Consider the following 57,671-nt stretch of genomic DNA (forward strand, 5'->3'; position numbering starts at 1 on the left):
CCCCTCGCCGACCCCACAACCCCCCCCCCCCCCCCCCCGCGGCGGCGCGCCCGCCCCCCCCCCCCCCCCCCCCCCGCCGCTGCCGTACTGAGCGGGCGTGGCTCCGGTACTGAGCGGGCGCCGCTGCCGTGCCGGGCCGGGCGCCGCTTCCGTGCTGACCGGCCCGGACGGGCGGCGGGGAGCCGGGGAGACCTGCGGCACCGGTGGCCGCCCGGCCTTGTTGGAGGCGCTAGAGTCGGCGACCATTCGGCAAGGGGCGGCCGGTCGATCGCTGGAGATCACCGGCCACCGCACATGGATCCCGGGGGGCGGCAGAATCCGCCCCTCCCGGCCTGGGAGCGACCCGTGATGATCACCCACGACACCCGGTGCGCGCTGGAGGCGGTCGTCGACCTCCTGAACACCGCGCCCGAGGGCGGGGCCCCATCGGCCCCGGACGCCCTCAGCGACGTGCCGTCCCTGCACGAGTTCGTCGCACGCAACGCCTTCAGCGATGTGGGCACGCTCACCGAACGGGACCTGGCTTCCGTACGCTCCGTACGGGCGAGATTCGCGCAGGTCTTCGCGGCGGACGACGACCGCAGCGCGGCCGAGCTGCTGAATTCGCTGGTGGCGGCGGCCGGCACCACGCCGCGGCTGACCGACCACGACGGGTACGACTGGCACGTGCACTACTTCGCGCCCGGCGCCTCGGTCGCCGACCACCTCGCGGCGGACGGCGGGATGGCGCTGGCGTTCCTCGTCGTCGCCGGCGAGCGGGAGCGGCTGCGACGCTGCGAGGCACCGGACTGCCGGCACGCCTTCGTCGACCTCTCCCGCAACCGCTCGCGCCGCTACTGCGACAGCCGGACCTGCGGCAACCGCCTGCACGTCGCCGCGTACCGGGCGCGCCGCCGCGAGGCCGCGAGCTGAGCCCCTGCCGGAGGCGCCGGAGCAAGGACTAGAGCAAGAAAAGGTCGTGCACGGCGCCCACCAGGAGCAGGACGCCGATGACGGCGAGGAAGAGCATCAGGGGCGGCTGGGACAGGGCGAAGAGACAGCCGCGGGATTCAGGGGCCCGGGGAGCGTTCTCCCGGGTCAGGGCGCACTCATCGTTCATCTCGCGGAGATCATGGCGCAGGTGATCGACACGAGGGGCGGGAGATTCCCCCGCAGGAGGGGCAGTTCCTCAGATCCCGTGCTTTTTCAGGATGGCTTCGATATCGGAGAAGTCGTCCGCGTCGCCGGAGCCGACACCCCCGGAGCGGGCACCGGGGCGCTCACCGGACCCGGCACCGGAGCGGCCACCGGCCCCGGCACCCGACTGGCTTCCCGCGCCCCGCCCTTGGGTAACCCCCTGCTGGGGGGACGTGTTCGTTCGATTCGCCCCGTAGGCAGCCGACGGGCCGACGGCAGCCCGGCCGGCGCTCGGCACGGCGGAGCCCGCCGCCTCGGCCGCGGCGCGGCGTTCCCTGCGGCTCATGGACCGGCGCTCGGCCGCCCGGCTCACCAGGAACAGCAGGGCCGAGAGTGCCAGTACGCCGAAGCCCGCCCACACGGTCGGCTTGAAGACCAGGTCCGTGATCCAGTCGATGACACCGGTCATGACCAGTCCGGCCGGGATCAGCGCGAAGGCCGCGATGCGCGTCGCGGCGAGGAAGCGCCGGCGGAAGGCGGTCAGCGCGGCGATGCCCAGGCCGGCCACCGACAGCACGGCGCAGACGGTCGAGGTCAGCATCGGGTCCTCCTGCGGTGGACGGTTCTCCCCCCATCGTGCCCCCTCGCCCGGCGCGGAGGCCACGGCCCGGCCGACGCTCGGGGGCATCTCGGGGTCCGGATCCTCCGCAGGTACCGGTTCGGCGGGGGCCGACGGACCCCGGTACCGGTTCGGCCGGGGCCGCGCGGGCTGGAAGACTGGCCCCATGAACGACGCTTCCTCCCCCGCAGCCGCCGCCCCGCCCGTCCTGGACGTCTGGTGCGAGCTGCAGTGCCCCGACTGCCACGCCGCCCTGGACGACCTGCGCGCGCTGCGCGAGCGCTACGGCGACCGGCTGGAGATCCGGCTGCGCCACTTCCCGCTGGAGAAGCACAAGCACGCCTACGCCGCCGCGCAGGCCGCTGAAGAGGCCATCGAGCAGGGACAGGGCTGGGCGTACGTGGAGGCCGTCCTCGGGCGCACGGACGAGCTGGCCAAGCAGGGCGAGAAGCTGCTGGTGAAGGTGGCCGGGGAGCTGGGCCTGGACGCCGAGGAGCTGGACACCGCGCTGATCGACGGCCGGCATCTGCTGATCGTCGACGCGGACCAGGCCGAGGGCAAGGCGATCGGGGTCACGGGCACGCCGACGTACGTCATCGGCGGCGAGCGGCTGGACGGCGGCAAGAGCCAGGAGGGCCTGCGCGCCCGCATCGAGGAGATCGCGGACCGGCTGCTGGCGTCCGCCGAGTAACGCGGCGGCCGCTCACCGCCGGGCAACGTCAGCGGCCGCTCATCACCGAGCGGCCCGGCCGCCGCTCACAGCAGCGGCTTCGAGAGCCGGTGGTCCATGACGCGGTACCCGAGGGACTCGTACAGCCCGCGCGCCGTGGGGTTGTCGGCGTAGACGTTCAGGCCGAGGCTGCGGCTGCCCGCCGCCAGGCACTCCCGCTCGGCGATGCCCATCAGGGTGCGCCCGTGGCCGCGTCCGCGGTACTCCGGCACGACCCGCACGTCGTGCACGTAACCGCCAGGCTGTCCCGGCGCGTGCAGCGCGGTCCAGACGGTGCCCACGTCCGTGCCCTCGTGGCGCAGTACGCGCAGGCTCTGTCCCGGGGTGTGCGGGCCGTCGGGCAGCAGCAGCCGGTGGTCGGCGTCCGCCAGTTCGGCGGCGCGCTCGGCCGACGCGCCCTGCCGGACCATGGCCTGTACGTACTCGTCCTGAGCGGCCGCGAGCCAGACGGGGTACGCCGCGTCGTCCAGCGGCCGGTCGACGCTGCCGGGAGGCAGCGTGGGCGGGGTGCCGAGCTCCTTGCGCATCCGGCGGGCGCGCTCGGTGTAGCCGAGCGCCGTGCTCAGCCGCAGCGCGGGCGTGGCGCCGGCGGGCACCAGGAACTCGATGCGCCGGCAGCCCCAGCCGCGCAGCACTTCCTCGGCGGCCAGGGCGGCGACGGTGGCGCGGCCGCGCCGCCGGTCGGGCTCGGCTATCCACAGGTCGGTGAGGCGGCCGGTGGGCAGTGCGGCGCGCGGGTCGGTGGCGAGCCGGAGCCGCCCCACTGGGCGGCTGTTGACGCAGACGTCGTACGTGCGGGCCCGGCCGCCGCCCTCCTGGCGCTCTTCCGGTCCGGTGGGGCGCAGCGTTGTGGTCACGCTGTTGTTCTACCCGCGTACGGCTCCTCACTCCTCGGCCCGGCCGGCAGTCCTCGGCGGCCGGGCCCGTGGCGCCGCGCTCAGCGCGGGTCGAAGTCCGCGGCGGACCGTTCGGCGAAGATCCGCATGGCCTTGGCGGTGACCGGGCCGGGGTCGGTGCCGAGCTGCCGGGCGTCGTTGCGGGTGACCGCCTGGACGTCGCGCAGCGTGGAGGTCAGGAAGATCTCCTCGGCCCGCTCCAGCGCGTCGAACGGCAGGTCGGTCTCCTTGGCGCCGGTCCATTCGATGGTCAGCGCGCGGGTGATGCCGGCCAGGCAGCCGGATTCCAGCGGCGGGGTGTGCAGTTCGCCGTCGAGGACGACGAAGACGTTGGAGCCGGTGCCCTCGCAGAGCTGCCCCACGGTGTTGGCGAACAGCGCCTCGGAGGCGCCGTGCTGCCGGGCGCGGGCGAGGGCGACGACGTTCTCGGCGTACGAGGTGGTCTTCAGGCCGGTGAGCGCGCCGCGTTCGTTGCGGGTCCAGGGGACGGTGACCGTCCCGGTGGTGTCGGGCCTGCGGGTGGTCTCGCCGAGGGCGACGACCAGGGTGGGGCGCTCCTCGCCGCGGTCGGAGCCGAGCGGGGAGTGGCCGCCGGTGTAGGTGATCCGGAGCCGGCCGAGCGGCATGGGGTTGGCGGCGAGGACGGCGTCGCAGGCGCGGCGTACTTCGTCCTCGTCGGGGTCGGGCAGGCCGAGGCCCCGGGCGGACGTGGTCAGCCGGTGGAGGTGCCGGGTGAGCGCGAAGGCGCGGCCGTGCTCCGCCTTCACGGTCTCGAAGACGCCGTCGCCCACCGTCAGTCCGTGGTCGAAGACGGAGACCCGGGCGCTGTCGGCGTCCCGCAGCTCCCCGTCGAGCCAGATCTTCATCGCTTCGCTCCTCCGGTTGTCTCGTACGTCTCCGACGCTACCGCCAGCAGCCGGGCCGCCTTGAGTTCGGTCTCGTCCCATTCGCGGTCGGGGTCGGAGCCCCAGGTGATGCCGGCGCCGGTGCCGAAGCGCAGGACGGGCCCGGCGGCGGCCTGCCGGTCGATCCAGAAGGTGCGGATGCCGACGGCGAGCTCACCGGTGCCGCGGTCGGCGTCGACCCAGCCGATGCCGCCGCAGTACGGGCCGCGGGGCGCGGTCTCCAGGGATTCGATGATGTCCAGGGCGCTGCGCTTGGGCGCGCCGGTGACGGAGCCGGGCGGGAAGGTGCCGATCAGCAGTTCGGGCCAGCCCGCGCCGGCGCGGAGTTCGCCGCGGACGGTGGAGACCAGGTGGACCAGGCCGGGGTGGGCCTCGACGGCGCAGAGCGCGGGGACGGTGACGGAGCCGGTGGCGCAGACCCGTCCCATGTCGTTGCGGACCAGGTCGACGATCATGACGTTCTCGGCGTGGTCCTTCTCCAGCAGGTCATCGGCGGTGCGGCCGGTGCCCTTGATGGGTCCGGACTCGACCGTGCGGCCGTCGCGGCGCAGGTAGAGCTCGGGCGAGGCGGTGGCGACCTCGACGCCGTGCGCGGGGAGGCGGATCGTTCCTGCATACGGCGCGGGGTTGCCGCGGGCCAGCAGCGCGGTCAGCGCGTCCACGTCCGCGCGCCCGGGGTCGGGCAGCGGCGCGGAGAGAATTCGGCAGAGGTTCGCCTGGTAGACCTCGCCGGCCGCGATGTGCTCGCGTATCCGGCGTACGCCCGCGGTGTAGGCGGCGCGGTCCAGGGAGCTGGTCCAGGCGTCGCGCGCGGGTCCGCGCCACGCGCCGGGGGCAGGGCCTGCCGTGCCCCCGGCGTCCTTTCGTACGTCCCCGAAGCGCGCGCACACCAGGCGGCCCTCGAAGTCGGCCACCACGGCCCACCAGCCGGTGGAGTCCAGGGCGGCGGGGTCGCTGGTGACATCGCGCAGGTCGGAGGCGATCAGGCCGCCGAAGCGGGCCAGAGGAGGGAGGTCGGGCACGCCGTCGAGTCTAGGACGGCGCCCCCGCTCCCGCCCCGGTCGAGCTCGCACCGCAGCACGCTGCACAAACGCGTTTTTGTACTGGCCCAGGAATCCGCTAGAGTTCAACACGTCGCCGGGACGCGGAAGCGAAAAGCGGAAGCCGACCGAAGACAGCAGCTCTCAGGCGGTAGTCTGAGGGAGGCACCTGCGGACATAGCTCAGTTGGTAGAGCGCAACCTTGCCAAGGTTGAGGTCGCGAGTTCGAGCCTCGTTGTCCGCTCTGAGTGGGGGATCTTCCCGAACCCCTGCACTCCAGGTGGAGTGGCCGAGAGGCGAGGCAACGGCCTGCAAAGCCGTCTACACGGGTTCAAATCCCGTCTCCACCTCCAAGGACGATTAGCTCAGCGGGAGAGCGCTTCCCTGACACGGAAGAGGTCACTGGTTCAATCCCAGTATCGTCCACTGATCCCACGGATCACGGTCCGCGAAGACCATGATCTAATAAGGATCGAACCCGCGCGATTAGCTCAGCGGGAGAGCGCTTCCCTGACACGGAAGAGGTCACTGGTTCAATCCCAGTATCGCGCACGCAGTGCCCATGGTCCGCTCCGCGGAGTGACCGTGGTCCCGAGGACGATTAGCTCAGCGGGAGAGCGCTTCCCTGACACGGAAGAGGTCACTGGTTCAATCCCAGTATCGTCCACACGGCATACGGAAGGGCCGGAGCATCCGCTCCGGCCCTTCTGCTTTCCGCACTCAGGAGGAGAAGAGCATCCGGCCGAAGCTGCGGTGGCCGTGATGTCCGTGGTGCCCATGGTGGCCGTGGTGCGGGGCGCCCCAGGCCGGCGCGGCCGGGTACGCCTGCGGAGCCGGAGCGGCCGGCGGGGCGGGCGGCGGCGGGGCCTGCTGCGACCACTGGGACTCCAGCCGGGTCAGCGACTCCAGCTCGCCGTAGTCCAGGAAAATCCCCCGGCAGCCCGCGCACTGCTCGATCTGGACCCCGTTGCGGTTGTACGTGTGCATCGGCGCATGGCACTTGGGACACTGCATGTCGGCTCAACTCCTACTGATCGCACGGCGGCGGCGACGGAACCTCCGTCCGCCGTTGGTGTGTTCACCCTACGACTCGCATCGCGCCTCAACTGCCCCGGTACGTAACAGGTTGTCACCAGAGCGCGCGGGCGACGGCTGCTCGCCGGAGCAGGTGCGCAACAGCCTGCCGCCGGAGGGTGCCATCAGGCCATGCGCGCGCAGGAGTCGACGAGCGCGGTCTCCACTTCGTCCAGCGGGCGGCCTTCCGGGGCGGCCTTGGCGAGGGCCAGCGCCGCGGTCTGGACCGTCAGGGCGCGGGCGGGGACGTCCAGTTCCGGCCAGGGGTCGCCCTCGGGGCGTACGGCACGGCCGCCGGCGGCCCGGTACGCACCGAGGAACCGCGTCCACACCTCCGGGGCGAGCAGGCCGCTCGCGAACCAGGCGGCGGGCCGGGCGAGATCCCAGCCGGCCTCCCCCACGCCGAGGTCGTCGACGTCGATGAGCAGCCAGCGCCCGTCCGGCGCGGGGTGCCGCACCAGCTGGCCCAGGTGCAGGTCGCCGTGGCAGAGCAGGCCGGGGCCCGGCGCGGGCGCCTCGTCGCGCGCCCAGGGCGGCAGCGCTGCCCAGCCGCCCTCGACGGCGCGTGCCGCGGCCGCCAGGGACGGCACGGCGGCGGTGGGCGCGGCCCGCATCCGGGCCAGCGCGCGGGCGGCCTTCGCCGGGCCGCGCATCGGCGGGACCGGGCCGGGCAGCGTCTCCGGGTCCACGGCGTGCAGCCGGGCGAGGAGCCGGGCAGCGCCCTCCCAGGGCGCGGCGTCCGGGTCGTCCGGCGCGACCGGCCGGCCGTACGGCCAGCGGGTCAGCGGGCGGCCGTCGTCGTACCGGACGAGGTAGCCGTCCGGGCCGGTGACGGGCAGCGGGGGCAGCAGCGTGCCGTGCAGACGGGGGTGGGCGGCGATGCGCAGCCGGACGGCGAGCGCGGCGGCGTCGCAGTCGGGCGCGTGCGCCTTGGCGACGGTCCGTCCGCCGCGCACCACCGTGCCGTCGGGCCGGTCGGCGAGGACGACGGGGGCTGCGGGGTCCTCGGCGTCTGCGGGGTCCTCGGCCCCGGAGGCTGCGGAGAGCGCCGCCAGGCGGCGTATCAGGGCGCGGGACATCGTTCCCCTTCGGTGCGTACGGACCTGGAGCGCGGCGCACGCCGGCCGGCCCCGCCGCAGGGATCGTACGCAGGGCTGCCTGGGCGTACGTACGTGAGGGCCCCGGCATCCGGGGCCATCGGCCCCCGGCTCCCGGCTCCCGGCTCCGGACGCGCGAACGGCCGGGCATCTCCCCAGATGCCCGGCCGTTCGTGCCGTCCGCCGCACCCCCGTCCCCACGGGGTCAATCGGCCGGAGGCTTGTCCCCGGAGTGCCGTACGCCTCCGGTCCCGGACCGCTCTTCCGGGACCGGGGGCGTCAGCGCCCCAGCATTCCGGCCACGGACGACGCCTGTGTGACGACGGCTTCCCAGCCGCCGAAGACGACGGCCAGCAGCGCCGCCAGGGGCAGCACCATGGCCACCGCGACCAGCGGATGGCGGGTGCCGGACGGCTGCCGGCCGCCGGACGCGGCAGCCCTCCTGCGCCCCTGCGTACGGAGAGCCGCGTGCGTACGGAGAACCGTGCGTCCCGCCGTGTCCGCCATCGCCCCGTCTCCCGTTCGTCCTGGCAGCGGTGGGCGTCCAACCTCGGGGGACGAGTGCTTGCGCCCACCGCTGACCTCCACATTAGGCAGCCGGCGGCCCCGGTACGTCAGCCCGACGTACCGATCGGCGGGCCTCCAGGAGGATGACGGCGCGGCCCCTCGTCTACTCCTGTGGGTGGAGATCCGGTACCGGTTTTCGGGGAGATCCCGGAGGGAGTGCCCGACTGCGCCCTGTGACGCCCGGTGATGACCGGTGATGCCCGGTGACGGCCCTTTCACGTGACTTCGGTCACGCGCGCCACTCCCCCCGCCGGCCGCCGGACCGGTCCGTGGGCGGACCGCCGCACCGTACCGGGCCGCGCCGTCCCCGTACCCCCGCGGCGGCACCCCCGGCGGACCGTCACCCCTCCGCGCGCCAAACTCCCTGCTGTGTCCGACGCTTGAGGGCGGGGCGCGGAACTCGGCGCGGAGGGGCGCCGATTCCGGGTCCGCCGCGCACACCGCACGCGCGCCGCCGGCAATCCATGGCCGACGCATGCGCGGCCTGACAGCGCGACGCCCCGTCAATCCGTAAGCTGTGGCACGTCAGACGGATGCAGCGGAGTGGGGCCTCCCCACCGCAGGTAGGGGACGGACATGGCGATGATGCGGCTCCGGCGCGAGGATCCGCGGGTCGTCGGCTCGTTCCGGCTGCACCGCCGGCTGGGCGCCGGCGGGATGGGCGTGGTCTACCTCGGGTCCGACAAGCGCGGCCAGCGGGTGGCCCTGAAGGTGATCCGCCCGGATCTGGCCGAGGACCACGAGTTCCGCTCCCGGTTCGCGCGCGAGGTGCAGGCCGCGCGGCGCATCAGGGGCGGCTGCACGGCGCGGCTGGTGGCGGCCGACCTGGACGCGGACCGGCCGTGGTTCGCGACCCAGTACGTCCCGGGCCCCTCGCTGCACGACAAGGTCAACGACGAGGGCCCGCTGCCCCCGGCGCAGGTCGCCACGATCGGCGCCGCGCTGTCCGAAGGGTTGCTGGCCGTCCACGACGCGGGCGTCGTCCACCGTGACTTGAAGCCGTCGAACATCCTGCTGTCCCCCAAGGGGCCGCGGATCATCGACTTCGGCATCGCCTGGGCGACCGGCGCGAGCACGCTCACGCACGTCGGCACGGCCGTCGGCTCGCCCGGCTTCCTCGCGCCCGAGCAGGTGCGCGGCGCGGCCGTCACGCCCGCCACGGACATCTTCGCGCTGGGGGCCACGCTGGCGTACGCCTGTACCGCGGACTCACCCTTCGGGCACGGCAGTTCCGAGGTCATGCTGTACCGCGTGGTGCACGAGGAGGCGCAGCTGGCCGGGGTGCCGGAGGCGCTGGCGCCGCTGGTGGCCGGCTGCCTGGCCAAAGACCCGGCGGAGCGGCCGAGCACGCTGACGCTGTCGCTGCGGCTGAAGGAGATCGCCGCGCGGGAGGCGCACGGGCTGTCCGACGGCCCGGTGGACGGTCTGCCCGGCGAGACGCTGCTCCGTACGGAGCGGGGCGGGCCCGAGCGGCCCGGCGGGCGCCGCGCCGAGGACTTCGTACGCCAGCGCGCGGACGAGCGGCACACGCCGGGGCACGGTACGGGCACGCCGCGTCCGCAGTCCTCCTCGCGCCCCTCGGTCTCCCGCCCGGCCGGTTCGCGGTCGGCGGCGGGCACGCACGACGGCTGGCCCCCGGTGCCGGGCGCGAACAGCGGTCGGCAGGCGGCGGGCTCCAACGGCAGGTCGGCGCCGGCGGGCTCCAACGGGCGCTCGGCCTCTCCCGGCTCCAACGGCAGGTCCGCGCCCGCCGGGTCCAACGGCCGCTCGGCCGCCTCGGGCTCCAACGGCCGGACGGCACCCGCGGGCTCCAACGGCCGCTCGGCCTCCCCCGGCTCCAACGGCAGGAGCGCGGGGCCCGGATCGAACGGCCGGTCCTCGGGCTCGCCCTCCAACGGGCGCTCCGGCGGCCGTGCGGCGGGCCGGGTGCCGGGCGCGCGGTCGGCTGGGCGAAACGGTTCACGTCCGGCCAGGGCGACCTCGGGCGGCCGCCGCCCGGCGGGCCCCGACCGCAGACTGCTGCGCCAGCGGCTCATCGTGTTCGTCACGGTGACGCTGCTCGTGGCCCTGGGCATCGCGGCGGCCCAGGGCTGCCAGGGGCCGACGCGGGGGCTGGGGGTACTGGGCTCGGCGCACGGCCAGGGCGTACAGAGCTCGGTACAGGAGTCGGTGCACGGCCAGGACACGCACGCGGCGGACGCTCACGTGCCGGGTACACCGACGGACGCCGACCCTCACCCGTAGTCCGAGGGTCGGACCGTCCCGTACCGATCGGGCTCGGACCGTCCGGTACCGATCGGGCTCGGACCGTCCGGTACCGATCAGGCTCGGACCGTCCGGTACCGGATCGTCGGCTCAGGCCGACGTCCCCGGTCGCCCCGTAGCCACCGCATAGAAGGCGACCGCGGCGGCCGCGCCGACGTTCAGCGAGTCGACGCCGTGCGCCATCGGGATGCGGACCCATTCGTCCGCCGCGACCAGGGCCTGCCGGGACAGCCCGTCGCCCTCGGCCCCGAGCATCAGCGCGGCCCGCTCCAGGCTGTGCGGCGCGGCCTCGTCGATGGCGGTGGCCTTCTCGTCGGGCGTGAGCGCGAGCAGCTTGAAGCCCGCCTCCCGTACGGTCTCCAGGCTCCGGGGCCACTGCTCCAGGCGCGCGTACGGTACGGAGAACACCGCCCCCATGGACACCTTCACCGACCGCCGGTAGAGCGGGTCGGCGCAGTCCGGTGACAGCAGTACGGCGTCCATGCCGAGCGCCGCCGCGCTGCGGAAGATCGCGCCGATGTTGGTGTGGTCGTTGACCGCTTCCATGACGACGACGCGGCGCGCGGAGGCGAGCAGCTCGCCCGCATCCGGGAGCGGCTTGCGCTGCATGGAGGCGAGCGCGCCCCGGTGTACGTGGTAGCCGGTCACCTGCTCGGCGAGCTTGGGGTCCACCGCGTACACAGGAGCCGGCACCTCGTCGATGACGTCCCGCATGACGTCGACCCACTTGGCGGAGAGCAGCATGGACCGCATCTCGTACCCGGCGTGCTTGGCGCGCCGGATCACCTTCTCGCCCTCGGCGATGAACAGCCCCTCGGCCGGTTCGCGGCGCCGCCGCAGCTCCACGTCGGTGAGGCCGGTGTAGTCGCGCAGCCGGGGGTCGTCGGGGTCGTCGACGGTGATGATGTCTGCCACGGGTCGATCGTGCCTTGTCGTCGTCGCGGTTCCCATGCCGGGGACCGCATTTGTTACCTGCGGTTACGGGCAGCGAGCGGAGAGGATGCCCTGTGGACAACCCGCTGCTCGCGCCCGCACCCCTGTATAACCCCAGTTAAAGGGGGGCCAGGTGGAGAAGCGTCACTGCGGGGGCCCGGAGTGACGGTCCTCCGCGCGGCGCTTCGGCTTCCGGGGCGCTTCAGCTGCGGCTTGCCGGGGCGAAGGTCTTCGCCGCGTTCACCACGTCGCCGATGACGATGACGGCCGGCGGGCGGACGTCTTCCTCCTTGACCCGCGCTCCGACGGTCTCCAGCGTGGCGTCGACGCGGCGCTGGGTGGCCATCGTGCCCTCCTGGATCACGGCGACCGGGGTGTCGGCGGCGCGCCCGTGCTGGGTCAGCGCCGCGGCGATGGAGGCGATCTTGTCCACGCCCATCAGGATCACCAGCGTGCCGCGCAGCTTGGCGAGCGAGGCCCAGTCGACGAGGGAGCGCGGGTCGTCGGGCGCGACATGGCCGCTGACGACCGTGAACTCGTGGGCCACGCCGCGGTGCGTGACCGGCACGCCGACCGCGCCCGGGACGCTGATGGAGCTGGAGATACCGGGCACGACCGTACAGGTGATGCCCGCCTCGGCCAGCGCCTCGGCCTCCTCCATGCCGCGCCCGAAGACGAACGGGTCGCCGCCCTTGAGGCGCACCACGGCCTTGCCGGCCTGCGCGTGCTCGATGAGCGCCTGGTTGATGGCCTCCTGGGCCATGTACCGGCCGTACGGGATCTTCGCCGCATCGATGACCTCGACGTGCGGCGGCAGCTCGTCCAGCAGGTCGCGGGGGCCGAGCCGGTCGGCGATCACCACGTCGGCCTCGGCGAGCAGCCGGCGGCCGCGCACCGTGATCAGGTCGGGGTCGCCGGGGCCGCCGCCGACCAGCGCGACGCCGGGAGTACGGCGGCGGTGGTGCGGCGCGGCGATCGTGCCGTCCCGCAGGCCCTCGACGATGGCGTCGCGGACCGACGCGGCGCGGCGCGGGTCGCGGCCCGCGCCCTCGGTGTTGAGGACGGCGACGGTGACGCCCTCGGTGCGGCCGGTGGCCGGCGTCCAGGCGGTGGCCGCCTCGGCGTCGTCGGAGCGTACGGCCCAGACGCGGTTCTCCTCGGCCTCGGCCGAGGCGGCGGCGTTGGCCGCGTCGTCGTCGGTGGAGATCAGCGCGTACCAGGCGTCCGCGAGGTCGCCCGGCCGGTAGCCACGCCGCTCCCAGGTCAGCTCGCCGGCGTCCGCCATGGCCTCGACCGACGGGGTGGCGGACGGCGAGATCAGCAGAATGTCGGCGCCGGCGGCGATCAGCGCGGGCAGCCGGCGCTGGGCGACCTGGCCGCCGCCCAGCACCACGACCCGGCGACCGGTCAGGCGCAGGCCGACGGGATAAGCGGCGTGCTCGGAGGGAACGGCCATGGCGGTACGGCTCCTTGTGCGGGTGATGCGGGGCCGCTTCGGCGCTGGAGCGGCGTGAGGGTGGTGGTGCGGCCGGTGCGGCGGCCACGCGTCCCGGCCCACAGCCTATTTGGCTGCGGGCCGGCGGTCATGCGCGGGCGGGCCGTACGGCCCGGGCGGGGTCAGCCCTTCTCGGTGACTCCGGCGGAGTCGAACGTGGCCACCTCGTGCATCGCGCGGGCCGCGCTCTGCACGATCGGGAGGGCGAGCAGCGCGCCCGTGCCCTCGCCGAGGCGCAGGTCGAGGTCGACCAGCGGGCGCAGGCCCAGCTTGTTCAGGGCCGCGACGTGGCCGGGCTCGGCGCTGCGGTGGCCGGCGATGCAGGCGGCCAGCGCCTCGGGGGCGATGGCCCGGGCCACCAGGGCCGCGGCGCCGGTGCTGACGCCGTCCAGGATCACCGGCGTACGCAGCGAGGCACCGCCGAGGATCAGGCCGACCAGCGCGGCGTGCTCCAGGCCGCCGACCGCCGCAAGGACGCCGATCGGGTCGGCCGGGTCCGGCTTGTGCAGCTCCAGGGCGCGGCGGACGACATCGACCTTGCGGGCATGCGTCTCGTCGTTGATGCCCGTACCGCGACCGGTGACCTCGGCCGGGTCGGTCTCCGAGTACACGGAGATCAGGGCCGCCGAAGCGGTGGTGTTCGCGATCCCCATCTCGCCCGTGAGGAGCGCCTTGTTCCCGGCCGACACCAGGTCGCGGGCGGTCTCGATGCCGACCTCGATCGCCTTGAGGACCTCGTCGCGGGACATCGCGGGCCCGGCGGTCATGTCGTCCGTACCGGCGCGTACGTTGCGGGGCAGCAGCCCGGGCATGGCCGGCAGCTCGGACTTCACGCCGACGTCCACGACGCAGACCTCCGCGCCGACCTGGTTCGCGAAGGCGTTGCAGACCGCGCCGCCGCCGAGGAAGTTCCCGACCATCTGGCCGGTGACCTCCTGGGGCCAGGGGGTGACGCCCTGCGCGTGCACGCCGTGGTCGCCCGCGAAGATCGCCACCGCGGCGGGCTCCGGGACGGGCGGCGGGCACTTCCGCGACAGGCCGCACAGCTGCGCCGAGATGATCTCGAGCATGCCGAGCGCGCCGGCCGGCTTGGTCATCCGCTTCTGCCGCTCCCACGCGTCGCCGAGCGCCTTGGCGTCCAGCGGGCGGATGCCCTGCAGCGTCTCCTGGAGCAGGTCGTGCGGCTCGGCGCCGGGCAGCGCGCGCCGTCCGTACGTCTCCTCGTGCACGACCCAGGACAGGGGGCGGCGCTTGGACCACCCGGCCTGCATCAGCTCGGGCTCCTCGGGGAACTCGTCGACGTACCCCACGCAGAGGTACGCGACGATCTCCAGGTGCTCGGGCAGGCCCAGCTCGCGGACCATCTCGCGCTCGTCGAAGAAGCTGACCCAGCCGACGCCGAGGCCCTCGGCGCGGGCGGCGAGCCAGAGGTTCTCGACGGCGAGCGCGGAGCTGTACGGGGCCATCTGCGGCTGGGTGTACCGGCCGAGCGTGTGGCGGCCGCCGCGGGTGGGGTCGGCCGTGACGACGATGTTGACCGGCGTGTCGAGGATCGCCTCGATCTTCAGCTCGCGGAACTGCTTCGCGCGCGCCTTGGGCAGCGACTTCGCGTACGCGTCGCGCTGCTGCATCGCCAGCTCGTGCATCCGCTCGCGGGTCTCGGCGGAGCGGATGACGACGAAGTCCCAGGGCTGGGAGTGGCCGACGCTGGGCGCGGTGTGCGCCGCCTCCAGGACGCGCAGCAGCACGTCGTTCGGGATCGGGTCGTTCCGGAAGCCGTTACGGATGTCCCGCCGCTCCCGCATGACGCGGTGTACAGCGGCGCGCTCCTCCTCCGCGTAACCGGCGGCGGGGTCGGCGGGGCGGGGGGCGACGTCGGCTTCGGGAGCGGCCTCGGCCTCGGGCGCGGCTTCGGCCTCCGCCTCGGGGGCGGGGGTGGTCTCGGCTTCGGGGGCTGCTTCGGCGGCCGCTTCAGGGGTCGCTTCCGGGGCAAGGTCCGCTTCCGGGGCGGCCTCTTCGGCCTCGGGCTCGGTCTCGGCCTCGGGCTCGGTCTCGGCCTCGGGCGCCGGCTCGGCTTCGAGGGCCGGGGCGGGCTCCGCCTCGGGCTCTGCCTCAGGCGCGGCCTCGGTGGCGGGCTCCTCGGCCTCGGGGGCCGGGGCCTGCTCGGCTTCGGCGGCGGTCTCCGGGGCAGGGGTGGACTCGGCCTCGGGCGCCGGCTCGGCCTCGGGGGCCGGGGCGGACTCCGTCTCCACTACCGGGGCGGGCTCGGCTTCCGGTACGGGGGCGGGCTCGGCTGTCTGGGCGGCTTCGGCGGGCTCCTCCGCGGGCGCGGTGCCGTCCTCGGCCTGGGCCTCGCTGCCGGCCTCGGGGGCGTCGGGGGCCTCAGGGGCGTCGGCGACCGGCGCGGCCTCTTCCGTCTCGCTCGTGACAGCGGGTTCCTCGGCGACGGCGTCGGGCGCCGTCTCCGCCTCGGGCGCGGCCTCGGGCGCGGCGACCTCGGGAGCCGCGTCCGCGGCAGACTCGGCGGCCTCGGGAGCCGCGTCCGCGACGGGCTCGGCCTCCGCGGGAGCCGCCTCCGCGACGGGCGCCTCCTCGGGCTGCGCGGCTGCCTCGGCCTCCGGTGCGGCCGCCGCCTCGGGCGCGGCGTCGTCCGCGAAGGCGGCGTCGATCGCGGCCTTCGTCCTGGCCGCCGACCGCGCTCCCCGGGCCCGCGGCACCTTCACCTCAGCGGGCTCAGCCGTCTCAGCAGACTCATCGGGCTCGGTGGTCTCGACAGTCGCTGCGGACTCCGCACCCTCAACGGCCTCGGCAGCCACAGGACCACCGTCGGCGCTCTCCGCGCCCTCCGCGGCCTCGTCACCCAGCTGCACCAGCTCGGCGGCGTCCTGCGCCTCGGCGGACGCGGCGGCCCGGTCCGGCTGTGCCTCGGCGACGGGCGCCTCGGGCTCGGCCACGGCCTGCTCTTCGTTGTGCACGTGTTCCTCTGCTACGGGCTCCGCAGCGGGCTGCTCCGCACCGGCCGGTACGGCCTCGGCGGGGCCCTGCTCGCCCTCGGTGATGTTCTGCTGTGCGTCGGCGACGGCGCCGGCCTCCGCGTCGGCGGCGGGCTCGGCGGCGGCCTCGGCAGCCGGCTTGGGTGCGTCGTGCCCCGCGGCGGTCTCCGTCTCGGCCTGCGCCGCGACACCGTGCTCGACGGGCTCCTGCTCGCCCGGCGCCGCGGCCTCCGCAGGCGCCTGCTCCGCGGCCTCCACGAACTGCGGTCCGCTCTCGGCCGCCACGTCCGCCACAGCCGCACCGGCGGCCTCGGTCGCAACGGCCTCAGCACCAGCCGCAGCCGCACCAGCCTCAGTACCGGCCTCAGCCGCACCGGCCTCGACCGCCTCGCCCACCGGCGCCGCATCCCAAGCCGGCATCTGCGCCGGAATGGCCGCGGCCACGGGCTGCTCGGGCTGCGCCGGCTCCGGCATCGGCAGCGGACCGGCCGGGGCGCCTTCCTCCGGAAGCGGCCCCGGGACGGCCTCGGGAAGCGCACCCGGCTCCTCGCGCAGTGCTTCCTCGCGCGGCGCGTCCTCCACCGGTACGTCCGCACGCGGTGCGTCCTCAGACGGCGCGTCCGCACGCGGTGCCTCGTCGCGAGGTACGTCCAAGTACTCGGGTCCAATGGTCGGCGGGCCCGCGTGCCGCGTGGGCGGCTGCGGGGTGCCGGCGGGGCCGCGGTCGGCGAGCGAGCGCACCACGCCACCGGTGTGCGCCTCCGGGACGGGCGGTCCCATGTGCAGCGGGCGGCGCGCGGGCGTGCTCTGCTGCGGGAGCGCGCCCTGGGCGCCCGGCATCGCTCCGGGCGGCGTCGCGCCCGGCTGCGGGGCGGCGGCCTGCGGCTGCGCCGTCTCCGGGCGGCCCGCGGCCTGCTCCTCGCCGTAGGTCACCGTTTCGTACGGGGTCGGGTCGTACGCCGCCACCGGGTCGTACACCGCACCCCGGCCCGGGGTGTAGTCGGCGTACGGGGCCTGCGGCTCGCCGTGCGCCTGCGGCTCGCTGCCCCAGGCGCCCTGGGCGCCCGGCATCAGCAGGTCGTCGTCCTCGGCCGGCTCGGCGGTGTCGAGGTACGCGTACGCGTCGTGCGGCTGCTGCTGGCCGGCGTCGGCAGGGGCGGGAGCGGCCGCCGGGAGCGGCCCTCCGGGATGTCCGCCTGCGTTCTCCGGCAGTCCCTCGCCCGGGACCTGGCCGGTGTCGGTCATGCGTACCCCTCGCCCATCGGTAGTGCTCCTTCCAACCGCTCGTCCGACGCGCTCGACCGCGGCACGCGCCGACCGCCCCCATAGCTAGAACGAGCGAGCGCGCCTCGCGGCACGTCCGCCCTCAAGAGCATCTTGTACGGCCAAAACCTCGGACTTTTCCGGATATTGACCCACGACTCCGATCGCGGAACGGCGGCGCAACGATCCGCCAGCCTACCTCCCGCGGGTGACCGATCCGGTCAGGGGTGATGCACGCGGTAACCGCAGACGAGGAAGACGACCGCCCGCTCCCGCTCCACCCATACGGAGGTGTCCAGCTCGACGGACTGCAGGAGCGCGCACTCGACTTCGTAGCCCCCGTCGGCCAGCGCGCGGCCGAGCGCTTCCGCTTCGTCGCGCGTCGAGGCGTGGGTGACGATGCGTTCGGGGCGGCGTGCCGCGCAGGCGGTGACCACGGCCGTGCCGCCGCCCCCGATGCGGACGACGTCCGGCTCCGGGAGGTCCTCGAGTACCTGGGGCGCGCGGCCGTGCACGACCTGGAGCTGTACGCCGTACCGGCGGCTCACCGCTGTCGTACGGGCGCAGGCGTCCTCGTCGGCGTCGACGGCGATGACGGCCGCGCCGAAGCGGGCGGCCTCCACGGCGGCGGCGCCGGAGCCGGAGCCGATGTCCCACACCAGGTCGCCGACGGCGGGCCCGAGGCGGGCGAGCTGGGCGGTGCGGAGCTGGCCGGACTCCCCCTCCGTCAGGCCGCCTCCGTACGCGCTGTCGGAGAGGCCCCAGCCGCGCGGCCCGGAGGGGTAGCCGATCTCGCGGCCGGCGAGCCAGCCGGTGCCCTGGGTGGCGGCGCTGCCGGCCGGCCCGCCCACCACGATGACGACGTTGGGGTCGCGCCATACGTGGTCGGCGGCCTTGTCCGAGGTGAGGACCGTCACCTGTTCCTGGGTGGTGCCGAGCGCCTCGCAGATGACGAAGGTGCGGTGCACGCCGCGCAGGAGGAGGGCGAGTTCGGCGGGTCCGGCGCCGGGTGAGGTGAGGACGGCGACCTTGGTGTGGGCGCGGCAGACGTTGACGGCGCGGCGCAGGTCGCGGCTGTGGGCGACGACGATCTGGGCGTCGTCCCAGGGCATGCCGGCGCGGGCGAAGGCGGCGGCGACGGAGGAGACGGCCGGTACGACCTCGACTTCGAGGCCGTGTTCGGGTGCGCGCAGGGTGCGGACGACGCCGAAGAAGCCGGGGTCGCCGTCGGCGAGTACGACGGCGGTGCCGCGGTGCTGGGCGATGCGGCGCGCGGCCAGCTCGACGCTGCCGAGCCTGATGCGTTCGGCGGCGGGCGGTACTTCCTTGAGCGCCAAGTGGTGGGCGGCACCGGCCACCAGGGTCGCCGCGCTCAGTGCGGAGCGTGCGGCGGCGGTCAGAGGCGAGCCGTCCCACCCGATCACGGTGACGCGGTCGGCCATCTGCTGAGGTCTCCTGGTCTCGTCGTGCGGGCGGTCCGTACGGCCGGTCCGTGGTGCGGGCCGTCCGTCGTGCGGGGGTGGATCAGGTGAGGGTACCCCGGGCGCCCGGCCGTGCCGCGGCGCCCTTCTGCGCCGTCCCTCAGCGCCACTCCGGATACGCGAAGCCGCCCGCGTCCTCCGTGCGGTCCGGGAGGCCGTCGAAGTCCTCGGGCAGCAGGCTCCACACGATGAGGTCGGTACGGATGTCGGTCCAGCCGCCGTCCTCGGTGCGGGAGCGGGCTATCCAGGCGTTGCGGAGCACGCCCTCGCTGATGCAGCCGAGCTTCTGGGCGACCTGCTGGGCGGCGGAGTTGTCGGCGGGCGTGCGCAGCTCCAGGCGCTCGAACTTCTGGTCGCGGAAGAGCCACTGCGCGACGGCGAGCGCGGACTCGCAGGCGTAGCCCTCGCCGCGGGCCCAGGGGGCGGTGATGTAGGAGAGTTCGGCGCCGCGTATCCGCCAGTCGGTGTGGTCGATGCGGACCGCGCCGACCAGGCGCTGGGTGAGGAATTCGGTGACGGCGAAGGCGAGTCCGCGGCCTGAGGTGCGCACGGCCGGGGCGCCGCTGGTGACCCATTCCCGGGCGTGCTCCGTGGTGTACGGGAAGGGGTGGGCGGTCCAGGCGGCGACGGCTTCGTCGTTCATCATGTCGCCGAGGGCGGGGATGTCCGTGTCGTCGAAGGGGCGCAGCACCAGACGCTCCGTGCTGATGGAGATGTCCGGAAAGGTGGATGTCATGCAGCTGCTCCCACGCCGTGGACCGTAAAGCTCCGTAAAGCTCCGCGAATACGTTCGGGCGCTCCGGCCCGTCTTGAGTGCACAAGCATGCAGCATCTGCCTGCGAATGTGCCAAGTATGACGGCCCGCATCTGCGCTGATAAGGCAGGTACGGGCCGTCGTACGGGCGGGTGGCGGGGGCGGCCGCCGTGCTGGGTGGGGTCAGCTCGCCTTGCTGAAGGAGGGCAGCACCGAGCCGTCCTTGTAGTGGGTCTCGATGTACTTCTTGACCTGGTCGGAGTTGAGCAGCTTCGCGAGCTTCTGCACGCGCGCGTCGTTCTTCTTGCTCTTGTCGACGGCGAGGAAGTTCGCGTAGGGGCTGTTCTTGGCCGACTCGATGGCCAGGGAGTCCGTCTTGGGGCTGAGCTTGGCGGCGATGGCGTAGTTGCCGTTGATGACCGCGGCGTCGTAGTCGCTCAGCTGCGGGGCCAGGAGTTCCGCCTTGGACTCCTTGATGTTCAGGCCCTTCTTGTCCTTGATGTCGTTCAGGCCGGGGACGGCGGGGGCGTCGGCCTTGAGCTCGATGGCGCCGGCCTTGTCGAGCAGCTTCAGGGCGCGGGCCTCGTTGCTGGCGTCGTTGGGCACGCCGACGGTGTCGCCGGACTTCAGCTCGGCGAGCTTGTCGAGCTTCTTGGAGTAGACGCCCATCGGCTCGACGTGGACGTTGACGACGGGCTCGATGCTGCCGTCGTTCTTCTTGTTCCAGTCGTCCAGGAATTCCTTGGTCTGGAAGTAGTTGGCGTCCAGGCTGCTGTCCTTGGTCGCCGGGTTGATCAGCTGGTAGTCGTCGAAGGTCTTGACCTGGATCTTGAGGCCCTCCTTGGGCGCCAGGTCCTTCTTGACGTACTCCAGGATCTCGGCGTGCGGGACGGAGGTGGCGCCGACGACGAGCGGGGAGCTCGCGTCGTCCTTCTTCTCCGTGTCCGGGTCCGAGGGGGCGCTGCAGGCGCCGAGGGCGAGGGTGAACGCGGCGGCGGCCGCGACGGCGCCGGTGAGCTTGACGGTGTTACGCACGAAGAGTGCCTTTCTCACAGGTGGTGTACCGCCCGGCAAAGGGTCCGGGCTCCGGGGTGGTGGCTCAGGCGGCCTCGTCCGCGGTCTCGCGGACCGCGGCCGCGTCGGTGCGGGCCTCGGGGTCCGGGGCCGCGGTGCGGGCCTTGGGCAGCTTCAGCAGGCGTACGGGGGCGGCGGCGCGGGCGCCGCGGCGGGAGAGCCGCCGGACCACCAGGTCGCCGATGAGCTGGATGACGGTCACGATCAGGATGATCAGTACCACGGTGACGAGCATGAAGCGCGTGTCGTACCGCTGCTGGCCGTAGGTGATGGCCACGCTGCCCAGGCCGCCGGCGCCGAGCGCACCGGCCATCGCGGAGTAGCTGATGATCGTGATGACGGTGTTGGTCAGGCTGGCGACCAGCGAGGGCAGCGCCTGCGGGAGCAGCACCTTGAAGACGATGGTCCAGGTGCCGCCGCCCATGGCCTGGGCGGCCTCGACGAGCCCGCCGTCCACCTCGCGCAGGGAGGTCTCCACCAGGCGCGCGAAGAAGGGGACGGCGCCGACGGCGAGCGGCACGACCGCGGCCGAGGGGCCGATGGAGGTGCCGACAACGAACCGGGTGAACGGGATGATCGCGATCATCAGGATGATGAAGGGCAGCGACCGGCCGATGTTCACGACGACGCTGACGACCTTGTTCACCACGGTGTTCTGCAGCTGTCCGCCGCGGTCGGTGAGGACCAGCAGGACGCCGAGGATCAGGCCGCCGATCACCGTGTAGACGGTGGACCACCACACCATGAAGAGGGTGTCGAGGATGCCCTCGTAGAGCACCGGCTGCATGTCGTTCCAGGTCACTTGGCGACCTCCTTGGTCAGCACGGTGGCGGGCGCGGCGGCCGGCTCGGTACGGCCGACGACGTCGACCTGGAGGCCCTGCTCGCGCAGGAAGCCGATGGGTACGACGTTGTCCTCGAAGCGGCCGGGCAGCTCGATGCGCATCCGGCCGATCTGCTTGCCGCCGACGGTGTCCATGGCGGCGCCGAGGATCGACACGTCGACGTTGTAGGTCCGCGAGAGGGTGGAGATGACCGGCTCGGTGGCCGCCTCGCCGTGGAAGGTGACGTCCACGACGGTGCGGTCGTCGGCCGTGGCCTCGCCGGTGACCGGGAACAGCTCGGTGGCCAGCTCGGAGCCGGGCGTGGCCAGCAGCTCGGAGACGGTGCCCTGCTCGACGATCCGGCCGCCCTTCATCAGGGCCGCGGAGTCGCAGATGGTCTTCACGACGTCCATCTCGTGGGTGATGAGGAGGACGGTGAGGCCCAGCTGCTGGTTGAGGTCGCGCAGCAGCTGGAGGATGGAGCGGGTGGTCTCCGGGTCCAGGGCGCTGGTGGCCTCGTCGGAGAGCAGCACCTTGGGGTCGCCGGCCAGTGCGCGGGCGATGCCGACGCGCTGCTTCTGGCCGCCGGAGAGCTGGGCGGGGTACGCCTTGGCCTTGTCGGCGAGGCCGACCAGGTCCAGCAGCTCCAGCGCCTTGCGGCGGCGCTCACGGCGGGAGACCTTCAGGATCTCCAGCGGGAACTCGATGTTGTCCTGGACGGTGCGCGAGGACAGCAGGTTGAAGTGCTGGAAGACCATGCCGATGTGGCTGCGCGCGGCACGCAGCGCGGGGTTCGCCCGCTGGCCGCGTCCGGCGAGCTCGGTGAGGTCCTGGCCGGCCACGGTGACCGTGCCGGAGGTGGGACGCTCCAGGAGGTTCACGCAGCGGATGAGCGTCGACTTGCCGGCGCCGCTCTGGCCGATGACGCCGTACACCTCGCCCTCGCGGACGTGCAGGTCGACGCCGTCCAGCGCGGTGACCTCGCGGTCGCCTGAGCGGTAGACCTTGGTGAGGCCCGTAGTGGTGATCACAGGGATATCCGTCATGGTCGAGTGCTCGGCGGCTCGTCCGCCGGGCACGGGGCATTCATTGCGGAGTGCGGCATGGGGATCGCGGAGGCACGCGGGCGGCGGGCGCCCGGCTCCGGGGTCCGGTGACGCGGGGCGGCCGGGAGTGCGTACGGAACGCGTGCGTACGGGAGGTACGGAGCGCTTCTGTACGGGTCGTCCGGCACATGGCAGCGGGTCTCGCTTCGGGGCGCGAGGCTCAGGCGGGGGCCCTCAGCGGTCACACATTCGACACAGGCAACGAGCACCGGGCGTCAGGTGCGCCTCGGTCGCGGGGATGCGGCAGCTCGTCGTGGTCATGATGGCCAGTAAACCAGACACGCGCGCGGACCGATCAAGCCAGTCCGGATTCCGGACAGGCCGGATCAGCCCGTGGACACCGGCTCAGCCGGCGGTCGTGATCTCCACGCCGTCCGCCGTGGCCTGCGCGGACACCGCCGACAGGTCGGGGACGATCACATCGGCCACCAGCTCGTCCGCGGTGGTCGTTGTGGTCAACGCCACGATCTTCGCGCCGGCCGCGCGGCCCGCCGCGACCCCGGCGGGCGCGTCCTCGAAGACGGCGCAGCGGGCCGGGTCGGCGCCCAGGTGCCGGGCGGCGAGCAGGAACGGCTCGGGGTCGGGCTTGCCGCGGGTGATGTCGTCCGCGGTGATCAGGTGCTTCGGGCGGATGCCGACGGCCGCGAGGCGGGCCTCGGCGAGCCTGCGGGTGGCGGAGGTGACCACGGCCCAGCGGTCGGCCGGGAGGGAGTCCAGCAGCTCACGGGTGCCGGGCAGCAGCACCACGCCGTCGACGTCCTGCGTCTCCAGCTCCTCGATGCGGGCCAGCGCCTCGGGGACCCGGTCGGCGGGCAGCAGGTCCGCGACGATGTCGGCGGCGGGCCGGCCGTGCAGCTCGACCCGGGCGAATTCCTCGGTGACGCCGTACTCCTCGGCCCACCGCGACCAGCAGCGGTGCACCGAGTCCATGGAGGAGACGAGCGTGCCGTCGTTGTCGAACAGGAGGGCGTCAACCGAGAGCTTCATGGTCGCCGAGCGTACGGGGTGCGCGGGCGCGGCCGCCGGGCCGGGGCCGCGCGCGGGCGGGCCGCGGGCGCCGATTAAAGTCGGGGACATGCCCCACAGCCCCACTGCGCGCAGCCGCGCCGCCGCGCGGAGGTCCCGGTGATCGACGCGCTGACGGTCGCGGTCGGCGTGACCGCCCTCGTACTGGCCGCCTGGTGCGGCTTCGCGGCGTACCGCGACGAACCGACCAAGGACTGGCACTTCATCGGGATGGCGATCGTCTCGCTGCTCGCGCTCGTGCAGCTGGTGGTCGGCATCGTGAAGCTGGCGGGCGGCGAGAAGCCCGACGACGGTACGGCGATCTTTCTCGCCTATCTGATCGGCGCCGCCGCGTGCGTGCCCGCCGCCGGGTTCCTGTCGCTGTCGGAGCGGACCCGCTGGGGTTCGGTGACCGTCGCGGCGGGCGCCGTGGTGCTGGCCGTGCTGGAGGTACGGCTGTACGACATCTGGGGAGGCGGCCATGGCTGAGCCCGCGACGACCACCGAGCAGCCCGGGGGCGGCCGCCTTTCGCTGGGCTCGGGCCCCGGCCGGCTGCTGGTCTGGCTGTACGGCGTCTTCACCGTCGGCGCCGGCTCGCGCGCCGTGTACCAGCTGATCGCCCAGTACGACCGGGCGCCGCTGTCGTACATCCTGTCCGCGGTCTCCGCCGTGGTGTACGCCGTCATCCTCTTCTCGCTGGTCCGCGGCGGGGAGAAGGCGCGCAGGGCGGGGCTGGTCTGCTGCTGCCTGGAGCTGCTGGGCGTGCTCGGCGTCGGCACCTGGACGCTGCTGGAGCCGTCCGCGTTCCCCGACTCCACGGTCTGGTCGGGGTTCGGCTACGGCTATCTCTTCATCCCGGTCTTCCTGCCGGTCACCGGGCTGCTCTGGCTGCGCCGCGGCCGTCGCGCCGGCTGAACCCATTTCGCTCACGGCCGCGGGCCCCGTACGTGCGGATGCACGTGCGGGGCCCGCGGCACAGGAAGGGAAGGCTCAGGCGCTCGCGACGTACTTCTGCGCCGTCGCGTCCTTCTCCAGCGTGATCAGGCTGAGCCGGCGGCTGACCTCTTCGGTGCCGACCTGGGCGTAGCCGCGGCTGCGGTACAGCCGGAGGTTGCCCTCGCTGCGGTGGCCGGTCAGCAGCCGGAAGCGGGTGACCGCGTGCTCGGCGGTCAGCCGCTCCTCGACGGCGGCCAGCAGCCGGCTGCCGAGCCCGTGCCGCTGCATCCGCGGATGCACGATCAGCTTGTCGATGCTGCCCACGCCGTCGGCGTCGACCGCACCGCGCACGGAGCCGACGACCTCGTCGCCGAGGCGGGCGACCACCACGCATCCGTCGCGCATCTCGGCGCGCAACTCATCGAACGTCTGCGTGAGCGGCTCGATCGAGTAGTCGTCGTACAGCGCGGCCTCGGACTGGTAGCACAGGTACTGCAGCTTGAGGATCTGCTCGGCGTCCCTGTCGGTCGCCGCAGAGATGGTCACGCTCATGCCCATGCGTGCTGGCCTCCCCTTTTCGGTTCGGTGAGCCCGGGCGCCATGAGGGTGTGGTGCGGCGCCCGGACGGATCTGCCCTGACTTGATGGCACCACGGGATGCGCGGCGCCGCCATGGCGGGGTCATCGCTCCTTTCCCCGGAGTTCAGGAAGCCCAACCTCCGCCGTCAGCATTCTGCGCAGACATGCCAGACAACGGGAACGGAGCGGCCCCATGCTCCCCTGTGACATTCCCAACTCAGATGAGACATCACGGTAGGTCGGATCGCCGCCGGACAACAGAGCGCGTACCAACTCCGGGCAGCGGCCCGGGAGTTCGTCGGCGACGGCGAGCAGCGCGCGGCGCCGCTCGGCATCGAGGGCGAGCGGCTCGGCGACGGCGCCGACGCGCGGCTGGGTGCCGGTGGGGTCGTACGGGATCTCGCGGCGGGACCGCCGCAGGGCGCCGCGCACCTCGTCGCGTACCGCCCGGCGCAGCCAGCGCCCGGGCTCGGCCGGCGGACCGGCCATTCGGGTGTACCGGAGCAGCCGCGCCCACACGCCCTGCTCGATGTCCTCGGGCTCGGCCCCGGCGGCGGGCGCCTCGGCCGCCGCCTCGGCGGCGAGGAGCGGGCGCAGCGCGGCGATCAGTTCACGGTCACGGTCGCGGTCCGTCATGTCCGCGCTGACAGCGCCGGGCAGGCCCGCGGTTTCGGTGTGTCAACGCGGTCCTGCGCGCGGGGAAGCACTGCGCCGGGCGGGCGACGCGCGGGCCGGGGTCACCACCCCGCGCCCGCCGTCGCCCCACCGGTACAGCCGCCGGTACAGCCGTCGGTCAGCTCTTGCGGAACTCCGCGGCCGCCAGCAGCGCGGTGTCCGGGTTGTCGGAGAACAGCCCGTCGATGCCGGTGGCGAAGAGCGCCTTGAAGAAGGCGAGGGAGTCGCCGTACGCGGCCGGGTCGCTGCCCTTGCGCAGGTCGACCGGGAGGAAGGTGTTCTCGTTGCGGACGGTGTAGGGGTGCAGGACCAGGCCCGCGTCGTGCGCGTCCTTGACCACCGAGGAGGGCGTGCCGAGCTTGCCGTCGGCGGTGCGCGGGATGATCACGGTGAGGTCCGGGCCGATGCCCTGCGCGAAGGAGGCGATCCAGCGCAGCCCCTCGGGCTTGACCAGGTCGGCGACGGTGCGCTTGTCGCCCGCCTCCTTGAAGTCCCACGGCTGGCTGCTGAGCGTGCTGAGCAGGACGACCTTGGGGCACTCCAGGCCCAGCTTGCCGAGCCGCTCGATGCTGCTCGGCTCGAAGGACTGCAGGAAGTTCGGGGAGCCCTTCTTGTGCCGGCCGTACTGGCGCAGCAGCCTGGCGAGCCGCTCCTCCAGGCCGAGGCCCAGCTTGCGGAAGTAGGTGGGGTGCTTGGTCTCGATGTGCAGCCAGATGCGGCGGCCGCGCCTGCGGCCCTCGCGCTCGGCCCACTGCAGCACCTCCTCGAACTCCGGCACCTGCCAGCGGCCGTCGTAGAGGGTGTTGTGCTGCCGGGTCTGCGGGATGCGCTCCTTGGCGCGCAGCGTCTTCAGCTCGGCGAGCGTGAAGTCCTCGGTGAACCAGCCGGTGAGCTTCACGCCGTCCACCGTCTTCGTCGTCCTGCGGCCCGCGAACTCCGGGTGGTCGGCGACGTCGGTGGTGGCGGTGATGTCGTTCTCGTGCCGGCAGACCAGGCGGCCGTCCTTGGTGGGGACGAGGTCCTGCTCGATGACGTCGGCGCCCATGTCCAGGGCGAGCTGGTAGGAGCCGAAGGTGTGCTCGGGGCGGTAGCCGCTCGCGCCGCGGTGGCCGACGACCAGCGGAACGGGCAGTTCACCGCCGCCGTGGCCGCCCTGTACGCGCCCGGCCGCGACGGCCGTACCGGCCCCGCCGCCCAGCACCGCCGCTCCGGCGCCGAGCGCCGCCGCGCTCAGTACGGTCCGCCGCCCGGGTCGCTGCGCCTTGTCCATGTGTCCCCGATTCCTCACGCTTCTCTTTGATGTGCCGCACCTGCCGGTGCCGGGCTGATCGTAGGCCCGTACAGCTTTCCGGTGGGAGACATCCGACCGAACACGCGGGTGAACGCGCGTGACGTATGGGTGGTCCGCGGCGATCCCTTCCGGCCACTTGCGAACGTCCGTACGCATCATCCGTCCCGCAGGCTGCGTAGACGGGGACCCTGCGTTCTTCGCATGACGGCCCGGTTAACCACCCGTGACGCAGCGGAAGGGGCTGTCAACTCTGCGTATCGATCACATGAACCCGATGTGCGATCGAGGATGAGCCGCGAGTATCGTCCCCACCTGCAGACTCCTGCACTGACCAGTCAAACCGGAGGGCCCGTTGTCCCGCATTCTGCTGAAGGCGACTCTCGGATTCGTCATGCGTGTCCTGTTCCGCCCGAAGGTCGAGGGGATCGAGGGCATTCCAGGCAGCGGACCGGTGATCCTGGCCGGCAACCACGTCACCTTCATCGACTCGCTGTTCCTGTCGCTGATCGTGGAGCAGCGGACCAAGCGCCAGGTGTACTTCATCGCCAAGGACGAGTACGTCAAGGGCAAGGGCGTCAAGGGGCGCCTGATGGCCTGGTTCTTCACCACCGCCGGCATGATCCCGGTCGACCGGGACGGCGGGCACGGCGGCGTCGCCGCGCTGATGACCGGCCGCCGCGTCCTGGAGCAGGGCAAGGTCTTCGGCATCTACCCGGAGGGCACCCGCTCCCCCGACGGCCGGCTGTACCGGGGCCGTACCGGCATCGCCCGGCTGACGCTGATGACCGGCGCGCCGGTCGTCCCCTTCGCGCTGATCGGCACCGACAAGGTGCAGCCCGGCGGCAAGGGCATGCCCCGCCTCGCGCCGGTGACCTGCCGCTTCGGTGAGCCGCTGGACTTCAGCCGGTACGACGGCATGGACCGGGACCGCTACGTCCTGCGCGCGGTCACCGACGAGGTCATGAGCGACGTGATGCGGCTGTCCGGCCAGGAGTACGTCGACGTGTACGCCACCAAGGCCAAGGCTGCCTGACGCACTGTCACTACCTCGGGCCCCCTGTCGCCGTCGGCGGCAGGGGGCACGTTGCGCTGCGGTGTCAGCGCCCGCTCGTCCCGGTGTCAGCGGCCGCCCAGCGGGGCCCGGCGCGCGAGGACCCTGCGGTGGCTGATGCGCCAGCCGTCGGCGGCCCGTACGACGGTGTCCTCGTACGTGACCGTCCCGCACGTGCCGTCCGCGTTGACGCCGATGCCCTTGGAGCGGGCGTGCACCCCGCCGTCGTCGGGCAGCTCGGCGAGGACGATGTTCGTGACGTGGTGGCCCACCGGGATGGCCTCGCCCAGCGCGTACGCCGCCTCACGGATGGCCCGTACGCCCTTCAGCGGCGGCTGCCCGAAGTCGCTGACGTCGTAGACGACGTCGGCGGTGAACAGCTCGTCCAGCCGGTGCAGCTCACCCTCGTCGAACAGGTGCCCGTGCAGCGCGAGCAGCTCGGCGATGGCGGTGCGGTCCTCGGCGGCCAGTGCCATGACGGTCCTCCTCCGGAAGCGCTCGAAGTCCTGGCACGGCGCAGGCTACCGGCGCGGACGCGTGCTCCGGCCGCGGGACGCGCACCGGCCGGGCCCGCACCTGCGGGACCCGGCCGAAAACGCCGAAAACGCCGAAAACGCAGCACAGCCCCTCAGTCGCCGCCCTCCAGCGTCCGGCCGCGCAGCAGTATCCACGCGGCGGCAGCGGCCGCCAGCGAGATGACGCCGCCGGCCACCGCCGCGGCCTCCATGCCGTCGGTGAACGCCCGCTGCGCGGCGTGCAGCAGCGCCTCGCCCGCACGGTGCGGCAGGTCGCCCGCCGTCTCCACCGCACCGCCCAGCGACTCGCGCGCCTCGGTCACCGCGCCGGCCGGCACCCCTTCCGGCGCCGTGAAGTTCCGGTAGACGCCGGTGACCACCGAGCCGAGCAGCGCGATACCGAGCGCGGAGCCCAGTTCGTACGCCGTCTCCGAGACCGCCGAGGCGGCGCCCGCCTGCTCCTTGGGCACGCTGGAGAGGATCACGTCGGCGGTGACGGTGAAGGAGAAGCCCGCGCCGACACCGACGATGAAGAGAATCGCGCACAGCACCGGCGTCGCGGTGTCGGCGCTCACCCAGGCGCACGCCCCGAGTCCGAGCCCCACCAGCACCAGCCCGCCGGAGACCACCGTCCGCACCGACAGCCGGCGCGCGACGGGCCCGGCGGCCAGGCCGGCGCCCATCGCGCCGACGGCGGCGGGCAGTTCGACCAGTCCCGCGTTGAGCGGCGAGCGGCCCTGCACCATCTGCAGGAACTGGGACAGGAAGAACAGCAGCCCGGCCAGGCCGAGGATGGTCAGCAGGTCGGCGAGGACGGCGCCGGAGAAGCCCCGGTTGCTGAAGAGCTTCATGTCCAGCAGCGGGGTGGGAAGCCGCAGTTGGCGGCGTACGAAGCCGACGAGCGCGAGGACGCCGAGGACGCCCGCGATCGCGACCCCGGCCCCGACTCCGTGCGCCGCGGCCTCCTTGACCGCGTAGACCACGCCGACCATGCCGACCAGCGACAGCCCGACGCTGGCCAGGTCCCACGGCCCCGGCTCCGGATTGCGGGACTCCGGCAGCACCTTGATGCCGACGGCGACCAGGACCACCATCACCGGCAGGTTGATCAGGAAGACCGAGCCCCACCAGAAGTGGCCCAGCAGGAAGCCGCCGAGCACCGGGCCGACGGCGGTGCCCGCGGAGGCCGCGGCACCCCAGACGCCCACCGCCAGGCTGCGTTCGCGCGGGTCGTGGAAGAGGTTGCGGATCAGCGCGAGGGTGGCCGGCATCAGCGTCGCACCGGCCACGCCCTGCAGCGCCCGCGCCGCGATCATCATCTCCGGCGTGGTCGCGTACGCCGCGAGCGCCGACATCGCGCCGAACGCCACCGAGCCGGTCAGCAGCAGCTTCTTGCGCCCGATCCGGTCACCCAGGCTGCCCATCGAGACCAGCAGACCGGCGATGACGAACGAGTACACGTCGCCGATCCACAGCAGCTGCGTACCCGAGGGGCGCAGGTCCTCACTGAGGTACGGCGCGGCCAGGCCCAGCACCGTGGCGTCGACGCCGACCAGCAGCACCGCGAGGACCAGCACGGCGAGCGCGAGCCAGCGCCCCGGACGCGGCGCTTCCACTGTCGTTCTCCCGGCCGCTCCCGCGGCCACGGCCCCCGTCATCGGGCGCTCTCCCTTCGTACGCCGCCGAGCAGCAGTTCGGCGATGGAGTGATTGCGGTCGGCACGGGCCAGCCGGCCCTCGTGCACCGACCAGGCGCCCGCGCAGATCAGCCCGTACAGCGCCTCGGTCAGCCAGGCCGGAGTCAGATCGATGCGGAAGGTCCCCTCTTCCTGTCCCCGCCGGAAGAGCGCGTGTATCCGGGCGTCGAGCGCCAGCCAGCCTTCGTTGATCTCCTCGCCCTCGAAGAGCTGGTTCTCGGTGTAGAGGAAGGCCAGCACCCCGGCGACCGGCTCGAGCGCGCCGACCAGCCGGCGCAGCGCGGCGTCCGCGCCGCCGTCCGCCAGCCGGGCGGCGTCCAGCGCCTGCCCGGTCTCCTTGATGCCCAGCTCCTCCAGCGCCCGGATGAGCGCGTCCCGCCCCGCGAAGTGCCGGTGCAGCGTCGCCCTGCTGATCCCGGCGGCCCGCGCGATGTCGTCCATCGAAGCGGTGCTTCTCCGGGTGAGCAGCGCCGCAGCGTCCTTCAGTACGCGTTCTCTGTCCACGGCCATGAGACAGATCGTACGCGAATGAGACGCGAGTGTCTCATTGAATTCTTGACTGTCTCACGATAAGCACACAAAAGCGGCCGCCGCCCGGTCGGGGAGACCGGACGGCGGCCGCTGCCGCCACGAGGGCTTACTTCTGCTTGGCCGTGGCCCACGCCTGCTGCGTGGCCAGGTCCGCCTTGACCTCGGCGAGCTGGACGGCGACCGCCGAGGGCGCCGTGCCGCCGCGGCCGCTGCGCGAGGCGAGCGCGCCGGGCACGTTGAGCACGGTCCGCACCTCGGGCGTCAGATGCTCGGAGATCTTCGCGAACTGCTCGTCGGTGAGGTCGTCCAGCTCCTTGCCCTCGGCCTCGGCGACCTTGACGCACTCGCCCGCGACCTCGTGCGCGACACGGAACGGCACGCCCTGCTTGACCAGCCACTCCGCGATGTCCGTCGCCAGCGAGAACCCGGCCGGGGCCAGCTCCTCCATGCGCTCCCGGTTGACGGTCAGCGTGGCCATCATGCCGGTGAAGGCCGGGAGCAGGGTCTCCAGCTGGTCGCAGGAGTCGAAGACCGGCTCCTTGTCCTCCTGGAGGTCGCGGTTGTACGCGAGCGGGAGGGCCTTGAGCGTGGCCATCAGGCCGGTCAGGTTGCCGATGAGGCGGCCCGACTTGCCGCGCGCCAGCTCCGCGATGTCCGGGTTCTTCTTCTGCGGCATGATCGACGACCCGGTCGAGAAGGCGTCGTGGAGGGTGACGAAGGAGAACTCCTTCGTGTTCCAGATGATGACCTCCTCGGCGATCCGCGACAGATCGACGCCGATCATCGCCGTGATGAACGCGAACTCCGCGACGAAGTCCCGGGACGCCGTGCCGTCGATGGAGTTACCGGCGGAGCCGTGCTCGAACCCGAGGTCCTTGGCCACGGCCTCCGGGTCGAGGCCCAGCGACGAACCCGCCAGCGCGCCCGAGCCGTACGGCGAGACGGCCGTGCGGTCGTCCCACTGGCGCAGCCGCTCGGCGTTCCGGGACAGCGCCTGGACGTGCGCGAGGACGTGGTGCGCGAAGAGGACGGGCTGGGCGTGCTGGAGGTGGGTGCGGCCGGGCATCGCGACGTCCGGGTGCGCCTCGGCCAGCCCGATCAGCGCCTCCTGGAGCTCGCCGAGCAGGCCGCCGAGGATCCGCGCGTGGTCCCGCAGGTACATCCGGAAGAGGGTCGCGACCTGGTCGTTCCGGGACCGGCCGGCCCGCAGCTTGCCGCCGAGGTCCGGGCCGAGCCGCTCCAGCAGGCCGCGCTCCAGCGCGGTGTGCACGTCCTCGTCGGCGATGGTGCCGGTGAACGAGCCGTCGGCGACGTCCCGTTCGAGCTGGTCGAGGCCGGCGATCATGCGCGTCAGCTCGTCGTCCGTGAGCAGCCCGGCCTTGTTCAGCACGCGGGCGTGGGCCCGGGAGCCGGCGATGTCGTACGGCGCGAGACGCCAGTCGAAGTGGACCGACGCGGACAGCTTCGCCAGGGCCTCGGCCGGGCCATCGGCGAAACGGCCGCCCCAGAGGCGCACGTCACCACTGTTGCCGTTGCTCACTTGCTTCGCTCCTCAAAGCTGATGTCTTGTACGGCCGCCTCCCCGCCGGAGGGCGGGGAGGCGGCTGTGCGGTACGGACGTTACCGGTCAGGCCAGGTCACGCTTGGCGGCGATCTTCGACGACATGCCGAAGAGCTCGATGAAGCCCTTCGAGAGCGACTGGTCGAACGTGTCACCCGTGTCGTACGTCGCCAGATTGAAGTCGTACAGCGACTGGTCGGACTTCCGGCCGGTCACCACGGCGCGGCCGCCGTGCAGGGTCATCCGGATGTCGCCGGAGACGTGCTGGTTTGCCTCGTTGATGAAGCCGTCCAGGGCGCGCTTGAGCGGCGAGAACCACAGGCCGTCGTAGACCAGCTCGCCCCAGCGCTGCTCGACCTGCCGCTTGTAGCGGGCCAGCTCGCGCTCGACGGTGACGTTCTCCAGCTCCTGGTGCGCGGTGATCAGCGCGATCGCACCCGGCGCCTCGTAGACCTCACGGCTCTTGATGCCGACCAGCCGGTCCTCGACCATGTCGATCCGGCCGATGCCCTGCGCGCCGGCCCGCTCGTTGAGCTGCTGGATCGCCTGCAGAACCGTCACCGGGCGGCCGTCGATCGCGACCGGCACGCCCGCCTCGAAGGTGATCACGACCTCGTCGGCCTCGCGCGGCGTGGCCGGGTCGGCGGTGTACTCGTACACGTCCTCGATCGGCGCGTTCCAGATGTCCTCCAGGAAGCCGGTCTCGACGGCCCGCCCGAAGACGTTCTGGTCGATCGAGTACGGCGACTTCTTGGTGGTCGCGATCGGCAGGTTCTTCTCTTCACAGAAGGCGATCGCCTTGTCCCGCGTCATCGCGTAGTCCCGGACCGGCGCGATGCACTTCAGTTCCGGGGCCAGCGAAGAGATGCCGGCCTCGAAGCGGACCTGATCGTTGCCCTTGCCGGTGCAGCCGTGCGCGACGGTCGTGGCGCCGTGCTTCTTCGCGGCGGCGACCAGGTGCTTGACGATGGCCGGCCGGGAGAGCGCGGAGACCAGCGGGTACTTGTCCATGTACAGCGCATTGGCCTTGACCGCCGGGAGGCAGTACTCGTCGGCGAACTCCTCCTTGGCGTCCGCGACCTCGGCCTCGACCGCACCGCAGGCGAGCGCGCGCTTGCGGATGACGTCCAGGTCCTCGCCACCCTGGCCGACGTCCACCGCGACGGCGATGACCTCGGCGCCCGTCTCCTCGGCGATCCAGCCGATGCAGACAGAGGTGTCCAGACCGCCTGAATAGGCGAGTACGACGCGCTCGGTCACGGGTTTCTCCTTACAGTGCATACGCTGATGGGTATAACTATGCAGTCCTCCGTATGTTTCGTCAACCGTGCAGGTCAGAGACGGTGCGCGAGGCGCCTCAGACGCCCTCGCGCAGCAGATTCAGCAGCACCGCCGCATGACTGAGCTCCAGCTCCTTGGTCGCCGTCAGCAGGGTGAGCGGCCCGTCCGCCGCCAGCTCCCGCAGCCGCTCCAGCGCGCCGCTCCCCGGCTCCCCGGCCAGCTCCGCGCGGTACCGCTCGGCGAACTCCTCGTACGCCTCCGCCCGGTGCCCGTACCACTTGCGCAGCTCGTTCGACGGCGACACGTCCTTGCACCACTCGTCCAGCCGCGCCGCGTCCTTCGAGAGCCCGCGCGGCCAGAGCCGGTCGACGAGCACCCGCGCGCCGTCATCGGGGTCCACGGCGTCGTACACACGCCGCATTCGTACCGTTACGTCCTTGCCCATGGCGGCATTGAAACACCGCGCGCGGCGCCGCGCCCGGACCCCGGACAGATCTCCATCAGGACCCCGTTTTGGATTCCGGGCCGCGGACAGGTATTTTTCTTCTGCACGCACCGACCGGGCCCGCCCGGGAACGGCGCGAAGCACCGGGACGTGGCGCAGCTTGGTAGCGCACTTGACTGGGGGTCAAGGGGTCGCAGGTTCAAATCCTGTCGTCCCGACGGTGTTTTTGCAGCTCAGGGGCCATCTCCGGATGGCCCCTGAGGCGTTTCCGGAGCGACTCGGGGTCTGACTCTCCGCTCACCGAAAAGGGCGACCGAACCATGAGGCACCGGAGTCGCTCCGGAGGGCGCTCGGCAGCGCCCCTCCCCGCGGCCCCGGCTTACACGGCGCCCTGGAAAAACCCGGGCACGCTGCCCGTCGGGGTCCCGATCAGAAGGGCTCGGTCGAGGAAGCTGTTGTTGGTCTCGCAGCTGGTCTCGGGCAGCAGAACGCACGCGTGGCAGGCGGCAAGATTGACGTTGTCGACGCCGGCTGCCTCGGACTCCATGCACAGCGGATCGTTCGAGCACCAGGCGGCGCGGGCCAGAGCGGCTTTGAGCGTGTGGACCAGGCGGTCGGGCTCGCCCTGGGCGACAATGCCGCCGAGGCTGCCGGCGGAGTCACTGGTGGCGGTGTAGAGCAGGGTGCCTGCCATGTCGTCACCGCAGTACAGGCGCTCTCGCAGGGCGGAGGTGGGGTAGCCACCGTCCAGGCTCCACTCGTTGATCAGGATGTGGGCGAGGGTGTGGAGCAGGAGATAGCGGGGGGAGACCGGCGAATCCGGTTCCTCCGATCTCCTCGCCACCGGGCCGGCCGGCGTGCTCGCGCGGCGTCGGAGCTGGGTGAGATGACTGTCGCGGATGCGCTGCGCGCGGGCGGCGACCGCCGGCTCGGCCTCCCAGGCGCGCAACCGGTCCGCATCCAGACGCACGAACACGCCCTCGCCGATCACCTCTGTCGCCGGCAGCCAGTCAATGTCGTCGGAGAGGGCCAGCGACGCCTTACGCCGTTCGGAGTCGGCCTCGGAAGGCAGGTCGCCCCGCATGAAAGACGCCAGCGCCCGCACCTCGCGCAGCCGCTTGACCAGCATGGTGTCGTACAGCCCCAGCGAGCGCAGCGCGTCCGGAGTGCCCTGGGGCTTCTCGCACACGAAGGGCTGCCACTCGGCGGCGTATCGCTCGGGGTTGCCGCGCACCAGCCGGATGTACTCCTCCTGCCTGAGTGCACTGTGCGCCCGCGGCGCGGGGATGTCGTCCTCCGCAGCCTTCGCGTCTTCCTCCTCGACAGCCCGTACGAGGTCGATGACGTCGTCGACCGTCGCGTCCACACTCTTCAGCACAGCCGGGTGGTGCTTGGCGAACCAGCGGACGGTGTCCTCGGAGGCGCCGATCAGCTTGTGCTTCTCCACCAATTTGTGCAGGCCCTCCCCCCACGGCGGGATCGACAAGGCACTGGCGACCAGCGGATGCCACACCGCGGAGGAACCTCGCTGCATCGCTCGCGGCACCTGATCACACGCCTCTACGGGTGCGTCCTTCAGCCACGGGCGGCGGCCCTCGCAACGGATGCCCAGATCCCGCAGAACACGACTGCGGAAAGCGCCTTCCATGGACACCTCGGGCACTCCGCAGCTGCACGCCACGACCACCGAACGCAGGGAGGCCGTGCTGCCGTTGGTACGAAGTGACAACGTGCCGCCGCAGAGACCGCCGGCGTGACCGCTGCCACGGTGCACCCACCGCCAGTACGGGAAGTCAGCAATGTGCCCGTTGTTGCAGGCCAACACAAAGCGCGAAGGGACGAGCTCCTCCTCGCACTCCCCGCACCGCGCCGCTCGAGGCGGAGAGTTGAACTTGAAGAAGGGCTGGAGGACGCTGCATTTGGGACAGGAGTACCACTCGGGGAAGCGACGGACACGGACTCCGTCCTTGCCGCGGTCGGGATCGGGGGCGGGAGGTTGGCGGAAGGCACGCACGCGCAGGATGCGGGCCAGGCGACGCTCCAGGACCTCGGGGGCCTCGGAGACGTCCCACGTGTCGAGGCCCGCGACGACGAAGGACTCGTTGTCCACGGCGATCATGGCGCCGACGCCGTATGTCGTCACCATCTGGGACCGTCGCACACCACCGACCTTGCGGGGACGGGCGGCGACGGCGCCGGTGCCGCGTCGGCGGCGCTGCGGAGGGGGCGGGGTCATGGTGTCAGCGCTCCAGGAAGAGGGTGGATTCGGCATCGACGTCGCGCAGGCTCCACAGGGTGGACCAGCCGGTCGCATCCGGGTCCTCGTCGTCGAAACCGGTGAGTAGAGCGGGCTCGTGAGAGCCCCGTCGGGCCTTGTACTTCAGCGTGGGACGGTCGGCTGCCAGGTCGAGCCACCAGTGCACGAACTCGTCGAAGCTCCGGGCCGTCGCCTTGCGCTCCAGGTCGTCCACCGCGCCGACGCGGGCGAGGATGCGCGGGCGAACCACGGCGTTCAGCTCGTCGACGAAGCCCGCGATGTCCGCGGCCGCCTCGTCGGCACGCGCGGCGGGCAACATCAGCCGGGCGAGCGCGACGACGACCGCATGCAGACCCCGATCCCGTGCCCGGGAGGAGAACGGAGTGACACTCGTCGACTCCACCTCGCGGTAGAGGGCGGAGTGGAAGGCCGGGAAACCCTCGTAGTGCGAACGATCCCTCGAACGGGCCGAGTTGTACATGACGGCGACCAATCCGGGGTGTTGGCGCCCGACGCGGCTGGTTGCCTGAATGTACTCGGCGGTCGTCTGGGGCTGGCCCATCACCGCCATCAGCCCCAATCGGTCGATATCCACACCGACGGAGATCATGTTCGTGGCGAGGAGCACGTCAAGGGTGTCCGGATCGGGCAACCTACGCTCCAGCTGACGCAGATGACGCGGGACGGCGCTGGAGTCGGCACGGCTGCTGAGCTCGATCATCTGTGTCGCGGTACGCGGCCCCGCCGGCGTGCGCCGACCGAGCAGCTCCAGGCGGTCCTGGACGTCGTCGAGGACCTGGAGCTCGGCGGCCGAGAGCAGGCGCAGGCTGTTGAAGTAGCCGACGAGCGTCCAATACGCGTCCCTGACCTCCGGGTCGGCCTCGCAGCGGGCCGCCGCGTCCAAGAGTGCAGCGTACGTGCGCACCAGGAGAGATGCCTGACTGGTACTCGGCGTCAACAGGCCGACATAACGACGTGACGCCTTGTCGTCACGCGGCGTCTCCACGGCGAACCAGGAGTCCCGTGAGTCCAGTCCCGCCGGTGGGAACTGGGCGACACGACGGTCGAAAAGCGCGCCGACCTGCTCGGATGCCCGCCGGATGGTTGCCGTGGACGCCACCACCTTCGGGCGCTCCGCGAGTACGTCCACGGCCGTCTCGTACAGACCGGTGAGCGTCCCCAACGGACCCGAGATGAGATGGAGCTCATCCTGAACGATCAGCTCCGGCGGGCGCCGGCCGTCCGAGTCGTCACGGTTGAACAGGGCTGCCGTGGCGGTGACCCACGGCATCGAGGCGAACTTGTCGACGGTGGCGACGACGAGGGTCGGATGCGCGTCGTACACCGCCTCGTCAACCAGGTGCACCGGGAGGCCGTCGTCGGAGTGGAAAGCGCAAGCAGTGTTCGGACAGCACACGATCATGCGGCATGCGCTCTCGCGTACCTCGTAGTCGAAGGCCGTCAGGGGTTCACCGCACCACGGACATGCCTGCAGCTGGACCGGGTTCTCCTTCTGCAGAGACTTACCCGGCTCGCGGCGCAGTTCGTCCAGCCGGTCCTGCGCGCGCTCCAGGTCGTTCGGGGTCGCCGACTTGCCGACCCACATCCCCAGCGACACCGGCTCGGTGCCCAGTTGCGCCATGTGCTCCGCGCGTACACGCTCCATCGCGCAGATCAGCGACGCAGCACGCTCGAACTGTTGGAGTGTCAGCAGGCGCAGCGTGTAGCGCATGATGACGGTGACCCCGCCGCCGCACTCCCCGTCGCGCAGTCGGCGCAGGAAAGTGGTGAACGCGATGAGACCGAGGTACGCCTCGGTCTTTCCGCCACCGGTCGGGAACCACAGCAGGTCGGCGACGTCGCGATCCTCGTGCTTCGGATCGACGATCCCTTCCAGGCACAGCAGCATGAAGGCGATCTGGAAGGGCCGCCATTTGCCCGCTTCGACCTGCGGTTCTCCCGTCCTGCCCTGCTTGATCCAGGCCGTGCGTGCCCGCTGCTGCGCCATCGCCTGGTTCGCCCACCGGAAGGCGCGGAAGACGTCCGGCTGCCGGTCGTCCTCCAGGAGTGCCACCCCGCGCCGCATACGCTGCAGGGCGGCACGGCACAAATCCACCTGCCGCCGGGCGGCCGGCGCGTGCGAGGAGTCGGCGAGAGCACGGGCCTCGGCCTCGCGCTGGTCGATCCACTCCTCGTACCCGTCGAGCAGGCGTGTGAGGGCGGCCACGGCTTCCTCGCGCGTCCCGTGCCCGAGCCCGTGCATGGTCAACGCACGGTCGTCGATCTCCGGGTTCGAGTCGGTCAGCAGCACCTCGTGGGTGGGGACGAACTCGGTCCGCACCGACGCGACCGCCGCCCGTTCGGGCATCGGGGTACGGAGTGACGGGGCCTGCCAGTCCCACGCGACGGACGTGCCGTGGCCCGTCGCGAACACCGGGGCGTGCCGGTGCAACAAGCGGCTGAGAGCCTGCTCGTCGTCGACCGCGTCGAGCCCGGTGGGGCGCTCGACGAACGGAAGGGTGCCCTGCGTGCCGTGCACCGTCACCTTGGGCTGGAAGAAGCAGTACGCGTCCTGCAGGTCGAACTCTCCGACCGTCAGCGTGTTCACGACGGTCACGGTGACCGTGACCGTGCCGTTCGACGCGAGGGGACGCACCAGGGCCCGCCATTCCAAGCCGTCGTACAAGGTGCCGCCTGCGGACCCCGGCCGTCGCACATCGACCTCGCCCGGTTTGCATACGAGGGGTTCGCGACGCCAGCGCTCTTTCTGCCGCTCGGTGCTGCGGGCCTCGCCGCGACGTGGCTCGACAGGGTTTCCCGCCTCGTCCTCCGGGATGTATCGGCCAGCTTCGACAGTGACGATAAGACGCGCGGATTCAACCGGATCGACCGCGAAGGTCAATCCCATGGACGACGGCTTGCGCAGGTTGGCCAGCGCGATACCGAGATCCGCGGCGCCCTGCTCGCCGTCGTCCCCGGAGACGACGTCGGGTGGAGTGTCCGCTCCGTCCTCGTCACCCAGGGTCGGCGTCGGCTGCATACCGTTTTCGGTTTCGCCGGCGGAAGGCCGAGGGAAGAGGACACCGATCGGGTATGCGGTGATCGGCGCGTCGTCGGTGAGGACCTCCTCGGCGCCGCCATGAGGGCCCAGAAGGTCACTGCGCAGTGCGTCACGCAGTTCGGTGCGTAGCGCGTAGTGCGCCGCGTGCGGGGAAGATGCGGTCACGGGTGGCGGTGTCCTTCCGGAAGAGTATCGGCGTGGGTCCAGTCGAAGCGACCGAGACCGCACAGGCGCGGGGCGGTCCAGATTCCCCGGTCGCCCAGCCCCAAGCGCTCGGTGAGAGCGGGGAATCCTGCGACGGTTTCGACGGTGTCGATGCGCAGGCCCGTGATGCGGCAGGGCCACCGTTCGACCTTCCAGCCGGCGTTGACCTTCAAGAGGCGCCACAGGTCGCGCCGGAACCGCTCGGACACGGCACCGATCGGCCGTCCCTCGTGGAAGATCCCGTACGGAGGGGTCTCCGCTGCCGAATTGGGCAGATCGTGCAACCTGTACAGTTCCACCGGGTCGCCGCAGCGAACGACCTGACGCAGGTACTGCTGGGTCCGGACCGGATCGGCCGTCGGATCGGCGGCGCCGGCGGGCACCTCGTGACACACGTCGAGGTCGCCGGCCTCGACGCCGACCCGGACGTACGCCTGGCGCCCGCCCGCGTACCAACGGTCGATCTGCTGATGCTTGTGCATCGCCCACGTGCTCGGGCGCGAGAGGCGGTAGATGTCGTCGCGCGGCCGGGTCATCGCCACATACAGAAGACGCGCCTCGGCCGGTACGTCCCTGTGCTTGTCTCGCCACTCGGACGGCGCCTGCGGCTCGACGACGAGCACACGGTCGAACTCCGCCCCCTTCGCTCGATGGATCGTGGAGACGACCAGCGGATGCGAGGGCGCCGCGGTCAGCTCGTCGGGGAGCCGTCCCTCGGCGACCGCCCGACGCAGCGCTTCGAGGTCGAGGGCTCCGCGTGCGCCGCCGGCACAACGCCGCAGCGAGTGCCACGTACGCTGCGGATCCGTCTCCGGGGGAAGTGCGGCCAGTTCGAAGAAACGACTCTCGCTCAGCCGGTCCGCACCGGTCGCGAGCAGTAGATCCGCAACCCAAGCCGGTGCGGGACGCGAGCGGGGCGACCGCTGGATGCGGTGGTCCACGCCCAGCTCGTTCAGCCGCTCCGCCATGTGGAGCACCTGCCCGTTGTCCCGGCACAGGATCGCGGTCGTACCGTCGAAGTCGCGCAACGAGTCGAGGGTGAACGGGTCGTCGAAGCTGCCGAATGCCGGAGCGAGCGAAAGTTCCGAGCGCAGTTCCGCGTACAGCGCCTCTCCCTTTTCCGCTGCTTCGGGCGCATCGTCGGAAAGGTTCTGCAAAGACGCTCCGAAGGGAAGCGCGATGCGGGACTCCGGCGTACGAGCGCGGAAGTTGTCGGCCAGCTTCACCTCCACCAGATCATCGCCGAAGGAGCAACGCACCCAGCGAAAGAAAAGATTCGTCTCGGCCGCGCGTTCGTCGTGATCGGTCACCTGGAAGCCGTAGATCGCCTGCGCGGCATCCCCGACCACGGTGAAGCCGCAGTTGTCGGCGTACCGGTCGAGCAGCGCCTCCACCATGTCGCGGCGCACACCCACCAGATCCTGCACCTCGTCGATGACGACGTGTGCGGGAACACCCTGCTCGCTCTCGTCGAGCACACCGCGCTCGATGGCCTCCGTAGCCATCACGATGCGCCGGTCGAAGCCCGTGCCCGCCAGATCGTCCCGTTGCGGGTTCTCCATGAGCAGCACGGACAGGGCCCAGCCGTCGAAGGTCTGGGCACGTACCCGGCGGGCCGTTGTGGCGAGCCGGTCGACGCGCTCCCGAAGCTCCCGCACGGCGGCGCGCGAGAAACTCAGGACGAGGATCTCACCCGCTTCCAGCTCCTCGGTATCGGTCAGATGCTCCAGCCGGTACGTCAGAGTGGTCGTCTTGCCGGCGCCGGCCCCCGCCGTGACGAGCGTCCTGGCATCCCAGGGCTGCGTCACGACGGACGACTGGGCCGGGGTGAGCGAGAGACCGGCCCCGTTCCGGAAAGTCACCGCTCCCCCTTCTTCCACAGGTACTCGAACTCGGTGAAGGCAAGGCTCTCGTCGAAGTTCTCGACGTTGTCGCGTACGTCGAGGATGAGGCAGGTGTCCTTGCCGCCGTTGCGGGGGCCACGTAGGCCGCGCCCGATCATCTGTTGGTAGCTGTTGGCGCTGTAGACGGGACGGGCGATGACCACGGCACGCGTCGCCGGCGCGTCGAACCCCTGACTCAGCACGCCGTAGTTCGTGATGACCCGGATTTCGCCCCGGCGGAACGCGTCGACCCGCTTGCGGCGCTCGGCGATGGGAGTCGCCGAGTCGATGGCCGTTGCCTTGATGCCGCGGTCGCTGAGCTTCGCTGCGAGGAACTTGGCATGCGAGACGGAGGTCGCGAACACCAGCACCGGCCAGTCGTCCGGCAATTTCGTGATCTCGTCGAGGAGCATCCGGTTGCGTGCGTCGTCCTCGGCGAGGCGCTGCTCGGCGCCCTTGGGCAGGAAGCCGCTGAACTGCTCGACGGCGCGCAGCTCATCGGCGTCGAGCCGCACCCGGGCGCCGGCCAGCTCGCGGTGGACGACCTGAGCCAATACCCCCAGGTCCTGGAGACTCGGGATGGGCTCGCCGACGAAGACGCCGTCATCGAGACGGCGGTTGCCGAAGCGCTGTGCGAGGCGCCGCGTCAGTTCGACATCGTTGCGGAACGGGGTGGCGGTCAGGCCGATGAGGTGGCGGGACGTCTCGCGGTGCGTGAGTCCCAGCTGCTCGAAGATCTCGGTGTACTGGCGGGCGATCGCGACGTGCGCCTCGTCGGCGAGGACCAGCGAAGCCTCTCGCAGCCACGCGTACTCGTCCGTGCGCAGGCACAGTCGCAACTTCGCGTCGGTGGCCACGACCAGGTGCGGGCGATCCGACACCGGTGTCGCGGAGTTGGAGTTCCACAGTCGGTCGATCACCAAAGGGTGATCCGCGCCGACCTTCTCCCACACGAATTTCCAGGACTGGACAGCCTGCTCGCACAGCTCCTCGGTCTGGGCGATCCACAGGATCGGCCCCCGCGGCGTGCCTACCTCGCGGATCCAGCGGATGACACCCTCCGCCGTGACACGCGTCTTGCCCGCGCCCGTCGGCAGGGCGAGCATGGCCCGTTGCGGCGTCGGCAGCGTCAGCAGATCGGTGAGCTTCGATGCCAGGCGCTCCTGGTAGGAGTGGAGAGCCGGGAACGTCGTCGGACCCTGCGCCTCCATTCGCGCCGGCGGCGAGGGGACACGGGCGCCGGCGAACGAGTCGGGGAAGCCGAGGTCGGTCACGAAACGGAGGGCGGAGGAGCCGCCGTCGAAGTGGCGGGGCGCGTTGACGTACCGGGCGGCGATGTCCTTGGCGTGCACACGCAGCACCGACTCGCCGTGCGCGTTGTAAGCCATCTCCGCGAGGCGCCGAGCGTCCGGCTCCCGCCCGGTCCCGGAGACCTCGTCGGCGAGCAGACCGGCGGGGAGTTCCGCCTTGAGGCTCTCCTCCTCGATCATCATGGCGATCTTGTCGATGACCGTCCGGCTGCTACGGATGGCGGCCAGGTGGGCCTGGTGGGCACGGTCCGCCTTGTCCTCTTCGTGCTTCTGGATCAGTGCTCGGCATCCGGCGCGGCCCATGTTCCAGCCGAACTCCCGATCGGCGATGACGAGCGCCTGCTCCGGGGACAACACGTCCGGCACGAGGACTGTGTTCTCCTGGCGGGTGCCGTCGAGCGGGGTGGGCCGGCTGCCATTGGGGGTGCGGACGACCTCTTCCAGCTCCGAACAACGCTGCAGCGACAGGCCATTGGCTCGACTGCCGAGGCGTCGGCGCAGCGGCGGATACTCGTCGATCAACAGTACGGGCGGGCCGACCGGCACGGCGCGCACCCGCTTCTCGACGACATCGGAGACCCGTCGCATCCCCCACTGAGCGATCATGTACTCGGCCTGCTCGCGGTCAGCGGCGGCAGCGACGAGGAGGACCGGGTGCCGTTCCCGGATCAGCTCCTCGTACTCGGCTCGCGATGTCGCCACGGCGATCTCGTTGTCCGGGCGCATCTCCCACTCGTCGCCGACCCGGCAGCGCAACGCCTCCTCGGCCTTGACCAGCTCCAGGGCGACGCGGACGAGGGTGGCGTACGTGGAGCCGACGAGGGCGTCGTCCTCGCTGCTCTTTGCCAGCTCCAGGAGCTCGGACCAACGTTCCGGCGCGACGTCCTCCACCGACATCGGCAGCTCGAGGCGTCGGGCCTTGTCCTCGTCGAGCTTCGTGGCCACGGGCAGGACGTGTGCGTACGCCGAGAGCTGCGGCCCCACGGCCTCACGCAGCGGCACCAGCCCCTTCGACGTGTGCACCGTGCCGGTGCGACGCAACAGCCACTTGATCGGGGAGACCACCCGAGCACGCGTGCTCACATTGCGGCCGATCTGCCGGGTCCAGGACTCCACGATCCCGTCGGCCGGTATCGCGTCGAGGAAAGCGGCCCTGCCCTCCGGAGAAAGGCGTTCGAAGATGTGGAGCGGGCCGGCCGTCAGCGAACCCGTCAGCTGTACGGTCTGTCTCTGCACACGGCTGGCCTTCTTGTCGAGGCCCTCCAGGTAGGCATCGTGCAGCGCGCGGTGGTAGTCCTGGAACCAGGCGTCGTGATTGGGGTTGTGACCACGTGTGGGGCAGTCGTTCATGCCGAGTTCCCACAGAACCGAGACGTCGTGGAAGGACGTGTCGACGGTGATCTCCGCGTCCCGCGAGCCGTCCGCCGGGACGACCTTTCCGGGCAGCAGGCAGTCATTCAGCGGGCGGAACACGCCGGCGATCGTCCGCACATGCAGCTTCTCGCCCATGCGCGGCACCTTCGCGCGGATGCTCGGCACCTGTACGGTGCCACCGGCGCTGCGCAGCAATTCCCAGAAGCGAGTCCACGAATCGTCGCTGTAACCCTCGAACCCCTGGTCGAGCACGCCCTGGAACCGGCCGGCGCTGTCGGCGTCTCGGATCCCCAGACGGTCGAGGTGGCCGAGCATGGCCGGGTCGGACGAAATCCGGCCGTCGACGTACACCAGATCGTCGGAGAGGCCGTCGGCTCCGGAGTCCCGGAAGAGGCGGCCCGCGACCGGGGCGACGAGAACCTGTTCGGTGGTCAGGACGATGCGGGCACGCCGGGCTTCCTCCGCCTCCTGCGGGGGAAGCTCGTCGAGCAGCAGCGCCAGCAGGCGGATCGCGGCGGCGGACGCTTCAGGGGTGCCGTCCTCGACCAATGCCTCGAGCCAGTCGCGGACGGTTTCCGCGTCCTTGCCGGCGGCAGTCAGGAAATGGCTCAGCTTGCCGCGGCGGGCACCGACCTCAACGGAGTGGTGCACCCAGTCGCGGGGGCGACCGGGGTACGAACGCCACAGGGCGAGGGCCTCTCCGGAAAGCCGTTCCGGGTGGATCCGCAACTCGGCAGGGACTCGGAGCTCACCGTCCTGGTCGGGGAGGGACGGCCGCTGTGCCGTCGCGCTCCACACGAGATCGGTCAGTCGGGCGCAGGCCCAGTTCGGCGACTCCTTGGTACGACCGGGCAGCAGCGGCAGGTATGCCGCCGGGTCCTCGGGCTCCACAAGGTCGGGCAGCGATCCGACCACCAGGTCGGCCGCGACCCGGATCAGCTCCTCGTTCAAAGTGCTGCCGGTGAGCAGGTTCTGTCGGTCCTCGTTGGTCTTCCAGGCCGCATTGAGGGCGCCACTGAGCGTGGTCGCGTACTTGGTCGGGAAGAACGACCAGAACCAACCGCGCTCGTTGGGGACCTGACGGATTCCCTGGTCGTTGACCCGGTACTCGGGAACGGCCCAGGAGACGTCGATGGTGGCGCGCGCGTGCAGCTCACCAGCGGCGCCCCGCGACTCGTCCGTCACGGAGTGCGGCGTCGTGAAGACGCGGAACTTCTCCACCTCCGCGTGGGCCCCGCCGCGCTCTTCGCGGACGGTGTGGAATATCCCGTCGTGCTCCACGGTGAGTTCGCGGTGCACCTTCGGCATGTTCCGCACGTCCTCCAGCAGGACGGTACCCACATGGTGGGAGAAGAGCTGGAAGAGCCGGGGGAACTCTTCCCGGCCGCCGTCATTGCGGCCCTTACCGAGCTGCTGGATGTCGAGGCCGAGCCGGTCGGCCGCCCCGGGCAGCAATGGAAGTCGCACAACGGTCGTGGCCCAGGCCAGCAGCTCACGCAATCTCCCGTCTCTCGCGCACTCCTGCTCCTCGTCAAGGGGCCGGGCCAGCCGCAGCACCGGCGTTTCGCCGACGGTCTCCACCGGGGGCAATCCCCTGTCGGCGCGGCCCTTGTTGACGGCAGCGAGTATCTCGGCCGCCGACCAGTCCGCGTCGAAACCGAACGAACCGGAAGTACTGAAGAACTGCGGGGCGGGCGTCACCGAGAGGATGGACTTCACGCCCACTCCGAAGCGCCCGATCTGCCCACCGCGCTTGCGGGACACCCCCATGCGCAGGATGGTGTCCGCCCCCTCCGGCGTGATCGGAGTGCCCTCGTTCGCGCAGTACAGGTAGTCGTCGTCCAGGATGACGTGGATCTTTCCGCCGGGTTGCTCACGCAGCTCGTCGGCAGCGTTCTGGACCAGCTCGAAGAGCTGGCGGTCGCCGTATCCGCCCTGATGGATACGGCGCTCGCCGTTGGCGTCCTCCTCGACTCGGTCGGGGTTGAAGGCATAGGTGCCGAGCGCCAGCTCGGTGAGTTCGGCGATCTTCGTCAGGACGGCGCCGTCCGTGTGACTGTTCACGGAGTTCTGTGCTCCTCGAGGGAAGGCTGGTGAAGCCCGGCAGGGGCGCCGGGCTTCACTGAACTCGAGGCCGGTGCCGGGAAATGGTCGGAACCGATGGTGGAAGTCCTGCGATCGCGAGGACTGCCACCTCGGGACGCATCCGTGAGGGGCCGGGTGCGAGAGGTGCGGGCGTGCTGGGACTACGCGAGCACGAGGCGGCCCGTCACCGGGTCGCGCGGTGCGGAGAATCGACGGTCGTACACGAGGCCCCCTGCCATGTGCTGGCGTGACGACGGAACAAACCGTCCACGCCTCCCCGAACCGAGCCGGAGTGGTCATCCCGGTCGGTGAGCCGGAACTATACCTGGGATGCTCCTGTTGTCCATTCGGCCCTGAGGAACCGTCAGGGGACAACCCCGGGTACCTTGAACCGAACCTGAAAGAAACGAACTTGGGGCGCGGGCAGCCATGACAGCGATACGGACCACAGAGCTACCGGCATTCACCATGTACAACGAATTTTGACACGATGACTCGTGTCAAAATTGCCTGGTAGCATCGTCGGGACACCCCGATCAGGGGAACTGACAAGATCGACGGAGGTCGACCCGCCGCAATGACAGGGCAGCAAGGAGAACCCTTCGGGCCGTGGCTCGGGCGGCAGCTTCGCCGCGCCGGCATGACGCAGGCGCAGCTCGCCGCCGAACTCGGCAAGACGCGGGCCGCGGTCTCCGCGTGGATCACCGGCCGCGCCGAGCCGCGCGAGGACGCCAAGCTGAAGATCGCCGAAATCCTCGGCACCGACCTCGCCTCACTCATCACCCGCGTCGCCGACGTCCCGACCGCCCTCCCGCTGCGATGGCAGCATCGCCCGGCGCACGCCGACGGCGGCCGCGAGTACGGCAACGTCGCCGCCTTCGCCTTCGATGCCGACCTGTCCGTCCTCGCCCGAGAGGCCACGCAGAACTCGCTCGATGAACGCTTCGACACCCGTGAGCCGGTGCGCGTGCGCTACACGCTCCACGAGCTCAGCGGCGAGCATCTCGATGCCTTTCTCAAGGCTGTGCACTGGAATGAACTGAGCCGACACTACGAAGAAGCCGCCGCCGGCCGACAGAAGGTCTCCCGCAGCCTGCGCTCCGCGCTCGACGAACTCGCTGCCGATCGCTCCCTGTTGCTCCTGCGGATCGACGACTACAACGCGGCCGGTCTCACGGGCCCGGAGTACAGCGACGGACGGTTCGCCGCGGTCGTACGTCGCACGCTCGATTCCCACAAGGCATCGGGAGGCCGCGCCGGTGGTTCGTACGGCCTCGGCAAGGCCACCCTGTGGGCCACCAGCCGCTTCGGCCTCGTGCTCATCAACTCGACGCTCTCCGAACCGCACGAGGGCCGCACCCATCGACGTGTCGTGGGGCGTCTCGACCTGCCGTGGCACACTCTCGACGGCGACGCGTACGCGGGACCGGCGTGGTGGGGAGAGCCCGACACCGACCCCGAGCGCAAGGATGTCGCCCGCTCGTGGTGGGCCGACGAACAGACGGTCCGCGACCTGCACCTGGAGCGCACGAGCGACGAGCCCGGTACGTCGTTCCTCGTCGTCGGCGCATACGACGCCTCCGGTGACGCCGAGACACTGCAGGAGATGCACGACAAGCTCGTACGGTCGCTCGCCGACGGTTTCTGGGCGGCGATGATCGGTGGTCGCGACGCCGGCCCACTCTTGGAAGCCCGAGTCACCACTCTGCGCAACGGACAGGTGGTGATCCCGGAGGAGCGCGTGGACCCCCACGCCCACCACGCGGCCCTCAGCCGGGCCCTTCAGGCATACCTCGACGGTGAAACCGTCCCCGAGCTCACGTCCGGCGACCAGGTCGTCGGCACCGAAGTCCCACTGATCGTCACTCACCTCAAGGGGAAGGGCCGGCCCCGTGACAAGGGCCGGGAACACCCGGCCGTCCTGCTGCTCACCCCGGCCGACGACACGGACGAGCACTTCAATCGGGTCGTGTGCATGCGTGGCAACCGCATGACGATCGCTGAGCAGCGGCCCCGCGACCTACCGCTCGGAACCATGCCGTTCCAGGCGGTACTCCTCGCCGGCTATGCGACGGGCCGCAAGGGAGAGGACGTCGATCTTGCGGAGGCATTCCTGCGGGCCTCCGAACCGCCCGAGCACGACCGCTGGGACCGAACCGAGGAACTCACCACGACGTATGAGCGCGGCGCGCTCAGTCGCATCAAGGAGTTCCGGCAGAGCATCGACAAAACCGTGCGGTCGCTCGCCGTCCGCCGGGAGATCACTCGCACCGGTGGCCCGGCCGCCCTGCGCGAACTTCTCCGTCTCGACGGAGGCGGAGCATCGGACGGGGTTCGACGCACCCGGTCGTTCCCCACGGTACGCAGCATGAGCGCCCACCTCGAGGACACCGGAGCCTGGAACGTCACAGTCACCCTCAAGCTGCCTGACGCCGAGGACGCCTGGTTGCTCACCCCCGTCGCCAAGTTCGACGTACGTTCCGGAGGCCGGCCGACCGTCGGTTGGTCGCTGCTCGTCGGTTCGGAGAGCTGCCGCGCCGAGGACGGCGACATCATCGTGGAACCCGGAGTGCGGACCGCAGTATTCACGGGTGTGACAGACCCCGACACCCATCCTGTACAGGGCGGTTTCGCGCGTCTCGCCGTCGACATCGTCAAGGCTCGCGGAGGTGCGGCATGAAATCCGTGTTCCCGTACCCGACCGTGTTCGGCGACATCGATCTCGAAGTCGCATCCGTCACCGTGGACGACACACCGCTCCCGTACGCGCAGGTGTCGACGACCGAGCGGACGGTGGCCCTGCACCGGGCCGGCCGTGAGCACTGGGCCCTGGCCACTCTCCACCTCAAGGCCCACCTGCCCGAGTCGGAACTCTCCGAGGGCCCCTGGACGGACGTCACATGCGTGGCCGTCCTCACGGAGAAGGCGACCAACGCCCGCACGACCGCAGGACTCACGCGAAGCCCCGCCGGTGACTGGCGCGGCACCATCGACCTGTTCCACCATCACCACCTGCGCCGTGCCACGCTCACCTTGCATGTGGTCGGGTCGGTCGGCGGCACCCCAGGGCGGCTCATCGGCTCCGCGGAACAAGAGTGGTACGTCGACCTGCGTGAGTCCGCCCCTGTGCGGCGCCGCGAGATCGAAATCGTCGAGGTCGACTTCCGCGACGGTCCGCACGACTGGCTGCGGCCCTTCCAGGACTCCCCCTGGATCGTCGAGACGAGCGCCGACATCCCCACCGTGTACCTCAACACCACCGCTGTGGAGGGTCTGCTGGAGGTCCTCCAGGCGAAGGGCGGCAGTACGGCGGAGCGGATGCTGCGCGACATGACGGCGAGCCAGGTCGCACAGGATGCCTGGACCGCCATGTTCCAGACGGCCATCAGCGACCTCGATGTCGACGAGGACGGCACCCCCGTCATGCCGACGGGATGGCGCGAGGCCGTCGTGCGCATGATGCTCCCCGACGTCCTGCCCGGCCGTGAACTCACCGACGCGCTCTACGAGATCAACGAGCGCCGTACCAAGGGATTCGGCTGGTCCCAACTGCAGACCGCGATTCAGTACGCGGCCGGAAGGCGCAGTCGCATCTCCAAGAAGCTGACCAACGCGGTACGCACCATCGACCGTGCAGAGAAGAGCGTGAGCTGATGGGCCGGGTAACTCCTTACGACGTCCCCCCCGTTCTGGGCCTGCTGCCCGACGCGGTCGTGGCCAAGCACCTCAGCCGTGCCGTCCTGACCGGTCGGGAGGCGCCTCCGCAGGTCGCCTTGCGCAAGGTCGCGATCGCGTTCTCCGAATCCGAGGCACGCCGACACACTGGACCTGTGCGGCAACTGATCGACGAGGCGATGCGACGCTTCGCAGATCAGCGCACCGCTGCCGACGGCTGGCTCGCCCCCCGGCTGCACGCCACGCTCCGCCTGACGAGAGCCGAGGCCGCCGACAGCCGTCTGTGGAACCACCTCGCCCTGCTCGTCGCCCCGGACTACGTGGTCTGGCGCCACAAGGGCACGGAGACCGTCTCCACGGCACGCTTCAGCGGGGCGCACTACACCCAGACCTTCTCCAGGCTGTGGTGGGCGGCAGAACTCTTCCGGGACGGAGCCGACTACCGCCCGGTGGAGACCGCCTGCCGGGTGCAGGATGTCCTCAACACCACTCTGCGACTGGACGTCATCGACCATCGCCCGACGGCCCTGGCGATCGTGCAGATTGTGGACCGCCTGATCGCCTCCGCCACCCCGCGTCCGGGCGACCACGTCAACGCCCTGTCCTCTGCCGTCAACACTGCCGGCAGCACGCTCGTCTACGACGTCCTGGCACCCGACCCCGGCGGCGACGGCGAAGCCCTCCTGGAGTGGATCGCCGAGGCGCAGGATGCACCGGCCGTTCCGTGGGAGCGAGTGCCGGACGGGCCCGACGACGGTCGAGTGAGCTCACGATCCGTGGACGTCCTCGTCACGCTGTTCGAGAAACTTCTGGCGGAGGCGCCCAGGAGGCAGCGTCGAGCGGCCCATTAGATCGACGTACGACACAGGGCCGCCACACATCACTCAGCGGCCGGTCGGGGCCGGCCGCTACGGCCGAGCCCATTCCTCCAGGCGCTTCCACACCTGTTCCGTGGGCTCGTCGAGCCCAAGGGCGGCGCTGAGAATGTGCACACCCAGCCGCGGTGGGACCGCGTTTCCTATCTGCTGGGCGATGGCACCGCCCTTCCAGGGGTAGGCCCGCGGGAACGACTGGAGTTGCCCCGCCTCCGGTTCGGTGAAGCGGCCGATGTACCTGCCGTCGAGCGTCTCCAGCCGGTTCCGGGAGATCTTGCCGGTGACTGTCGCGGAAGGGGTCGTCGATCTGCGACGTCCGCGTGCCTTCGGGTCCCCGCCGGTTCCGTAGTTCGACACGACCACGAACTCGTCCTCCCGGCCCAGTGCTTTCCCCATCGACACCCACTCCTCGAGTCCCGGTGCGCCCTCCGACGGCTCCACTCCCTTGCGGTACCGGCGGTGCGTCGGCGCGGGAAAACGCGGATGTTCGCCGAGGCGTGCCAGGAGCACGGCACGGCGGCGGGTCTGTGGCACCCCGTACTCCTCGGTGTGCAGCACGAAGGCGCGCGGCGACGACTTGGCCGACCGGGCCGAGGGGGTGGTCCCGACCAGGGACAGCGGGAGTGCGTCCTCCGGGTCGGCGCCCTCGGGCAGCGGGAACTTGTAGCCGATCCGTTCCAGGACCGCCCCCATGGCCTCCCATACGGGAAGCACGGCGGGCACCTGCTCGAGGACGATGGCCTCGTACGGTCGGCCCAGGAAATGGGCCTCCAGCGCCCACTTCAGAGGCTGGAGGACGAGTGCGGTCCGCTCGTCGTCGAAGGTCTCGGCGATCTCGGCCTTCTTCATCACGAGGTCGAGGTCGTTGATCTCCTTCGCCGCCCCGAGCTCGTTCACCAGCGACAGGACCCGGTCGAGCGCCTTGCGCCCCGCGCCCGAGCCGGCCACGGTGAAGGTCTGACACGGCGGCCCGCCCGCCAACACGTTCGCTTCGCGGACCTGCGGGCTGTCGGGACCGTAGTCACGGACATCACCGTGCACGGTGAGCAAGTCGGCTGCCTGCCGCGTCTCGTACGCGTCGTCGTCCCATTCGATGCCGATGGCCTTGACGGGCATGCCCTCGGTGTTGAGGATCTCGGCGGCCAGATCGAGCCCCCCGGGCCCCGCGAACAAGTCCACGATACGAAAACGTGCAGACGAGAACTGAGTGGACTGAGCGGCGGTCATGGTGTGGGAGTCTATCGGGATCCAGCTGGGAGCAGAGCCACGCCCTTCACTCGGCAAGGAGCGCTGCCCGGATCGAGAGGCCCAGGGCCTCGGCCAGCGGGGGCGGCGTCGCATTGCCCACCTGCCGGTAGCGGGCGGTCTTACGCCCCATGATCTTCCAGTCGTCGGGGAAGCCCTGCAGGACGGCGACCTGTTCGACAGTGAGCGGCATCATGCCCGCGCGCCCCAGTTCGGGATCCCAGTGGAAATCCGGGCCCGGCACGGCGTCCGCGATCGTGCCGCCGTCCACCCCCAAGCGTGCCCACGCCCGCTTGGACCCCGTCATGCCGAGATCGGCACCGCCTCTGTCCCACGATCCGCCGACGATCGTCGGGGCGAGACGGTCGGCCTGGGCAGCCCACTCGACCGCGCGGTGCCATCCGCCGGCGGCCATGGATTCCCCGAGCGCCATGCCGACAGTGATCGGCGGATCGAGCAGCGGCTCCGGGGAGCGGAAGCGGTCCAGGCCGTCGCCCTTGAACGCTATGAGGACCCCCTCGGCGCGATCCTGCGGAACGCCGTGGTCGGCCGCGTTGCAGACGAACCATTCGTGCTTGTAGCCGAGGTGGTCCAGTTCCTCGGCGACGAAGTCACGCAGGGGCGCGTACGCGTCCTTGGTCACTACGTCCGGTACGTTCTCGAAGAGCACGGCGCGGGGCTGCACGCCGTAGATCAACTCGATGGCGGCCCTGAACAGCCCCAGCTCGACGTCGTTGCTCCTCGTGCGGTTGACGGCCGCGGTGCCCTTGACCCGGGGAAGCCCTCCGGCGAGGAGGTCGACGTCGTATGCCTTCTGCTCCTCCGCAGGGTCGAAGTCGACGAGGTCGATCTCGCGCACGTCCCAAGCGGGTCGGTTCGCGCGCAGCGTTTCGCATGCCACCGGCCGGTTGTCCAGCAGCAGCACGGGGTCGAATCCTGCGCGTTCGAGGCCGAGGGCGAGGCCACCCGCGCCCGCGCAGATCTCCAGGCAGCTCAGACGCGGATCGAGGCGATCCGCGAGGTGTCGTTCCAGCGGCGTCGGCTTCTCGATGTGGTCGAATTCCGCCGTCGTCATGGAGTGCGCACCTCTCCTGTCCGCAGTACGTGGTCCTCTTGGGCAACACGGGGCCCGGGTCCTCCACGGTCCCGATCCCGGCTCAGTACGCCGACTCGGCGGTCGGGCAGGTTATCACGCGACCTGTTTCGACCGGTGGCCGGGCGGCTGCCAACAGTGGGCGTGGTCCTTCGGCGCCACCGATGGCGCTCAGGGGCCATCTCCGGATGGCCCCTGAGGCGTTTCCACGGCTATTGCGGCCGCGCCGGACCGGCAGCGCGGGCCGTCAAAGGGTCAGCCGCGGACGCGGATGAGGCCCCACACCCCCTCCGAGAGCGTCCAGCGCAGCACTCCGCTGCGGTACGCGTAGTCGCCGGGGCCGCCGGCCGTCAGGTCCAGGGTCCGTACGCTGCCGGGGCTCAGCGCGCCGAGGGAGCCGACCCGCGGCCGGTGCAGGTGTTCCTCCATCGGCCAGGTCGCGCCGTGCACCTCGAAGCTGTGGTTGCGCGGCTTGTCCGTGCCGAAGACGAGGTGCAGACGGATGCGGTCGCCCGATCGGCACTCCAGCAGTGGTGTCGGCGGGCGTGGGTCGGCCAGGGACGGGCGGGACGGCACCAGGTGGGCGCTGCGGTAGTTGATCCCCTTCTGGCCCGCGTCCTCGGGGTCCTCCTGGAGGTCGCGCACCGGCTGGTCGGGGTCGCCGTCGTGGTAGTGCCGCATGCCGTCCTGGACGATCAGGACCAGCTCGTGGACCGGTGGCCCGTCCGGCCCGCGCAGCAGGGTCCGCGCCCCGGTCCACCGCTCGGGCGTGACCTCGGCCGGCTCGACGATCAGGGCGCCGATCAGCCCGCGGTGGCGGTGGGTGCGCAGGTCCGCGCGGTCCTGGAGGAGGACGGCGCCGGGTGTGTCGGCGTACCAGCGGTACACGATCTCGTCGCCCGGGCCCACCGTGCCGTCGGGGTTGCGTCCGATGTGCGCCCCGTCGCCGGTCCGTACGTCGTAGCGGACCAGGCCGCCCGCGTGCAGCGAGACCCGCTGGGAGATCTCCCGGGTCGCGGGATCGTCCTTGGCGGGCAGCGGCGGGTCGAACGGGGTGGGCGTCAGCGGCACCGCCAGCTCGTTGCGGAGCCGGACCTCCACCCACTCGCCGACGCGGCAGCGGATGACCATCGGCTCGTTCTCGGGCTGGCCGTCGGTGCGGTACTCCACGCCGAACGGGTCGGAGCGCTGGTCGCTGTAGCGCAGCTCCTTGCTCCTGGCGCGTACCCGGTAGCGCCGGGCCTGGGAGGAGCGGAACGGCGGCAGTGGGTCGGCGGTGCGGCGGCCGGGCAGCGGCGGCAGGTCCGGCTGCTCCTCCTCGTGCAGCCGGAAGAGCCCCCAGCACCCCATCCAGGTGTCGTCGATGCCGGCGAAGTGCCACAGGTAGTCGCCGGGCCCGCGGTACTCGTCGAGGTGGAAGCTGAACGCCTCGGAGATGCCCAGCGTCTGGTGGTCGCGCAGCGGCGACGCCGGGTCGTCGCGCCAGGCCCGCCAGCGCATGCCGTGCACCATCAGGCCGTGCTGCTCCTCGTGGGAGCCCTGGTACAGGCGCAGCCGGACCGGCTCGCCGGGGTAGCCGCGGAGCACCGGCGTGCCGGGGTCGCCGTGCTTGTCGCTGGAGAACCAGTCGGCCGGCTCGTCCCCCCTCTCGTGCAGCGGTTCGCAGCGGTAGCCGACGGCCATCGCGCCGTGGTCCTCCAGCTGGCCGGGGAAGTCCGGCGGATTGATCGGGTCGTCGCGGCCGTCCTTGCGCTCGAAGAGCGGTACGAAGTCGGCGACGCCGAGGATCTGTTCGCGGAAGGCCGTGCCGTCCGGGAGCCGCACCACGGCCTGGTTGGCGTTGCGCACCTCGCGGTCGTGGTCGTGCGGGTCGACCCACACCGCGCCCTCCGGTTCGGCGATCATGCTGCCGAACAGGCCGTGCCGCTGCCGCTCGTTGGCGAGCAGGTGGTCGTGGAAGAAGACGACACCGAACTCCTCGTCGCAGTACCAGCGGTACATCCAGGAGTTGTACCGGGCGAAGTCCTCGGCGCCCTGGTCGGTGGTGGTCGTACCGGAGAGGTAGTTCCAGCCCACACTGGCGCCGTCCGACACCAGCGGATCGAACTTGACCAGGTGCACGTGCAGTCCGCACTCGACCTGGAAGGGCAGTACCTGGTCGAAGGCGGTCTCCTCCTGGCAGCCGACCGGCAGCGCGTTGGTCAGCGTGAACTCCAGTACCTCGCCCTTGCGCCCGCGGATCGCGATCGGCTGGACCTGCCGGTGGCCCTCGGCCAGCTGCCGCCGGAACTCCTCGACGCCGCCCGCCTCGTCTATCTCCTCCTTGAGCGCGAAGAGGACGCCGCGGGGGTCGTACCAGCGGCTGCCGTGCCCGGCCTCCCCGCCCGGGTGGCCGTTGCCGCCGTCGAAGTAGGTGACCGGCGCCTCCAGCACCACCAGGTGGTAGCGGCGGACCGGCGGCGTGACACCGGCGGGCGTCACCTTGGTGAACGCCTCCCCCGGCTGCGGATCGTCGACGAACGCCGCCCGCTCCAGCTCCGTGGGCTCCCGGCCCATGCCCGCGGGCATGTGCGGGGTGCGCGGCGGGCGGGGCGACTTCTGCGGGAACTCGCCGGGGATGAAGGCGGGATACCCCGGCCGCTCGGCGGTCGGCGGCTGTGGCTGCTCGGGGTTGCCGGGCAGCGGCCGCAGTGCCGCGATCGGCGTGTCGTCGGGGTACCGCCCCGAGCCGTCCTGCAGCTTGTCGAAGATCCGCCAGATCCCCCACATCCCGGAGTGGAAGTGCGGATACAGGTGGCAGTGGAAGATCGCGTCGCCGGTTGCGCGCTGCACCGAGCCGGCGGTCGTCTCGATGGTGAATGCCTGCTGCGGGCCGATGGAGATGGAGTCGATCAGCGGCGAGTCGTCGTTGCCGGGCACCGCCCGCCACTGGTGCAGGTGGAGGTGGAAGACGTGGGTCTCCTTGATTCCGGCGTGCAGCAGCCGGATCCGCGTGCGGTCCCCGCGGTAGGCGCGCAGCAGCGGGGTCGACGGGTCGCCGAACAGCCAGGAGCTGTGGTGCTGTTCCTCGCCGACGATCTGGTCGCGCACCGGGTCGATCTCCCCGTTGGCGAGCATCCGCTCGTAGGCGAACGCGCGCCAGCCCATCGGCTCGGTGCGGTAGCTCATCAGCATCATCGAGGCGGCGTGCGCGTCGTCGTGCCCACCGCCGTGCTCGGGGTCCTGATCGCCGAAGATGTCCGGCGCCAGCCGTTCGCCGCCCGCGGCGACGGAGTGGGTGTGCGGACGCGGCAGGTCGCAGTGGTACATCGGGTGCGGCGGCAGGACGGGGTTGTGGTTGTGCGTCTCGTCGTGCATGAAGATCGCGTACTCGCGGAAGCTCGGCTCACCGGGCACGTGCACGTCCGCGTACAGGCCGGACGCCAGCGGACCGCCGGTGACCGGGTCGGTCCAGGTGGCACCGCGCGGCTCCACGATCAGGGCGCCGAACAGGCCGTGCGCGTTCGAGCCGTGCTCGGCGCCGCGCAGGTCGGCGAGGTCGCCGAAGAAGAACGTGCCTTCCTCGTCGCACCGCCAGACGTAGGTGCGGCGGCCGCCGTCCGGGTCGGCGGCGGAGTCGGGATTTCTGCCGACCTTGCCGCCGTCCGCGTCGAGGACGTCGTAGCCGACGCCCTGGGCGTGGATACCGGCGCGCTGCGGCAGTTCGTTGCGGAACCGCACGACGACCTTGTCGCCGGCGTTGGCGCGCAGGACGAGCGGCCGGACGAGCGGGTGCGGCTTCGGGAGCCGGTCCGGCTCCTCGATCGGATGCGGGAACGGGTCCGGGAACTGCTCCCGGATCCTGCGCAGCTCGGGCTCGTCCGCCGCAAGCGCGTAGATCATCCCGTCCGGGTCGTGGTCCCCCCACGTGTCGTACACAATCGGGACTTTGAGTGCCACCACATCGTATGTGCGTAATGCCATGAGGCATCCCCCTGTGATGTGAAGTGTCATTTCATGCGGAAGATGACACGGAGCTAGACGGCCCCTCACTTCACCCGGGTTGCTCACGGACGGACGGCACCGGGAGCCCCGGAAGCACGACGGCGCGCCGCGGCGCGGTCCCCTCGTTGCGGTAGGCCCCCCTGTGCAACGAAATGAGCGGTTCTCCGCCCCTGGACCGCGCCGGCGCGCCCCTCGTGCCGATCCCCGTATCAGCCCCCGTATCAGCCCCTCCGGTTCAGTCCCCCGGCTCGCGGTCCGCGCGGTGCTGGGTGGTGGTGGCGCCGGGGAGGTGCGTGACCGGGTCGCGGCGGCCGACCGTGCCGTGGCCGAGTACGCCGTGGTCGTAGGCGGTTTCGGCGTGGACGGTGAGGTCGAGGCCGGCCCGTTCGTGGTCGGGGTCCGCGCGGAAGCCCATGACCTTGTCGATGGCCTTGCCGAGGGCGTAGCTGACGAGGAAGGCGTACGCGCCGGTGGCGAGGACGGCGATCAGCTGCTTGACGAGCTGGCCCGCGCCGCCGCCGGAGAACAGGCCGGCCGGGCCGTCCGTCATGGCCGAGGTCGCGAAGAAGCCGATGAGCAGGGTGCCGATGACGCCGGCGACGAGGTGCACGCCCACCACGTCCAGGGAGTCGTCGTAGCCGAAACGGAACTTCCAGTTCACGGCGTACGAGCAGACCACGCCGGCGGCCAGGCCGATGGCGAGGGCGCCCCAGATGCCGACCGAACCGCAGGACGGGGTGATGGCGACCAGGCCCGCGACCGCGCCGGAGGCCGCGCCGAGCGTCGTGGCGTGCGCGTCCCGGCGCTTCTCCACCAGCAGCCAGCCGA

43 protein-coding genes and 6 tRNA genes (1 of these 49 running past the window's edge) are annotated in these 57,671 nt (G+C 71.6%); 15 read left to right on the plus strand and 34 right to left on the minus strand.

The genetic code is table 11. The annotated features are described in order from the left end of the window. The first annotated feature begins 345 nt into the window (after positions 1-345). Positions 346-912, plus strand: a complete 567-nt coding sequence (locus ACIGXO_RS27675) for a CGNR zinc finger domain-containing protein (protein ID WP_031062775.1) — start codon at positions 346-348, stop codon at positions 910-912. 28 nt (positions 913-940) lie between these two features. Here the strand turns inward: ACIGXO_RS27675 and ACIGXO_RS27680 are convergent, their stop codons facing one another. After that, positions 941-1,099 (minus strand): hypothetical protein, encoded by a 159-nt coding sequence (locus tag ACIGXO_RS27680; RefSeq protein ID WP_399792181.1) that lies wholly within the window; start codon positions 1,097-1,099, stop codon positions 941-943. 69 nt (positions 1,100-1,168) lie between these two features. Next, positions 1,169-1,717, minus strand: a complete 549-nt coding sequence (locus ACIGXO_RS27685; RefSeq protein ID WP_399792183.1) for a hypothetical protein — start codon at positions 1,715-1,717, stop codon at positions 1,169-1,171. A gap of 184 nt (positions 1,718-1,901) precedes the next feature. Here ACIGXO_RS27685 and ACIGXO_RS27690 point away from each other — a divergent pair, with 184 nt between their 5' ends. Beyond that, on the plus strand, positions 1,902-2,426 hold the full coding sequence (locus tag ACIGXO_RS27690) for a DsbA family protein (protein ID WP_399792185.1): 525 nt from the start codon (positions 1,902-1,904) through the stop codon (positions 2,424-2,426). Positions 2,427-2,491: 65 nt separating this feature from the next. Here the strand turns inward: ACIGXO_RS27690 and ACIGXO_RS27695 are convergent, their stop codons facing one another. The 3 genes from ACIGXO_RS27695 to ACIGXO_RS27705 all read right to left on the minus strand — a co-directional run bounded on the left by ACIGXO_RS27695 (position 2,492) and on the right by ACIGXO_RS27705 (position 5,288). After that, complete coding sequence (locus ACIGXO_RS27695; protein WP_399792187.1) at positions 2,492-3,322, minus strand: GNAT family N-acetyltransferase; 831 nt, start codon at positions 3,320-3,322, stop codon at positions 2,492-2,494. Between the two features lie 80 nt (positions 3,323-3,402). Then, positions 3,403-4,227, minus strand: a complete 825-nt coding sequence (locus ACIGXO_RS27700; protein ID WP_399792189.1) for an aminotransferase class IV — start codon at positions 4,225-4,227, stop codon at positions 3,403-3,405. Beyond that, positions 4,224-5,288 (minus strand): chorismate-binding protein, encoded by a 1,065-nt coding sequence (locus tag ACIGXO_RS27705; RefSeq protein WP_399792191.1) that lies wholly within the window; start codon positions 5,286-5,288, stop codon positions 4,224-4,226. The genes ACIGXO_RS27700 and ACIGXO_RS27705 overlap by 4 nt, the downstream gene beginning before the upstream one ends. Positions 5,289-5,477: 189 nt before the next feature. Between ACIGXO_RS27705 and ACIGXO_RS27710 the strand changes: the two genes are divergently transcribed. From ACIGXO_RS27710 to ACIGXO_RS27730, 5 genes are all read left to right on the plus strand, one after another. Beyond that, positions 5,478-5,550: transfer RNA gene (locus tag ACIGXO_RS27710), tRNA-Gly, on the plus strand. Between the two features lie 35 nt (positions 5,551-5,585). Further along, positions 5,586-5,659 (plus strand) — tRNA-Cys (locus ACIGXO_RS27715). A 1-nt stretch (position 5,660) separates the two neighbouring features. Beyond that, positions 5,661-5,732: transfer RNA gene (locus ACIGXO_RS27720), tRNA-Val, on the plus strand. 54 nt (positions 5,733-5,786) lie between these two features. After that, positions 5,787-5,858: transfer RNA gene (locus ACIGXO_RS27725), tRNA-Val, on the plus strand. A 43-nt stretch (positions 5,859-5,901) separates the two neighbouring features. Further along, a tRNA-Val gene (locus ACIGXO_RS27730) sits at positions 5,902-5,973 on the plus strand. A gap of 53 nt (positions 5,974-6,026) precedes the next feature. Here the strand turns inward: ACIGXO_RS27730 and ACIGXO_RS27735 are convergent. The 3 genes from ACIGXO_RS27735 to ACIGXO_RS27745 all read right to left on the minus strand — a co-directional run bounded on the left by ACIGXO_RS27735 (position 6,027) and on the right by ACIGXO_RS27745 (position 7,984). Then, the gene (locus tag ACIGXO_RS27735; RefSeq protein WP_399792193.1) at positions 6,027-6,320 is read right to left on the minus strand and encodes a zf-TFIIB domain-containing protein; all 294 of its coding nucleotides are present in this window, start codon (positions 6,318-6,320) and stop codon (positions 6,027-6,029) included. 185 nt (positions 6,321-6,505) lie between these two features. Next, positions 6,506-7,459, minus strand: a complete 954-nt coding sequence (locus tag ACIGXO_RS27740; RefSeq protein WP_399792195.1) for a phosphotransferase family protein — start codon at positions 7,457-7,459, stop codon at positions 6,506-6,508. A gap of 297 nt (positions 7,460-7,756) precedes the next feature. After that, entirely contained in the window at positions 7,757-7,984 is a 228-nt protein-coding gene (locus tag ACIGXO_RS27745; RefSeq protein WP_399792197.1) for a hypothetical protein, read from the minus strand. A 636-nt stretch (positions 7,985-8,620) separates the two neighbouring features. Here ACIGXO_RS27745 and ACIGXO_RS27750 point away from each other — a divergent pair. Beyond that, positions 8,621-10,288 (plus strand): protein kinase, encoded by a 1,668-nt coding sequence (locus tag ACIGXO_RS27750; RefSeq protein ID WP_399792199.1) that lies wholly within the window; start codon positions 8,621-8,623, stop codon positions 10,286-10,288. Between the two features lie 111 nt (positions 10,289-10,399). Here the strand turns inward: ACIGXO_RS27750 and ACIGXO_RS27755 are convergent, their stop codons facing one another. The 9 genes from ACIGXO_RS27755 to ACIGXO_RS27795 form a co-directional block, all read right to left on the minus strand. Next, positions 10,400-11,224, minus strand: a complete 825-nt coding sequence (locus ACIGXO_RS27755; RefSeq protein ID WP_399792201.1) for a TrmH family RNA methyltransferase — start codon at positions 11,222-11,224, stop codon at positions 10,400-10,402. 220 nt (positions 11,225-11,444) lie between these two features. After that, complete coding sequence (gene cobA, locus ACIGXO_RS27760; protein WP_399792203.1) at positions 11,445-12,698, minus strand: uroporphyrinogen-III C-methyltransferase; 1,254 nt, start codon at positions 12,696-12,698, stop codon at positions 11,445-11,447. Positions 12,699-12,859: 161 nt separating this feature from the next. Then, complete coding sequence (cobT, locus tag ACIGXO_RS27765) at positions 12,860-16,975, minus strand: nicotinate-nucleotide--dimethylbenzimidazole phosphoribosyltransferase (protein ID WP_399792205.1); 4,116 nt, start codon at positions 16,973-16,975, stop codon at positions 12,860-12,862. A 239-nt stretch (positions 16,976-17,214) separates the two neighbouring features. Beyond that, a complete protein-coding gene (cbiE, locus tag ACIGXO_RS27770) occupies positions 17,215-18,435 on the minus strand; it encodes a precorrin-6y C5,15-methyltransferase (decarboxylating) subunit CbiE (RefSeq protein WP_399792207.1) in 1,221 nt (406 codons plus the stop codon). 139 nt (positions 18,436-18,574) lie between these two features. Further along, positions 18,575-19,210 carry a GNAT family N-acetyltransferase gene (locus ACIGXO_RS27775; RefSeq protein WP_399792209.1) on the minus strand — a complete coding sequence of 212 codons (636 nt, stop codon included), beginning with the start codon at positions 19,208-19,210 and terminating at the stop codon, positions 18,575-18,577. Positions 19,211-19,411: 201 nt separating this feature from the next. Next, on the minus strand, positions 19,412-20,263 hold the full coding sequence (locus ACIGXO_RS27780; protein WP_399792211.1) for a MetQ/NlpA family ABC transporter substrate-binding protein: 852 nt from the start codon (positions 20,261-20,263) through the stop codon (positions 19,412-19,414). A gap of 64 nt (positions 20,264-20,327) precedes the next feature. Continuing rightward, on the minus strand, positions 20,328-21,104 hold the full coding sequence (locus tag ACIGXO_RS27785; RefSeq protein ID WP_399792213.1) for a methionine ABC transporter permease: 777 nt from the start codon (positions 21,102-21,104) through the stop codon (positions 20,328-20,330). Beyond that, positions 21,101-22,171: a methionine ABC transporter ATP-binding protein gene (locus ACIGXO_RS27790; RefSeq protein WP_399792215.1), complete on the minus strand. Its 1,071-nt coding sequence runs from the start codon at positions 22,169-22,171 to the stop codon at positions 21,101-21,103. The genes ACIGXO_RS27785 and ACIGXO_RS27790 overlap by 4 nt, the downstream gene beginning before the upstream one ends. Positions 22,172-22,576: 405 nt before the next feature. After that, the gene (locus ACIGXO_RS27795) at positions 22,577-23,218 is read right to left on the minus strand and encodes an HAD-IA family hydrolase (protein ID WP_399792217.1); all 642 of its coding nucleotides are present in this window, start codon (positions 23,216-23,218) and stop codon (positions 22,577-22,579) included. Between the two features lie 138 nt (positions 23,219-23,356). Here ACIGXO_RS27795 and ACIGXO_RS27800 point away from each other — a divergent pair, with 138 nt between their 5' ends. Further along, positions 23,357-23,725: a hypothetical protein gene (locus ACIGXO_RS27800; RefSeq protein ID WP_399792219.1), complete on the plus strand. Its 369-nt coding sequence runs from the start codon at positions 23,357-23,359 to the stop codon at positions 23,723-23,725. Next, positions 23,718-24,152, plus strand: coding sequence for a hypothetical protein (locus ACIGXO_RS27805; protein ID WP_399792221.1), 435 nt, complete (start codon positions 23,718-23,720; stop codon positions 24,150-24,152). The genes ACIGXO_RS27800 and ACIGXO_RS27805 overlap by 8 nt, the downstream gene beginning before the upstream one ends. Positions 24,153-24,227: 75 nt before the next feature. On the opposite strand, the gene ACIGXO_RS27810 is transcribed toward ACIGXO_RS27805, so the two are convergent. From ACIGXO_RS27810 to ACIGXO_RS27820, 3 genes are all read right to left on the minus strand, one after another. Further along, a complete protein-coding gene (locus ACIGXO_RS27810) occupies positions 24,228-24,731 on the minus strand; it encodes a GNAT family N-acetyltransferase (RefSeq protein ID WP_399792223.1) in 504 nt (167 codons plus the stop codon). Positions 24,732-24,853: 122 nt separating this feature from the next. Next, entirely contained in the window at positions 24,854-25,387 is a 534-nt protein-coding gene (locus ACIGXO_RS27815) for an RNA polymerase sigma factor (RefSeq protein WP_399792225.1), read from the minus strand. 157 nt (positions 25,388-25,544) lie between these two features. Beyond that, the gene (locus ACIGXO_RS27820) at positions 25,545-26,696 is read right to left on the minus strand and encodes a glycerophosphodiester phosphodiesterase (protein WP_399792227.1); all 1,152 of its coding nucleotides are present in this window, start codon (positions 26,694-26,696) and stop codon (positions 25,545-25,547) included. 373 nt (positions 26,697-27,069) lie between these two features. Here ACIGXO_RS27820 and ACIGXO_RS27825 point away from each other — a divergent pair, with 373 nt between their 5' ends. Further along, the gene (locus ACIGXO_RS27825) at positions 27,070-27,750 is read left to right on the plus strand and encodes a lysophospholipid acyltransferase family protein (protein WP_399792229.1); all 681 of its coding nucleotides are present in this window, start codon (positions 27,070-27,072) and stop codon (positions 27,748-27,750) included. Positions 27,751-27,836: 86 nt separating this feature from the next. Here the strand turns inward: ACIGXO_RS27825 and ACIGXO_RS27830 are convergent, their stop codons facing one another. From ACIGXO_RS27830 to ACIGXO_RS27855, 6 genes are all read right to left on the minus strand, one after another. Then, a complete protein-coding gene (locus ACIGXO_RS27830) occupies positions 27,837-28,244 on the minus strand; it encodes a nuclear transport factor 2 family protein (protein WP_399792231.1) in 408 nt (135 codons plus the stop codon). A 152-nt stretch (positions 28,245-28,396) separates the two neighbouring features. After that, on the minus strand, positions 28,397-29,941 hold the full coding sequence (locus ACIGXO_RS27835; protein ID WP_399792233.1) for an MFS transporter: 1,545 nt from the start codon (positions 29,939-29,941) through the stop codon (positions 28,397-28,399). Beyond that, the gene (locus tag ACIGXO_RS27840) at positions 29,938-30,489 is read right to left on the minus strand and encodes a TetR/AcrR family transcriptional regulator (protein WP_399792235.1); all 552 of its coding nucleotides are present in this window, start codon (positions 30,487-30,489) and stop codon (positions 29,938-29,940) included. The genes ACIGXO_RS27835 and ACIGXO_RS27840 overlap by 4 nt, the downstream gene beginning before the upstream one ends. 127 nt (positions 30,490-30,616) lie before the next feature. Then, on the minus strand, positions 30,617-32,050 hold the full coding sequence (gene argH, locus ACIGXO_RS27845; protein ID WP_399792237.1) for an argininosuccinate lyase: 1,434 nt from the start codon (positions 32,048-32,050) through the stop codon (positions 30,617-30,619). 87 nt (positions 32,051-32,137) lie between these two features. Next, entirely contained in the window at positions 32,138-33,331 is a 1,194-nt protein-coding gene (locus tag ACIGXO_RS27850) for an argininosuccinate synthase (RefSeq protein ID WP_399792239.1), read from the minus strand. Positions 33,332-33,428: 97 nt separating this feature from the next. After that, positions 33,429-33,797: a DUF488 domain-containing protein gene (locus tag ACIGXO_RS27855; protein ID WP_399792241.1), complete on the minus strand. Its 369-nt coding sequence runs from the start codon at positions 33,795-33,797 to the stop codon at positions 33,429-33,431. Between the two features lie 144 nt (positions 33,798-33,941). Between ACIGXO_RS27855 and ACIGXO_RS27860 the strand changes: the two genes are divergently transcribed. Further along, positions 33,942-34,015, plus strand: a tRNA-Pro gene (locus tag ACIGXO_RS27860). Between the two features lie 161 nt (positions 34,016-34,176). Here the strand turns inward: ACIGXO_RS27860 and drmB are convergent. From drmB to ACIGXO_RS27880, 4 genes are read right to left on the minus strand one after another with little or no spacing between them, the layout of a single operon-like run. After that, positions 34,177-36,033: a DrmB family protein gene (gene drmB / locus ACIGXO_RS27865; RefSeq protein WP_399792243.1), complete on the minus strand. Its 1,857-nt coding sequence runs from the start codon at positions 36,031-36,033 to the stop codon at positions 34,177-34,179. Between the two features lie 4 nt (positions 36,034-36,037). After that, the gene (locus tag ACIGXO_RS27870; protein WP_399792245.1) at positions 36,038-39,280 is read right to left on the minus strand and encodes a helicase-related protein; all 3,243 of its coding nucleotides are present in this window, start codon (positions 39,278-39,280) and stop codon (positions 36,038-36,040) included. Then, complete coding sequence (locus tag ACIGXO_RS27875) at positions 39,277-41,199, minus strand: UvrD-helicase domain-containing protein (protein WP_399792247.1); 1,923 nt, start codon at positions 41,197-41,199, stop codon at positions 39,277-39,279. The genes ACIGXO_RS27870 and ACIGXO_RS27875 overlap by 4 nt, the downstream gene beginning before the upstream one ends. Next, complete coding sequence (locus tag ACIGXO_RS27880) at positions 41,178-45,950, minus strand: DEAD/DEAH box helicase (RefSeq protein ID WP_399792249.1); 4,773 nt, start codon at positions 45,948-45,950, stop codon at positions 41,178-41,180. Before ACIGXO_RS27880 ends, ACIGXO_RS27875 begins: the two co-directional genes overlap by 22 nt. 598 nt (positions 45,951-46,548) lie before the next feature. Between ACIGXO_RS27880 and ACIGXO_RS27885 the strand changes: the two genes are divergently transcribed. The 3 genes from ACIGXO_RS27885 to ACIGXO_RS27895 all read left to right on the plus strand — a co-directional run bounded on the left by ACIGXO_RS27885 (position 46,549) and on the right by ACIGXO_RS27895 (position 50,497). Then, positions 46,549-48,651: a helix-turn-helix transcriptional regulator gene (locus tag ACIGXO_RS27885; RefSeq protein WP_399792251.1), complete on the plus strand. Its 2,103-nt coding sequence runs from the start codon at positions 46,549-46,551 to the stop codon at positions 48,649-48,651. After that, complete coding sequence (locus ACIGXO_RS27890; protein WP_399792253.1) at positions 48,648-49,625, plus strand: hypothetical protein; 978 nt, start codon at positions 48,648-48,650, stop codon at positions 49,623-49,625. The genes ACIGXO_RS27885 and ACIGXO_RS27890 overlap by 4 nt, the downstream gene beginning before the upstream one ends. A gap of 176 nt (positions 49,626-49,801) precedes the next feature. Beyond that, positions 49,802-50,497 carry a DUF6339 family protein gene (locus tag ACIGXO_RS27895; RefSeq protein WP_399792255.1) on the plus strand — a complete coding sequence of 232 codons (696 nt, stop codon included), beginning with the start codon at positions 49,802-49,804 and terminating at the stop codon, positions 50,495-50,497. A gap of 57 nt (positions 50,498-50,554) precedes the next feature. On the opposite strand, the gene ACIGXO_RS27900 is transcribed toward ACIGXO_RS27895, so the two are convergent. The 4 genes from ACIGXO_RS27900 to ACIGXO_RS27915 all read right to left on the minus strand — a co-directional run. Beyond that, the gene (locus tag ACIGXO_RS27900; protein ID WP_399792257.1) at positions 50,555-51,700 is read right to left on the minus strand and encodes a DNA cytosine methyltransferase; all 1,146 of its coding nucleotides are present in this window, start codon (positions 51,698-51,700) and stop codon (positions 50,555-50,557) included. 94 nt (positions 51,701-51,794) lie between these two features. Next, positions 51,795-52,841 carry a DNA cytosine methyltransferase gene (locus ACIGXO_RS27905; protein ID WP_399792259.1) on the minus strand — a complete coding sequence of 349 codons (1,047 nt, stop codon included), beginning with the start codon at positions 52,839-52,841 and terminating at the stop codon, positions 51,795-51,797. A 273-nt stretch (positions 52,842-53,114) separates the two neighbouring features. After that, a complete protein-coding gene (locus tag ACIGXO_RS27910; RefSeq protein ID WP_399792261.1) occupies positions 53,115-56,777 on the minus strand; it encodes a multicopper oxidase domain-containing protein in 3,663 nt (1,220 codons plus the stop codon). Positions 56,778-57,078: 301 nt separating this feature from the next. After that, on the minus strand, positions 57,079-57,671 hold the end of the coding sequence (locus ACIGXO_RS27915; protein ID WP_399792263.1) for an ammonium transporter. 736 nt of this gene lie beyond the right edge of the window; the window shows 593 of its 1,329 coding nt (coding positions 737-1,329); its start codon lies off the right edge, out of view; its stop codon occupies positions 57,079-57,081.

The sequence above is a fragment of the Streptomyces sp. NPDC053542 genome, from assembly GCF_044544685.1.
In the GTDB taxonomy this organism is placed as follows: Bacteria; Actinomycetota; Actinomycetes; order Streptomycetales; family Streptomycetaceae; genus Streptomyces.

What these genes read in the sequence shown, in the direction of transcription:
- ACIGXO_RS27680 (WP_399792181.1), bottom strand. Translation starts at nt 1,099, where the DNA reads ATGAACGATGAGTGCGCCCTGACCCGGGAGAACGCTCCCCGGGCCCCT.
- ACIGXO_RS27685 (WP_399792183.1), bottom strand. Translation starts at nt 1,717, where the DNA reads ATGCTGACCTCGACCGTCTGCGCCGTGCTGTCGGTGGCCGGCCTGGGC.
- ACIGXO_RS27690 (WP_399792185.1), top strand. Translation starts at nt 1,902, where the DNA reads ATGAACGACGCTTCCTCCCCCGCAGCCGCCGCCCCGCCCGTCCTGGAC.
- ACIGXO_RS27700 (WP_399792189.1), bottom strand. Translation starts at nt 4,227, where the DNA reads ATGAAGATCTGGCTCGACGGGGAGCTGCGGGACGCCGACAGCGCCCGG.
- ACIGXO_RS27735 (WP_399792193.1), bottom strand. Translation starts at nt 6,320, where the DNA reads ATGCAGTGTCCCAAGTGCCATGCGCCGATGCACACGTACAACCGCAAC.
- ACIGXO_RS27740 (WP_399792195.1), bottom strand. Translation starts at nt 7,459, where the DNA reads ATGTCCCGCGCCCTGATACGCCGCCTGGCGGCGCTCTCCGCAGCCTCC.
- ACIGXO_RS27745 (WP_399792197.1), bottom strand. Translation starts at nt 7,984, where the DNA reads ATGGCGGACACGGCGGGACGCACGGTTCTCCGTACGCACGCGGCTCTC.
- ACIGXO_RS27750 (WP_399792199.1), top strand. Translation starts at nt 8,621, where the DNA reads ATGGCGATGATGCGGCTCCGGCGCGAGGATCCGCGGGTCGTCGGCTCG.
- cobA (WP_399792203.1), bottom strand. Translation starts at nt 12,698, where the DNA reads ATGGCCGTTCCCTCCGAGCACGCCGCTTATCCCGTCGGCCTGCGCCTG.
- cobT (WP_399792205.1), bottom strand. Translation starts at nt 16,975, where the DNA reads ATGACCGACACCGGCCAGGTCCCGGGCGAGGGACTGCCGGAGAACGCA.
- cbiE (WP_399792207.1), bottom strand. Translation starts at nt 18,435, where the DNA reads ATGGCCGACCGCGTCACCGTGATCGGGTGGGACGGCTCGCCTCTGACC.
- ACIGXO_RS27775 (WP_399792209.1), bottom strand. Translation starts at nt 19,210, where the DNA reads ATGACATCCACCTTTCCGGACATCTCCATCAGCACGGAGCGTCTGGTG.
- ACIGXO_RS27790 (WP_399792215.1), bottom strand. Translation starts at nt 22,171, where the DNA reads ATGACGGATATCCCTGTGATCACCACTACGGGCCTCACCAAGGTCTAC.
- ACIGXO_RS27795 (WP_399792217.1), bottom strand. Translation starts at nt 23,218, where the DNA reads ATGAAGCTCTCGGTTGACGCCCTCCTGTTCGACAACGACGGCACGCTC.
- ACIGXO_RS27805 (WP_399792221.1), top strand. Translation starts at nt 23,718, where the DNA reads ATGGCTGAGCCCGCGACGACCACCGAGCAGCCCGGGGGCGGCCGCCTT.
- ACIGXO_RS27810 (WP_399792223.1), bottom strand. Translation starts at nt 24,731, where the DNA reads ATGGGCATGAGCGTGACCATCTCTGCGGCGACCGACAGGGACGCCGAG.
- ACIGXO_RS27815 (WP_399792225.1), bottom strand. Translation starts at nt 25,387, where the DNA reads ATGACGGACCGCGACCGTGACCGTGAACTGATCGCCGCGCTGCGCCCG.
- ACIGXO_RS27820 (WP_399792227.1), bottom strand. Translation starts at nt 26,696, where the DNA reads ATGGACAAGGCGCAGCGACCCGGGCGGCGGACCGTACTGAGCGCGGCG.
- ACIGXO_RS27830 (WP_399792231.1), bottom strand. Translation starts at nt 28,244, where the DNA reads ATGGCACTGGCCGCCGAGGACCGCACCGCCATCGCCGAGCTGCTCGCG.
- ACIGXO_RS27835 (WP_399792233.1), bottom strand. Translation starts at nt 29,941, where the DNA reads ATGACGGGGGCCGTGGCCGCGGGAGCGGCCGGGAGAACGACAGTGGAA.
- ACIGXO_RS27840 (WP_399792235.1), bottom strand. Translation starts at nt 30,489, where the DNA reads ATGGCCGTGGACAGAGAACGCGTACTGAAGGACGCTGCGGCGCTGCTC.
- ACIGXO_RS27855 (WP_399792241.1), bottom strand. Translation starts at nt 33,797, where the DNA reads ATGGGCAAGGACGTAACGGTACGAATGCGGCGTGTGTACGACGCCGTG.
- drmB (WP_399792243.1), bottom strand. Translation starts at nt 36,033, where the DNA reads ATGACCCCGCCCCCTCCGCAGCGCCGCCGACGCGGCACCGGCGCCGTC.
- ACIGXO_RS27885 (WP_399792251.1), top strand. Translation starts at nt 46,549, where the DNA reads ATGACAGGGCAGCAAGGAGAACCCTTCGGGCCGTGGCTCGGGCGGCAG.
- ACIGXO_RS27890 (WP_399792253.1), top strand. Translation starts at nt 48,648, where the DNA reads ATGAAATCCGTGTTCCCGTACCCGACCGTGTTCGGCGACATCGATCTC.
- ACIGXO_RS27905 (WP_399792259.1), bottom strand. Translation starts at nt 52,841, where the DNA reads ATGACGACGGCGGAATTCGACCACATCGAGAAGCCGACGCCGCTGGAA.